The following is a 56,229-nucleotide window of genomic DNA, read 5'->3' on the forward strand; positions in this document are numbered from 1 at the left end:
GCCTACGTCGACGCCCACCTCGCCCCCTTCGCGCACCAGCTGTCGATCTGGCGGATCCTCAAGGCCGTCGACACCGCGATCACCCACCACGACCCCGACCGCGCCGCACTGCTCGCCGCCCAAGCCGCCGAAGAACGGGGTGTCTGGGTCGACCACGGCCCCCACGGCCCCGCCGACCTTCCGGTCGCCGACAGCACCAGCCGGATCGAGGCCACCGTCGACACCCCCGACGCACTCGCGTTCGAAGACGCCATCACCGCCCTCGCCGCCGCGCTGGGCGACCTCGGCCACCAAGGATCCCTCGACGCCCGCCGCGCGAAGGCCGTCGGGGTGCTCGCCGACCCGCAGCACGCCCTCGACATCACCGCCGCTGCCGCGGAGAACGCTGAGGCGGGCAGCTCGGGCACGTCCATGCGACCCAAGATGCGGCAACGCAAGCGGCTCGGTGGCACGACCATCCACATCCACCTGCACACCGCGGCCATCGGCAACCTCGAGAGCCCCGGCGGCGTGGGAACGCTGAGCCCGGTCGCCCGGATCGACGGCCTCGGCCCTCGGCCCACCGCCGCGGTGCAGCAGTGGCTGGCCGAGCTCGCCCCCGGAGCGCAGGTCACCGTGACGCCGGTGGTCGACCTCGCCGAACGGATCAGCGTCGACGCTCACGAAGCCCCACCCCGCCTCCGGGCCCAGATCGACCACCTCGACACCGTCTGTGTGTTCCCCTGGTGCGGCAGCCAGGGCAGGTACGACCTCGACCACATCACCGAATACGCAGATCCCGCGGACGGCGGGCCGCCCGGGCAGACGAACAGCCAGAACCTCGGGAAGCTCTGCAGGTACCACCACCGAGTGAAGACCCATACGGCCTGGGCCTACCTACGAGAACCCGACCGGTCACTCACCTGGACCTCACCACTGGGCAAGCGATACACCGTCGACCACACCGGCACACGACGACTCCCCGACCTGCCAGGCCCAGCCAGCGACCGGCCCGACTGACCGCCGGTCCCGGACCAAGCCCGGAGACCCGCACCGCGATCCGCGATGCGGGCTACCGGCACGCCTCGACCCTGACGTAGCGACGGAACCAGGCTCAGACCAGCACGACCGGCGCCCGGGCCCACCCACTGGCGGGCGGCCGCTCCCGCACCGGGGGCTCGTCAGTGGGCAAAAGCTGGTCGGTACGGGACAGCAGTGCGCTGACGGCCACCCGCAGCTCCATCAGCGTCAGGGCCCGCCCCGGGCAGACGTGCGGGCCGGCACCGAAGACGAGGCTCTGCTCGGCGTTCTCCTCGGGGCGGAACTCGTCCGGGTCGCCGAAGACGAGCGGGTCGCGGTTGGCTGACGTCCAGCTGAGCAGCACCCGGTCGCCGGCCGGGATGGTCCGCCCGCCGACCTCCACCTCGCGCGTGGTGCGCCGGCGGTTGGCGACGAACGGGTCGTCGATCCGGAGCACCTCCTCGATCGCGGCCTCGACCGCGTCGTGCTCGCCCCTCGCCACCTGCGCACGGGTGACCTCCTGGCGGTCCGGGTGGGTTGCCAGCCGGTGGACCAGCACGCCGAGCGAGGCGGCGAGCGAGCCGAGGTCGCCGGCGGTCCAGTTGCGGAGGATCGAGACGACGTCCTCGTCGGACAACGGGTGGCCTCGAAGTTGTCGGCCATCCACGCGACGAGCTCGTCTTTCAGCGACGAGGGCCATCCCAGCCACGTGCACTGGGTGCGCACGGCGAACGGCGTGCCGAGGTCGGCGATCGCGTCGACCGTGGCCCCGCGCCGTCCAGCGAGTTGGGCACGGCCCGATGCGAGCCGGCCGCGCTTGAGAAGGTCCCCGGGTCGAGCGCCGCGGCCAGCACGTCGGCGTGGCGCAGCAGCGCCCAGGTGCCCGCGCCGTCGTGCTCCACGGGGCAGCTCTCCCGCCGCCGGTCTAGCTCGGCGCGGAGGTCCGGCAGCCCGCCGGAGGTGGCCTCGGCGTGCGGGTCCGTGGTCATCCCGCCAACGTAGCGGCAGCCCGCATCACCGGCCGCCGGGCAACGGCAGCCGCACGCGTACGACGGTGTCGCCGGGCCGTGAGTCGAGCTCGATCTCCCCACCGTGCCGCTCGACGACGATCCGCCGCGAGATGTCGAGCCCCAGCCCGGTCCCCTTGCCCACCTCCTTGGTGGTGAAGAACGGCTCGAACGCGTGGGCGGCCACCTCCTCGGTCAGCCCGTGGCCGGTGTCGCCGATCTCCACGACTACCCCGTGCTCGTCGGCGTACGCGCGTACCCGGAGCGTCCCGGCGTCCCCCATCGCGTCGACGGCGTTGTCGATGAGGTTCGTCCACACCTGGTTGAGCTCGCCGGGTGACCCCTCGACGACGGGGAGGTCGTCGGCGTAGGAACGTTCGACGGTGATGCCGCCCAGCCGGTGGCCAAGCATCACCACCGTGCTCTCGAGCCCCTCGGTGACCTGCACCCGCTGGACCGTGGCCCGGTCGAGCTGGGAGTACGACTTCACCGCGCTGACCAGGTCGGAGATGCGGCGGGTCGAGTCCTGGGCCTCCCCGATCAGCGTGGTCGTGGTCGCGGCGGCGGACACCCAGTCGAACCCGGCCTGCAGCGCCGGCCCCTCGACGACGGAGGCGACCCGCTCGCACCAGGCCACGTCGGCGCCGGCCGCGGCGAGCACCGGCGCGATCACCCAGTCGCGGTCGACGTCGTGGTCCGAGAGCCACGTGGCCAGCTCGTCCTCCGCGGACGCCAGCGCGACCCCGGCCGGCGCCGGTGCCTGGCCGAGCTCGCGCCGCAGCCGGTCGAGGGCGACGAACTGCTCCGCGGAGATCGACCGGGCGGCGAGCCGGTGCAGCGAGTCGAGCAGGTCGTCGCAGCTCTCCTGCAGGGCACCCACGGCCCGGACCGCTGCGGAGGCCGGGTTGTTGATCTCGTGGGCGAGCCCGGCCGCGAGGGTGCCGAGCGCGACCAGTGCCTCGCGTTGGCGGGCGTTCGACTCGATCCGGCGGGCGGTGCCGACGAGCCCGGTGAGGAGGTGGACGGCGAACGGGAACCAGCTCTGGGTGAGGGTGCGCAGCTCCTCGGCCGCGACCCGGAACACCCGGCTCGGCTGCACCACCCGGCCGCTGCCCATGTAGACGCCGTGCTCGTCCCAGGCCCGGAAACCGCCCGCCCACTGGCCCGGCACCTGCATGGTGGCCTGCACGCTCTCCTCGTGGCCGATCCGCCGCACGAGGTCGATGCTCCCCTCGAGCAGCAGCCACCAGTGGTCGGCAGGGCGCCCCTCGTCGAAGAGCCGGTCACCCACCTCGAGGTGGAGCTCCTCCCCGACGGCGACGAGCTCGGCGACCTGCTCGTCGGTGAACCCGTCGAGGAGGACCAGGCCGCGCAGCTCGTCGTACAGCATCAGACCGTGGCCAGGTAGCGGTGGACGAGGTAGACGGCCATGGCGCCTTCGCCCACGGCGGAGGCGACCCGCTTCATGCTGTCGAGCCGGACGTCGCCGGCGGCGAAGACGCCGGGGACGCTGGTCTCGAGGGCGTAGGGGCTCCGGTCGACCGGCCACCCGATGTCCGGGGCTGGCGGCAGCTCGGGCCCGGTGAGCACGAACCCGTGGGCGTCCCGGGCGACCTCGTCGCCCAGCCAGTCGGTGCGCGGCGCAGCGCCGATGAACACGAACAGCCAGTTGGTGGCGACCTCCTCCTCGGTGCCGGTGGCCGCGTCAGCCAGGGTGATCGACTCGAGGTGCTCCCCACCGTTCGCCGCGACGACCCGCGTGCACAGCCGGACCTCGACGTTCTCGGCGGCGCGGATCCGGGTGACGAGGTACTGCGACATCGACGCCTCGAGCCGCGTGCCTCGGACGAGGAGCACCACCCGCCTGGCGTACCGGGCGAAGTTGAGCGCGGCCTGGCCGGCGGAGTTCGCCGCCCCGACGATGTAGACGTCCTCGTCCAGGGTCTGGCTCGCCTCGCTGGCGCTGGCGCCGTAGTAGACGCCGCGGCCGACGACACCGTCGAGCCCCGGGGCCTCGAGCCGCCGGTAGGACACTCCCGTCGCGACCAGCACAGCGTGGGCCTCGATGTCGGCCGAGCCGTCCAGCAGGACCGCGCGCACCGGCCCGCGCGGCTCGAACCCGATGACGTCGCGGGCGAGCACCATCTCGGCGCCGAACCGCGACGCCTGCGCGACGGCGCGGTGGGTGAGGTCGGCGCCGGAGAGCCCCTTGGGAAACCCCAGGTAGTTCTCGATCGACGCGCTCTGCCCGGCCTGGCCGCCCGGGGCGTCGCGCTCGACGACGACCGTCTGCAACCCCTCGGAGGCGGCGTACACCGCGGCGGCGAGCCCCGCCGGGCCGGCGCCGACGATGCACAGGTCGTAGAGCGGCCGCTGCGCCGTCGTACGAAGCCCCAGCGCGTCGGCGAGCGCGAGCGGCGTCGGCGCCCGCAGCAGGGTGCCGTCGGGGAGCGCCACCACGGGGAGGTCGTCCACGCCTGCCCCGGCGAGGTCGAGCAGCCGGTCGGCCTCGTCGCCGTGGTCGACCTCGAGCCAGCGGTACGGCACGTGATTGTGGGCGAGGAACGACTTCACGTCGTGGGTCCGCTCCGACCACCGGTGGCCGACGACGCGCACCTCGGACTCACGGTCGGGGTGCGCGCGGAGCCAGTCCTCGAGCAGCTCGTCGAGCACCGGGTAGAGCCGCTCCTCCGGCGGGTCCCACGGCTTCATCAGGTAGTAGTCGAGCGCGATGTCGTTGATCGCCTGGATGGCCACGTCGGTGTCGGCGTACGCCGTGAGCAGCAGCAGCTTGGACTCCGGCGATTGCCGGCGGACCTCCTGCAGCAGGTCGATGCCGGTCATCCCCGGCATCCGCTGGTCGGTGACAACCGCGGCCACCGGCCGGTCCTTGAGCACCAGGTCGGCGAGCAGCTCGAGCGCCTCCGGTCCCGACGTTGCCCGCACCACCCGGTAGTCGGCGCCGTACTGCGTCCGCAGGTCGCGCACGACAGCGGCCGCCACCGCAGCGTCGTCGTCTACCGCGAGGATCACCGGCTTTGCCATCCGCTCCACCCTCTCGCCGGCAGCACTGGCGAACGGACCCTACCGTCGGCGCCGCCGTGCGGACAGGGTCGAGCGACCCGGTGCGGACGGCGCGCGCGTTGGACGGACCGCACCGGCACAGCCACACTGCGGGGGAGAGCCAGCACCGGGAGGAGCCCCATGACCCAGACCGTCCCCACCACCGGCCACGGACACGGACACGGCCACGGGCACGGGCACGGGCACCACGTCTGCGGCGGTCCCGACCACCACCGCGGCGACTACACCCCGCAGCAGCGGGCGGACCTCGACACGGTGCTGGCGTTCAACCGGCGGATGTCGGACCTGATCAACGAGGGGCGTGACGTCAGCGCGGTGGAGTCGTTCCTCGACCCCGACCCCCTGCGGTACATGTGGGTCGACGAGGGCCAGGGCAGGCTCGGCGAGATCATGGCCGCCGCCCACGTGGTGCTGGAGCAGTCGCCCGAGCACGACGGTCACAGCCGCGCCGGCGTGACGCCGGTGGTGGGCTCCGTCAACGCGGCGCGGCCGAGCGTCGCGAGCCGTGGCGGTACGACGCTCGTCACCTGGGTCGAGTGGGTCCCCGACGAGGGCGACGTCGTACGCGCGGTCCTGACCGGCGACACAGGCAGCGCCGGCGACACCGCCGGAACAGAGCCGGCGAACGTCTCCGGCGCCACCACCGACGTCTTCCGGCCCACCGCGCTGATCACCACCGAGGGCGTTCCGTGGGTCTTCTTCGGCCGGCGTACCGAGGCGGGCGTCTCCGTGTGGGCGACGCGGTGGGAGCTCGCGACGGGCTGGAGCGAGCCCGAGCAGGTCTCGGACACCGAGCACCCGTCGTTCAACCAGGAGGCGGTCGCACGCCCCGACGGCGGGCTCGAGCTCTGCTGGCAGGGCCGGCAGGGCGGCCGGTTCGCGATCTTCTCCCGTCGCCACGTCGACGGCGCCTGGGGTCCCACCGCGTCGGTGACCGTCGGCGTCGAGGCCAACGTGTGGGACCCGACGATCGCGGTGTTCGCCGACGGCGGCACGGCGTACGGCTGGTCGGAGTACCTCGACGGCTCCTACCGCGTCGTCGTGCGGCAGCGCGCGGCTGACGGCACGCTCGGCGAGCCGCGGGACCTCACCTCGGGCAGCGACTACGCCCTCCACCCGCACCTCGCGGTCACCAAGGACCAGCAGCTCTGGTGCGCCTTCGACCTGATCACCGTCACCGGCCACGCCGGCAGCGGCCCCACGAAGCTCCGCCCCACCGCCGAGCTGGGCGCGGACCCGGCGGTGGTCGAGGGCGTGCGCCCCGGCGGCGACAGCGTGCCGCCCGAGCTGCTCCCCGACGTCTCCGCGTCGATCCGGGTCGTCGCGGTCACCGAGACCGGGATCCTGGAGGCCCCGGGCGAGCTGGGCGACCGGCTCGACGTGGTGCCGTCGGGGTTGCCGAAGCTCGTCGCGACCGAGGACGGTGGGCTCGTGGTCGCCTACCGGATCCACCGGCGGCTGCCGCTGATGACCTACTACTGGGAGGTCGCCACCCAGGTGCTCGCCGAGGGCGGCTGGCTCCCGCCGACGACGTACAGCGGCACCGACGGCACCCTCGAGGAGGTCGGCGTCGCCGCCTCCGGCAACGAGGTCGTCGTCGCGGCGCAGACCGACGCGCGGCTTCAGGTGGCCCTCGACTGGACCGAGGGGTTCGGCGGCCGCGAGTGTCCCTACCTCCACGACCACCACGGGGCGGTCGTGTGGCACGGCGTCCACGGCGTCGGCTCGGTCGTGCTCGCCCGGGCGGCGAGTGCCGGGCCGGTGGTCGCCTCGGCGTACGTCGGCACCCGGTCGCCCCGCGTGCACACCGGCGACCGTCCGGGCGCCCGTCGCTGGGTGGACACCGAGCAGCGGCGCGAGGAGCGGTACACGATCCGCCGTGGCGACCAGGAGCTCACGCTCTACTGGGGCGACCTGCACCGCCACTCGCTGGTGAGCCGCTGCACCTCGGGTGACGAGCCGTCGCTGGAGGACTTCTACCGCTACGCCTGGGACGTGTGCGAGTACGACTTCTGGGCGGTCACCGACCACTCCGAGAACTCCTCGGAGCACCAGTGGTGGTCGATCCAGAAAATCGCCGACCTGTTCCACGTCGACGAGCGGTTCGTGCCGCTCTACGGCTTCGAGTGGACCTCGGCGGACACCGGCCACCAGAACGTCATCTACGGCGACGTCGAGCGCGGGGCCCCGATCTTCTCCGCGTTCGCCGAGGGGACCACCGACCCCGCCGGGTTGTGGGACCACCTGGCCGAGCACCCGGACTACCCGGCCGTCACGATCCCGCACCACCCCGGCTCGGCGATGGTCTACAACGACTGGGACTACCACCACCCGGAGTACAGCCGGCTCGTCGAGATCTTCCAGGCCTGCCGGGGGAACTACGAGGCGCTCGGCGCGTTCCGGCAGTACACCGACGCCACCAAGGAGGGCACCTTCGCCCTCGACGGGCTGCTGCGCGGCCACCGGTTCGGCTTCATCGCCTCCTCCGACCACGGCCACGGCGCGAGCTACGTCGGGGCGTACGCCGAGTCGCTCGACCGGGCCTCCGTCTTCGACGCCCTGCACCGCCGCCGTACCTTCGCCGCCACCACCCGTGACGTGCTCCTCGACGTGCGGCTCGGTGACGTGCTGATGGGGGAGGAGGCCACCCGCGGCGGACCGCTCACCTTCGACGTCCATGCCGAGGGGTACGCCGAGGTGGCGCGCGTCGACCTGCTCCGTGACGGTGTCGTCCTCGCCGCGACCGAGCCCGCCCACCCGGTGCCCGACGGCCACGTCTCGGTGGCGCTGCGCGTGGAGTGGGGCGGGGCCGACGAGGCGACCCGGTGGGACGGGCGGCTCTCGGTCAGCGGAGGAGAGGTCGTGCAGACACCGTTCTGGAGCCCGGCGATCACCTCCGCCGAGCCGGGCGGGGTCACGTGGGCGAGCACGACGTACAGCTTCGGGGAGCCGTACGGATCGCAGCGCGACGGCGTCGAGCTCACCGTGGTCGGGCCGCCGGACGCCGTCGTCACCGTGCAGGTCGCCGATGCGTCGTACGACGTGCGGCTGGGCGACCTCACCGGCGGGCAGGCCCGATCGCTGCCGGTGCCGCACGGCCACCTCCGGCTGCAGCCCGGCATCGGCGGGCTGACCGGCTTGGGCGCCACGACCGTCGACGTCAGCTGGACCGACTCCGAGCCGCCTTCGGACCGCACCGCCTTCTACTACGCCCGGGTCTTCCTGGTCGACGGCGAGATGGCGTGGTCCTCGCCGATCTGGGTCACGCCCGGTCCTCGCGACTGAACTCGTACTCCACCTCGTCGAACGACCCGACCGCGAACGCGTAGAAGATGCGCAGGGTGGCCGCTCCGCTGTTGCGGATGCCGTGCTCGGCGCCGCCGGGGATGGAGGCCGCCGTACCGCCGCTGACCGGGTGCTCCACGCCGTCGACCACGAGCACCCCCTCGCCGCTCAGCACGAAGTAGAGCTCGGCCGGATCGTGCCGGTGGCGACCGAGCCAACCGCCGGGCTCGAGCTCCGCCACCCCGGCGGTGAAGTCACCCTTCTTCCCCGCCGCGCCGACGAGGGTGCGGAACGCGACCTCGCCCCGGACCGGGTCTGACCAGCTCTCAGGGGGAACGTCCGCCTCGTGCACGACATGTGGCTCGCCCATGGGCCGGCCGTACCCCGACCGCGCGCGGCCAAGCCCGTTTCGCGGACCCACCGGCGGGCACCGGGGTGCAGACCACGGATTCGATGCGAGGGAGGGACCCAGATGACGACGAAGGTCGAGAAGACGGTGACGGTGGACGTGCCGATCAGCACCGCGTACAACCAGTGGACGCAGTTCGAGGAGTTCCCGCAGTTCATGGGCGGGGTGCAGAAGGTCGAGCAGCTCGACGACCAGCGGTTGCACTGGGTCGCCGAGATCGCCGGCGTCCGGCGGGAGTGGTACGCCGAGATCCTCGAGCAGCGGCCCGACGAGAAGATCGCGTGGTCCGCCGTCGAAGGGGCCACCAACGCCGGCGCCGTGTACTTCATCGCCGCCGGACCCGACCGGACGCAGGTCACGCTCGAGCTCGAGTACGACCCGGAAGGGCTCGTCGAGAAGGCCGGCGACGCGCTCGGCGTCATCGAGCGCCAGGCGCAGGCCGACGTGGAGAAGTTCAAGGAGTTCATCGAGGCCCGGGGCGCCGAGAGCGGAGGTTGGCGCGGCGCGGTCGGCTCGCCGGCCGTCGGCACTCCCGGCGTCGAGATGGCGGAGTCCCAGGGCGACAGCGGCAAGGCCGGTGTCTCGCCGAAGGCCGCTGCCGCAGGCGCTGCCGCCGTGGCGGGGGTCGCGGCTGCCGCTGCCGCGGCCGGCAAGGGCGGCTCGGGCTCCGACGAGGGCGAGGACGACGTCGAGGTCAGGGTCGTCGAGGTCGACCCGGTGCTCGGCGCCCCGACGCCGGAGGAGCGGCGGGACCGGACCTGACGTTCGAAGCCCGCCCCGTGCCGGGGCGGGGCTGAAGGTCCTCCTCCTCGAGGAGGAGACGGCGGTCGTCCGCAGGGGGAGGTCGCTGCCGTTCCTCGGCGGCTGGTGCCAGCGGGAGAACCGTTCCGTCGGCCGAGGCGGGCGAGCCGCGCTCTCCCTAGCGTCGTCGGTGCCGCAAGGAGCGGCGCAGACGACGTTGAGGAGGGACCGTGACCACGGTCGAGCAGGAGACGCGGGAGGCGACGAGCACGGGGGCCGTGGCCGCGCGATGCGAGGGGCTCACGAAGGTGTACGGCGACGGAGAGACCCGCGTCGTCGCGCTGGACGGGATCTCGGTGGCGTTCCCGAAGGGGCGGTTCACCGCCATCATGGGCCCGTCGGGCTCGGGCAAGTCGACGCTGATGCACGTCATGGCAGGGCTGGACACGGCCTCGTCCGGGCGCACCTGGATCGGCGACACCGAGCTCACGTCGCTGGACGACAAGCGGCTGACCCGGATGCGACGCGACCAGGTCGGCTTCGTCTTCCAGTCGTTCAACCTGGTCCCGACGCTGACCGCCGCGGAGAACATCACGCTTCCGATGGACATCGCCGGCCGCAAGCCCGACCAGGAGTGGCTGGACAAGGTCGTCGAGACCGTCGGGCTGCGCGAGCGCCTCGGACACCGGCCCGCCGAGCTCTCCGGCGGTCAGCAGCAGCGGGTGGCGTGCGCCCGGGCGCTCGCCAGCCGGCCGGAGATCATCTTCGCCGACGAGCCGACCGGGAACCTCGACTCGCGCACCGGCACCGACGTGCTCGCGTTCCTGCAGATGTCGGTGCGGACCATGGGGCAGACCATCGTGATGGTCACCCACGACCCCGTCGCCGCGTCGTACGCCGACCGGGTGCTGTTCCTCGCCGACGGCCGGATCGTCGACGAGATGGAGCAGCCCACCGCCGAGCGCGTCCTCGCCCGCATGGTGGCCTTCGACCGGAAGCAGGAGGGCTGACGATGCTGCGCACCGCGATCCGGAACCTGCTGTCCCACAAGCTCCGGCTGCTCCTCAGCGGCCTGGCCGTCGTGCTAGGGGTGGCGTTCATCTCCGGCACCATGACCTTCACCGACACGCTGCACCGCACCTTCACCGGCCTCTTCGAGGACGCCGCCGCGGACGTCAACGTCGAGCCGGCGTCGGCCTTCGGGGCCGGGATGACCGGTACCGGGATCGACTCCGCGCTGTCCTCCGTCCCTGCCGACCTCGTCGAGGAGGTCGGCGCGGTGGACGGTGTCGCGGCAGCGGAGGGCTACGTCGAGGCCGAGGGGGTCTACGTCCTGGACGCCGGCGGCGACGTGGCGGACACCGGTGGCGCCCCCGGCATCGGCATCAGCTGGCCCGGCGACGACGCGCTCAGCGCCGTGACCCTGGCCGACGGCCGCGCCCCGGCGTCAGCGGGCGAGGTCGCCCTGGACAGCGCGACCGCGGAGGAGCTGGGTCACCGCGTCGGTGACAAGATCACCGTGCTCACGACCGGCCCTCGCGTGGAGGCCGAGCTCGTCGGCACCTTCCGCTTCGGTGAGGACGGCGGCCTGGCCGGTGCCTCGATGACCGCCTTCGACCCGGCCACCGCGCAGTCGCTGCTGCTCGAGGACGGGCGGTTCACCGGCATCAGCGTGGCCGCCGAGGACGGCGTGACCCACGCGGAGCTCGCCGACCGCATCGAGGCAGTGGTCGGGGACGACTACGACGTCGCCACCAGGGCCGAGCAGGCGGCCGACCAGGCCGCGGCCCTCGAGGACCAGCTGTCGTTCATCGACACCTTCCTGCTGGTCTTCGCCGGTGTCGCGCTCTTCGTCGGCAGCTTCATCATCCTGAACACCTTCTCGATGCTGGTCGCCCAGCGCACCCGCGAGCTCGCGCTGCTCCGGGCCCTCGGCGCCGGTCGCCGGCAGATCACCGCGTCGGTGCTCGTCGAGGCGCTGGTGCTCGGGCTGCTCGGGTCCACCGCCGGGCTGGTGACCGGTTTCGGCCTCGCGCAGGGGCTCAAGGCCCTGTTCGGCCAGCTCGGGGTGACCCTGGACGGCGGGCTCGTGCTGAGCGCCGGCACGGTGACCTGGTCCTACGTCGTCGGCGTGGGGATCACCCTGCTGGCGGCGTACCTCCCGGCGCGTCGGGCGGCCAAGGTCGCTCCGGTCGCGGCGATGCGGGCCGACCTCGTCAGGACCGCGCGGCCGCTCCTCGTCCGGACGGTGGTGGGCACCGTGCTCGCGGCCACCGGCCTGGCAGCTCTCGCCGCTGGTTCGCTCGGTGACGGCGTCGGTGGGCTGGTGGGGCTCGGCGCCCTGGCCCTTCTCGTGGGCGTGATCACCCTCAGCCCGGTGCTCGCCGTGCCGTTCATCCGGCTCGTCGGCGCCGTCCTGCCGCGGCTGGCCGGGAGGACCGGCCACCTCGCCCGGGAGAACGCGCTCCGGAACCCGCGTCGCACCGCGGCGACGTCGTCGGCCCTGATGGTCGGGCTCGCGCTGGTCACCGGGTTCAGCATCATCGGGGCGTCGGCCCGTGCGTCGATCGACGAGCTCGTCGACGACGTGCTGGAGGCGGACTACGTGGTCTCGACCTCGGTCGGGCAGCCGTTCACCGCGGCGGTCGCCGAGGAGCTCGCGCAGGTCGACGGCGTCGCCTCCGTGACCCAGGAGCGGTACGGCACCGCCAGGTTCGACGGCGAGGAGTCGTTCTTCGTCGCCTACGAGCCGGACGCACTCGCCGACGCGCTCGAGGTGACCTTCGTCGACGGTGCGGTCGAGGGGCTCGCCGGGGAGGGTCTGCTCGTCTCCGACGAGACCGCCGAGACCCAGGGGCTCGCGGTCGGCGACCAGGTGGAGTTCCTGGTGCAGAACGGCGAGTCGCGCGAGCTGCGGGTCGGCGGGGTCTTCGAGGACAACAGCGCGCTCGGTCCCTACCTCGTCTCGATGGACACCTACTCCGCGACCGGCGGGGCCCCGCTCGACCGGTACGTCTACGTGGGCGTGGAGGACGGCGTGGACGCGTCGGCCGTCGAGGCCGGGATCGAGGACGTCGTCGCGACCTACCCGGTCGTGGAGCTGAAGGACATCGAGGGGTTCAAGGACGAGCAGCGCGGCTCCATCGACCAGATGCTGATGCTGATCAACGCGTTGCTCGCGCTCTCGGTGCTCATCGCGGTGCTGGGCGTGGTCAACACCCTGGTGCTGTCGGTCATCGAGCGCACCCGGGAGCTCGGGCTGCTGCGGGCGCTCGGCATGAGCAGGCGGCAGGTCCGCCGGCTGGTCCGGCTGGAGTCCGTGGTGATCTCGGTCTACGGCGCGGCCCTCGGGCTCGGGCTCGGCGGCGTGCTCGGGCTGGCGTTGACCCGGTTCCTCCGGAGCCAGGGGCTGACCGTCACCGCGGTGCCCGGCGGGCAGCTGGCGCTCTTCCTGGTGCTCGGTGCGGTGATCGGGGTGGTCGCGGCCGCCTTCCCCGCGCGCCGGGCCGGGCGGCTCAACGTCCTGGACGCGATCGCGACGGACTGACGCCGGCAGCAGGGCCACTCGGACGGGCAGCTCTCCCGGACCGGGACCACGAAACGGTCCCGGACGGGGGAGCTGCCCGTCGGTGCGTCCCCTCAGCCGAGCGGCACGTCGAGGGACACGGTCGTCCCCTCGCCCGGGCGGCTGCGGACCGACAGCGTGCCGCCGCACAGCTCGGCTCGCTCGCGCATGGTGTGCTGCCCGAACCCGTCGGTCGTCCCCGGCTCGAACCCGAGGCCGTCGTCGTGGATCCGCACCGACACCCGGTCGCGGTCCGCGGTCACGTGGACCGACGCGTTCGAGGCCCGGGCGTGCTTCACCGTGTTGTGCAGCGCCTCGCGGACGATGCGGGGGACGTGCTCCCCGAGCGGTGCCGGCAGGAGCGGGAGGTTGGCCGGCGAGAACGACACCTCGACCGGCAGCCCCTCCAGGCGGGTGATCTCGGCCGCCAGCGCGCGCAGCGACTCGCCCACGTCGCTCCCGACGTCCTGCGACCGGCGCAGCTCACCCACGAGCTCGCGCAGCTCGGAGGTCGCCTGCCGGGAGAGCAGCTCGAGGTCCTCGGCCGCCTCGAGGGCCAGGTCGCGGTCGTCGGCGCCCAGCGCCCTGCGGATCACCTGGGCCCGCGCGTGCACGGAGAACAGCGCCTGGCTGACCGAGTCGTGCAGGTCCCGGGCGATGCGGTTGCGCTCGACCAGCGCCGAGTGCTGGGAGACCTGCTCGCGGACCAGCTCCGCGCCGATCACCACCCCAACCTGGTCGGCCACCGACGACCAGTGCGCCACCTCCGACTCCGACGGGGAGGTGAGGGCCGGTGGCAGGGCCACGACCAGGCACCCGGCGGTGCGGTCGTCGCAGCGCACGCCGAACAGCACCGCACCGCTCCACGCGTCCGCCAGGAGCGGCGCCCACCCCGCGGTGCGAGGACCGGCGGCGAAGCGGTCGGCGGCGTCCGAGAGGTAGACGCTGCGTCCGCGGGCCAGGTCGCCGGTCCCGGGGAGGTCCGACAGCAGGGCGCCGCTCGCGGCGACCGCGTCGGCCAACCCCGCCTCGCACCTCGCGGCCGCGGCGACCTGCAGCTCGCCGGTGGGTCCCTCGAGCAGGAGCGCGGCCGCCGTGGCGCGGGTGCCCGCGACGGCGTCCCCGAGCAGCGACGCGAGCGGGACGGCGCGGTCCCCGGTCGACGGGGCCGGGCGTCGGGGCAGCGGGAGCGGCGTCGTCTCGTGGAAAATCGCCGGCGCCAGCTCGACGCCGTCCACCTCGACCGCGGTGCCCGACCAGGTCATCCGCCGCTCGGTGCCGTCGGGCCGGAGGACCGTGTTGGTGTAGAACTCCGTGTCGCCCTCGCGCTGCTCGTCCTCGAGCCGGAGGAGCACCTCGCGTTCGTGGTCGGGGAAGTGCTGGAGGTAGTCGCGGCCGCGGAGCTCGTCGAACCTCCGCCCGAAGAGCCGCTCCCCGGCGGGGTTGAGGTAGACCCAGCTGTGGTTGGGCCCGGTCACCGCCACGCCGTACGACGTGGTCTCCAGGATGTCGAGGAGCGCCTCGATGCCGAGGGAGCGGAGCACCTCCCGACCGCTGTCCGTCACCGGCGTAGTGTCCCAACCCCTCCTCCTCGAGGAGGAGGCGGCTCCGGAAGTTCCGCCCGGCGGCCGAGGTGTGGCGGCAGCCCCACGCCTACCGTGGGCGCGTGATCAAGGCCGAGCTCCCGCTGTGGCGCGCCCTGCGCCGCCCCGAGGTGCTCGACCCCCTCATCGCCGCGGTGCTGACCTTCTCGGCGGTCCACGCGCTCTGGAACCCGTCGCCGATCGTCGACTACGACTTCCGGGACCCCGACCTGCTCGGGGTGCTCCTGGCGGTCGTGCCGACCCTGGCCGTGGCGTTCCGCGGGCGGTGGCCGCTGGCGGTGCTGGTGGTCTCGGCCGTCACGTCGTTGCTCCACGCCCAGCTCGGCTACAGCCAGGGGCTCGGCAGCTTCGCGCCGCTGCTCCCGCTCTACACGGTGGCCGCGCACCGGTCGTTCCGGGTCAGCGGCGCGGCGGCGCTGGCGACCATGGCCCTCGTCTCGGTGTTCCTGGCGACGGGGCCGCTCGAGCCAGGGCTCGGTGACTGGTCCTCGAACCTCTTCGTGGTGGCCACGACCTGGGCGATCGGCCGGTCGGTGCGGAGCCGACGGACCAGCCAGCACCACCTCGAGCAGCGCAACCTCGCGCTGCTCGAGGCGCGCGACGCCGAGACCCAGCGGCTGGTCGTCGAGGAGCGCGCTCGCATCGCCCGGGAGCTGCAGGACCTGGTGGCGCACCACCTGACCGAGGTGGGTGTGCAGGTCGCCGCGGCCCGGCGGATGGTGCGGCGGGACCCGGCCACCGCGGAGGAGCTGCTGCTCGGCGCGGAGAGCACCGGGCGCGCGGCCCTCGAGGAGATGCGGCGGGCCGGGGGAGTGCTGGACACCCCGGGCGCGGGCGCCGACCTGCGTCCGCAACCAGGCCTCGACGAGCTCGACCGGCTCGTCGAACGGGAGCGCGCCGCGGGCACGGAGGTCGTGCTCCGCACCGAGGGGCACCCCGTGCACGCCCCGGCCGGTGTCGGGCTCACGGCGTACCGCTTCGTCGAGGAGGCCCTCCGGCACCTGCGCGACGACGGTGCCTCACGCGGCGAGGTCCGCGTGAGGTGGGAAGAGTCGCGGCTCGGGCTCGTCGTCGCGGGCCGCGAACGGAGCCGGGTGCGGTGGCACGACGGCGCGGGCGACGACGCGAACGAGCTGGACGAGCTGGACGGCCTGCGGTCGCGGATCGCGTTGTACGGCGGGGAGCTGCACGTGTCCTGGCACCCGGACGGCGGGCTCCGGCTGGAGGCGTCCTTCCCCCTCACCACGAAGGAGATCAACGCATGACCGTCCGTGTGCTGCTGGTCGACGACCAGCCCCTGCTCCGGACCGGGTTCCGGCTGATCCTGGCCTCGGAGCCCGACATCGAGGTGGTGGGCGAGGCCGCCGACGGCGAGACGGCGCTGACCCAGGTCAAGGCGCTGCAGCCCGACGTGGTGCTCATGGACATCCGCATGCCTCGGCTCGACGGGGTCGAGGCGACGCGGCGCATCGTCGAGGCGCGAGGCGGCGAGGGTCCGCCGCGCGTCCTGGTCCTGACGACGTACGACCTCGACGAGTACGTGGTCGAGGCGCTGCGCGCCGGCGCCTCCGGGTTCCTGCTGAAGGACACCCCCGCCGAGAACCTCGTGGACGCCGTCCGCCTCGTCCACGAGGGCGACGCCGTGGTCGCGCCAGGGGTCACGAAGCGGCTGCTCGACCGGTTCGCCAAGCTGCTGCCGACCACCCGGCTCCCCGCGGCCGTGGTCGCCGAGGAGCTGACCGAGCGGGAGCGCGACGTCCTGCTGCTCGTCGCCCGAGGCATGTCGAACGCCGAGATCGCGAAGGCCCTCGTCGTCAGCGAGACCACGGTGAAGACCCACGTGAGCAGCGTGCTGGCCAAGCTGGGGCTGCGTGACCGGGTGCAGGCGGTCGTCTACGCCTACGAGTCCGGCCTCGTGACGCCGGGATGAGCACGCGCGTGGTCCAGGTCCGTACGGCGGTCGAGGCGGACGTCGAGGCTGCGGCCGAGGTGTTGACGGCGGGGTTCCTGGACTATCCCTGGACCGCGTGGACGGTGGACCGCGAGGACCGCGAGCAGCGGCTCAGGGCGCTGCACCGGCTCTACCTCTCGCGGGTCGGTGTGCCGTTCGGCCACGTGGACCTCGGGGTCGTGGACTCCGAGGTCGCGGCCGTCGCGGTCTGGCTGCGGGCGTCGGACGTGCCCGCCGAGGTGTGGGCCGACATCGCCCCGGCCGCCGTCGAGCTCGCCGGCGCCCGTGCTGCGGCCGCTGCCGCTGCCGATGCGGCACTGGCACCGTACCGCCCCTCCGACGAGCACCTCCTCCTGGCGAGCGTCGCGGTCGCGCCGGAACGCCAGGGCACGGGGCTCGGCACCCGGGCGCTGGCCCCCGGTCTGGAGCGCGCGGACCTCGAGCAGCTTCCGGTGCACCTGGAGACCAGCTCGGAGCGCAACGTGCGCTTCTACGGACGGCTCGGGTTCGGGGTCGTCGAGGCCGTCGAGCTCCCCGGAGGTGGACCGCGCACGTGGCTGATGCGCCGTGAGCCAGGGACATCAGGGAGGGACGACCGGTGAACGACAGCGCGCTCGCCAGCGGCCGGGAGCCGGGGCTGCTGCCGCCCGCAGTGACGTGGGGGCTCTTCGCCGCCTGGGCGGTGCACGACCTCGAGGAGCTGTGCACCATGGCGGGGTGGGGCGACCGGGCCCGTCCCCGGTTGGAGCGCAACGTGGCCTGGGTGCCTCCGGCCGTCTGGCGCCGGATGTCGGTGACCCAGGAGCACGCCACCTTGGCGATCGCGGTGATGGGCGGTGTGATGGCGTCGGCATCGGCGAGTGGCGCGAGGACGGGAGGCCGCAGTCCCTGGTTCCAGGCGGTGCTCGCCGGCTTCGGGCTGCACGCCGTCCCGCACGTGGCGTCGGCGGCGCTCACCCGCGGCTACACCCCTGGGGTGGTGACCGCGCCGACAGTGGTGGGGCCATTCGCCCTATGGGCTTGGCGGGAGCTGCGAAGGGCCGGTGTGCCGATCGCGACGATCCCGCCGGCCGCGGTGGTGCTCGGCCCGGCGGTGGTCCTCGGCGCCCACGTCGCGGCGTCCGGGCTCCTCGGTGTGAGGAACCGCTGGAGGCAGCGCCGCGGCCGCGGTTGACCGCAGCCATCAGCCCTTCGTGCCCCCCAGCGGCATCCAGCAGGACACCCGCGGTGACACCGAGCCCCGCGCCCAGCAACAACCCTGCAGCGAGGGCCTCGCCGACGAACAAGGCGATGAGCATGCTGATCGCCGGACCGAAGACCAGTCCGTACGTCAGCAAGGACATGCGGACCCGGCGGAGATGTGCTCAGCGGCGGCCCCTGCGGTCAGGATCCTGGCGCCTGTGCGTCGTCGATGTTGCCATCGCAGTCGCCTCCTTCTCCTCCGGGGATGGACGCGGACAAGGTGTCGAGCCGGTTAGTGCCTCACGGGAGACTCTCACCGGCCGCGCCCTGCTCCGGGCAGCAGGAGAAGGGCGCGGCTTGCGATGAGTTGTGACCTCAGGCGAAGGCGGGCATCACCTTGTCGTGGATCAGCTGCAGCTGGGTGTTGACGTCCGGGACGCCCTCCAGCTCACGGCCCATCAGCGCCTTGACCAGCGAGGCGTCGGTGATCGCGAGGATCATGTGGTTGACCCCGGCTCCCGCGATCTCCTGCAGCTTCTCGACGCACTCCTCGGGCGTGCCGGCGACCGACAGCCGGTCGGCGAGCTCCGGCGAGGTCAGCTCGATCCCCTTCGCCATGTCGCCGGCCCCGATCGCCTCGATGATCGGCTGCAGCTGCTCGGGGTCGACGCCGTTGCGCTGGAGCTGCTCGTGCGGCATCGACGAGGCGTAGAGGCCGACCATGCTGCGCGCGGCGTCCTTCGCGATCGCGGAGTCCTCGGCCACCGAGAACACCACCCAGGCGCCGAGGTCGAGGTCCTGCACGTTCTTCCCGGCGCGCTCCGCGCCGACCGTGCAGTGCTCGATCATGTAGTCGTACGCCTCGCGCGTGTAGCTGAGCGCGTGGTGGCAACCGTCGGAGAACTCCGCGGCCACCTCGAACGACTTCGGCCCGCGCATCGAGCCCATCTTCACCGGCAGCCGCTCCTGGACCGGGCGGGCGAAGGTGAAGAGCCCGTTGTAGTTGAAGAACTCGCCGTCGAAGGTGATCACGCCGTCGTCGAGCAGCGTCCGGATCACCTGCACGCCCTCCTTGACCCGGGAGAGCGGCTTGGTCTTCGCCCAGTCGATGCCGTACTGCGCGAGGAGCCCGAAGTTGCCGCTGGAGAGGACGACCTCGGCGCGCCCGCCGGTCAGCTCGTCGAGGGTCGCCGCCGCCTGCGCGATCAGCGTGGGCTCGCGCAGCACGACGCCCGAGACGCTCGGCCCCATCCGGATCTGGGAGGTCTCCGCGGCGGCGGCGGCGAAGAGCAGCCAGAGGTCCTTGTGCCAGGTCTCGTCGGCTGCGTACACCGCGTGGAAGCCGAGCTCGTCGGCCTTCTTGATCGAGGCCAGGGACTCCGAGAGGGGGTAGTCCGGGAGCATCACGTAGCTGAACTTCATTCATTCCTCCTCGAACGGGCCGGAGCCCGGTTGGTGGTCAAACTCCGGTGGGACCCTCGCCGCCCGGTCCCGACGATGACTCCGCCTCGACCTCGGCCAGCAGCTCGGAGCCGGTGACGACGGAGTAGGCGAAGTGCCGGTGCATCCACGCGAGGTGGTCGGCGCGGCTGTTCATGATCCGCAGGCTGTCCCAGTTGGGGAACTGCTGCTGCAGTACCCACCGCTCCATGAGGCGGGGGTCCACCTCGAAGACGTGGGGGTGCGTGGTGATCGCGACGTCGGTGACCCGCTCGGGCTCGGGCGGGGTCATCTGCTCGGCGTAGCGGTACCCGATGCGTCCGTTCGTGGCGCTGTTCGGCGAGTCGCTCATCGCTGGCTCCCGTCGTAGGCCTGGTCGAGGAGGTACTTGCCCGGGTTCATGATGTTGTTCGGGTCGAGGGTGCGCTTGAGGTCGAGCATCACGCCGTAGCCGCGCCCGAGCTCCTCGGGCACCAGGTCGACCTCGCCCTCGCGGCAGGAGCCGTGGCAGGCGCTGATCGAGCCCTGGTGGGCGATCGCGACCGCGGCGATGTCCCGCTTCGCCTTCACCCACATCTCCCAGGCGCGGTCGTCGAGCTGCTGCTCCCAGATGCCGACGTCGATCTCGGTGAGGTAGTCGACGCCGGTGTCGGCCGAGGTGTAGGCGAACATCCCCCAGTCGTCGAAGACGTCCGTGCGTCGCCGGAGGTCCGCGACGATCTCGTGCCAGGCCTTCGACACCGCGGGGAGGTTCGTGTAGTTGACCGCGGCGTCCTCGCAGTGCCAGCTCATCGGCACCACCTGGCCGGCCTTGGTGCGGCCGTGCAGCGGGGTCGCGTAGCGGTCGTGCCGTGCCGCCCAGTCGCCCTCAGAGATCTCGTCGCCGAGGTAGCGGGCGCCGTGCTCCTTGGCGATCCGGAACAGCCGCTTGCCGCCGACCCGGACCTCGTCCTCGTAGCCGTACAGCACCGCGCACACGAGCGCGCGCACATCTGCCGGCTGGGGGATGTAGGCCTCGTCGTCACGGCGGAGGTAGGCGACCTTCCACTCGTCGAAGAGCACCGCGCCCGCGAACGTCGCGACCCCCGCGCGCGCGAGCGCACCCACGCAGCGGTAGGCGTCGTCGTAATTGTCGAACGCCCAGAAAGGTGACAGCTCTGCCTCGGGCTTCGGGTAGAGCTTGAGCGTCGCCTCCGTCGCGACCCCGAGCGTCCCCTGGTGACCCATGAACAGGTGCTTGAGCTGGTAGCCGCTCGACGACTTGCTGATCTTGCGGCCGATGCCGTCGCCGACGTGCATGACCTCCCCGGTGGGGAGGACGTGGTCGAAGCTGAGCACCAGGTCGCGGGTGTGGCCGTAGCGCGCCCCGATCAGCGACCAGCCGCTGGTGCCGATGCGGCCGCCCACCAACGAGCACGGGTACGACGCGGGGTCGTCGGGGTAGAAGAGCCCGTGGCGGGCGAGCTCCTCGTTGAGCTTGAGCATGTTGATGCCGGTGCCGACCGTGACGGTGCGGTTCTCGAGGTCGAGCTCCTTGATCTGGTTCATCCGCTTGACGTCGAGGACGATCCCGCCGTGCAGCGGCACGGCACCGTCGGTGAGCCCGGTGCCGCCGTCACTTGGGACGACCGGGACCCGGAGCTCGTTGGCGATCCGCACGACCCCGGCGACCTCCTCGGTGCTGGTCGGCAGCACGGCGAGGTCGGGGAGCCGCTCGGACCAGCGGTGCACGGGGAACGGCGCGGGGACCCGTGCCCGGTTGTAGCGGTCGGGCTTCGAGGTGAGGATCTGCTCGTCACGGAGCACCGTGCGCAGCGCGGTGACGAGCTCGTCGAGCCGCTCGGCGACCAGGGTCATCGTTCACTCACCCCGCTTGCCGACCGGCTCGTCGTTCGCGGTCTCGACCCGTGACGGGTCCGCCCCGTCGGCCCCACCACGCGAGCCGCCGACGACGATCCCGAGGGACTCGGCGAGCAGCTCGTGGATGTCGACCACGTCGATGCTCTCGCTGCGGCCCGCCTCGCCGAGGGGGCGCTCGGACCACGGGCAGGCGCTGACCAGCGTGTCCACCTCGAGGGCCGAGGCCTTCTGGATCCGGTTCGCCGAGATCGCCGCCGTGAGGTCGGGCTTCTCGACGGGGAGCCCGCCGCCACCACCGGAGCAGTAGGACCACTGGGTGACCCGGTCGACGTCCTTGAAGTCGAGCCCCGGGATCGCGCGGAGGATCTCGCGCGGCTCCTTCCAGATCCCCTTGCGCTTGTTGAGCCGGCAAGGGTCGTGGTAGGTGATCGACCGCTCGATCGGGACCGACGGCGTCAGCCGCCCCTCGCGGATCAGCTGCGCGAAGAGCTCGACGACGAGGACGACCTCGATGTCGTAGTCGTCGCCGAAGTACTTCGGGTAGTCCTCGGTGAACGAGATGTAGTCGTGCGGGTCGAGGACGAGCACCCTCCTGGTGCCGGTCGAACGCCAGTTGTCCAGGTTGTGCTGGGCGAACCGCTTCGCCTGGTCGACGTACCCCATCTCGGCGGCGGGGCCGCCGCAGCACCACTGCTCGCCCATCAGCCCGAACTCGTAGCCGGCCAGCTGCAGGACCTGCGCTACCGCCCGCGGGACCGAGGTGCGGTAGAACGCGGCCTCGCAGTCGACGAACAGGACCGTCTCGCCGCCGATCGGGATGTCGAGCCCCTCGGACCAGTCGCGGACGTGGTCCTGGCTGACCGGGGTGTCGCCGAGCACCGGCTCGTGCGTGCGCTCGTCGGTGCGGGCGTTCCAGGTCCGCCACTGCGGCTGGTGGACCCCGCTGTCGACGGCGAAGGCGCGCACCGCCTTGACCACGTCGACCGTGCGGGTGCGGAACCGGTAGAAGTCGCCGGTGAACAGCGAGTTGGGGCAGCGCAGCTCGCAGGCCCCGCACTGGGTGCAGTTGACGTAGTCGGCGGCGACGTCCTCGATGGTCAGCTCGCCCTTGTCCATCGCGACCACGTTGGCGTGGAACGCGGTGGGCGTCCACGACTCGTTGCGCGTCACCTGGGTGACCGGGCAGACCTCGCGGCAGAACTTGTGGCCGGAGGAGAAGCAGTTGTACGACGCGTTGCGCCACTGCTCGGTGAACTGCTCGGTCGGGGTCGGGTCGTCGCTCGGTGGTACGACGTGCTCGCGGGCGATCTCGTCGGGGATGAGCGCGAGCTCCTCCGGGTTGTCGCGCATGCCCGGTGTGAACGGGACCGCGACCGGGTCCGACGTGCCCTGCCGATCCAGCTGCGTCATCTCTCGCCCTTCGCTAGAACGTGATCTGGCCCACAGGGTTCGCAACCTATTGGTCCGCGTCGTGGGCCACAAGGGGTGCAGGACCCCATGGACACGGGCACGTCGTCCCAGGTCAGCGCGTTACCGACTCGTGAGGGCGTACGCCGGCTCGGGCTCGGCCACCACCTCGCCCCTGGAGGCCTGCGGGCGCGCCGGCCACCAGGACCGCTCGCCGAGCAGGACCAGCAGCGCCGGCAGCAGGACCAGCCGGATCAGCGTGGCGTCGAGGAGGATGGCCGCCGAGAGGCCGACGCCCATCGTCTTCATCTCGAGCATGCTCAGCGTCGCGAAGATGGCGAAGACCGAGACCATCACCGCGGCCGCGCTGGTGACCACCCCGGCGGTGTCCGCGATCCCCTTCTCGACGGCGAGCCGGGTCGGCAGCCCGCGGGCGACGTGCTCGCGGACGCGGCTGAGCACGAAGACGTGGTAGTCCATCGACAGCCCGACGAGCACCACGAGCACGAACAGCGGCAGCCAGTCGATCACGAACCCGGGGCTGGTGAAGTCGAGGAGGTCGCTGCCCCAGCCCTCCTGGAAGACCAGGGTGAGCACCCCGAAGGCGACGCCGACGGAGGCGAGGTTCAGTGCACCGGAGACGACCGCGAGGACCACGCTGCGGAACGTCACGACCATGATGAGCATCGTGAGCAGAAGCACGAACCCGACCACCAGCAGGAGCCGGCCGTCCTGGTTGTCTGCGAAGTCGAGGTTCGCGGCAGGACCGCCACCGACGGCGTGCTCGGCGACGGCGTCCACACCGCCGAGGGTCGCCGGGACCACGTCCTGGCGGAGGGTCCGGATCGCGTCGTCGACCCGCTCGTCGGACTCCTCGAACGGCATCCCGAGGGTCAGCACGGAGGTCAGCCCGTCGTCCGACGTACGGACCGGGTCGTCGCCGACGACGAACTCGCCGGTGGCGCTCGCCTGACGGGCGACGTCGGCGAGCGCGGCGTCGACGGCGTCGCGGTCGGCCCCCGAGCGGGCCCGGACGACGACCTCGGCGGCGGCGCCGGCGTCCCCGGGGAAGTGCTCCTCGACCGCTCGCAGGGTCTGGACCTCCTCGATCGACGCGGGCAGCGTCTCGAGGGTCGCGGAGTGGGTGCGCATCGCGAACGCCGGCGCCGCGAGGAGCGCGACGACCACCGCCGAGAGCACCAGTGCCACGCGCGGGTGACGGACCACCGGGCCGAGGACGCGCGAGCTGATCCCGCCGCGGCCGATCCGTCGGTTCAGCCGCCACAGCCCGGGGACGCGGGGGCGGTCGACCCACCGGCCGAGCTTGACCAGCAGTGCGGGGAGCACCGTGATCGACCCGAGCACCGCGACGGCGACGACGAGGATCGAGCCGACCGCCAGCGAGTCGAACGTGGCGTCGTCGACGACGAAGAGGCCGGCCATCGCGGCGATCACCGCGCCGCCCGAGACCAGGATCGAGTGGCCCGAGGTCTGGGCGGCGATCTCGACAGCGTCGCGGGTGCTGCGGCCGGCGGCCCGCTCCTCGCGCTCGCGCTTGAGGTAGAACAGCGAGTAGTCGACGCCGACCGCCATCCCGATCAGCACGATCATGCTGCTGACCGTCCCCTCGGCGTGGACCAGGTGCGACAGCGGCGCCATCACGCCGATCGTGGCGGCGACGCTGGTGGCGGCGAGCAGCACCGGGAGCCCCGCGGCGACCAGCGCCCCGAAGGCGAGCAGCATGAGGACGAGCGTGACCGGCAGGCTGATCCCCTCGGCCGCGCGGAGGTCCTGCTCGACCTGCTCGTCGATCCCCGCGTCGACCGTCACGCTCCCGGCCTGCCGGACCTCGAGCCCGGGGTGGTCGGCCTGCGCCTGGCGGGTCACCTCGCTCAGGCCGTCGGCGTCCTCGTCGGCCAGCTCGACCTGCACGAGCAGGGCCGACCGGTCCTGGTTCCACACAGGGTCGCCCACCCGGGCAACCCCGTCGGCGTCCGCGGCGGCCGCGGCCACCTGCTCCGCGGCCTCCTCGGCCTCGGCCCGGTCCGGCACGCCGGAGCGACCGGTCACCAGGACGTTCTCGGTCTCGGGGTCCTCGAGCCCACCCGCCTCGACCATCTCGTCGGCCCGCCCGGACTCGCCGAGCCGGTAGTCCGCGTCGGTCGTCTGCACGGTCGGGATCGAGACCGCCAGCCCGACCGCCACCGCGACCAGGGCGACCCACCCGAGGATCGCCCGCCACGGATGGCGTGCCGACCAGGTCGCTGCTCGCATCGGGATCGCTGTCAACGGGTTGCCCACGGCTCGCTCCTCACCTCCGGGCCGGCCCCGGTGGCCGGCCCGTCCAGCGTCGAGCCGCGTGGCCGGCCGGTCAGGGGGGCGGCCACCCGGCCGGTGGTGGTGCCAGCACCACCCCGCGACGGCGTCCGGCCAGGGAGGATGGACGCCGTGACCACCGAGACGAGCACACCGGCCCAGCGCCGCCCGGGGCCCTGGCGGCTGACCGGGTACGCCGCCGTGCAGGTGCTGTCCGTGGTGCCGCTGATCGTGCTGCTCGTGCTCTGGATCCTGGGGGCGGCGCTGGTCCTCGTCTGGGCGGGGCTCGCGATCCTCGCCGTCGCGGTGCCGGCGACCCGCTGGCTGGTCGGGGTGCACCGGCGGATGGCGGGCCGGGTGCTCGGGACGCCGCTGCCGGAGCCCTACGCCCCGGTGCCCCCGGGGCCCCTGGCATGGGTCCGGCCGGTGGTCTCGGACCCGATGACCTGGCGGGACCTCGGGTGGATCCTGGTCGCCACCACGCTCGGGTTCGCCGTCTCGCTGCTCGTGATCCTGCTCCTCCTCGTCGTCGTCACCGCGCCCGTCTGGTGGTTCGCCGCGCCCCCGCTGATGCGGCTGCGGTCGCAGGTCGACCGGTTCTTCCTGGCCTACAGCCGCACCGAGCGGCTCGAGCAGCGGGTGCAGGCGCTGACCGAGTCGCGCGCCGAGGTCGTCGACCACTCGGCCGCGGAGCTCCGCCGGCTCGAGCGCGACCTCCACGACGGCGCCCAGGCCCGGCTGGTCGCGCTCTCGATGAGCCTGGGGATGGCGGACGCGACGTTCGACCAGGACCCCGAGGCGGCGCGGAGGCTCGTGCGCGACGCCCGCGAGACCACCGCGGCCGCGATCGGCGACCTCCGGTCGGTGGTCCGCGGCATCCACCCACCGGTGCTCGCCGACCGCGGGCTCGGCGGGGCGGTGCAGGCGGTGGCGCTCGACATGCCGATCCCGGTCGAGGTGCAGGTCCGGCTGCCCGGGCGGCCGCCCGCCCCGGTCGAGTCGGCGCTCTACTTCGCGGTCGCCGAGTGCCTGGCCAACGTCGGCAAGCACGCCGGTGCCCGCCACGCCTGGGTGGGGCTGCGCCACGAGCGCGGGGTGCTCGTCGCGACCGTCGGCGACGACGGGAAGGGCGGCGCGGACCCGGCCGCCGGGACCGGGATGCTGGGGGTGAGGAGACGGCTCGCGGCCTTCGACGGCACGATGCGGGTGTCGAGCCCGGTCGGCGGGCCGACCCTGGTCACCCTGGAGGTCCCGTGCGCCTTGTCCTCGCCGAAGACCACGCCCTCCTCCGCGCCGGGCTGACCCAGGTGCTGGAGGGCGCCGGCTTCACGGTGCTGCACGCCGTCGACAACGAGCCCGAGCTCCAGCGTGCCCTCCGGGATCCTTCGGCGGACGCCGCCGTGCTCGACGTACGCCTCCCGCCGACGCACACCGACGAAGGGCTCCGCGCGGCGATCGCGGTCCGCCAGGAGCGGCCGGGGTTCCCGGTGATGGTGCTGTCGCAGTACGTCGAGCAGCTCTACGCCCGCGAGCTGCTCGCCAGCGGCGACGGCGCCGTGGGCTACCTCCTCAAGGACCGGGTCTCCGACGTCACCGAATTCGTCGAGGGGGTCCGCCGGGTCGCCGCGGGCGGGACCGTCCTCGACCCGCAGGTCGTCTCGACCGTGATGGCGCGCCGGCGGGAGGAGCCGCTGGACCGGCTGACCCCCCGCGAGCGCGAGGTGCTCGCGCTGATGGCGGAAGGCCGCTCGAACGCCGCCGTCGCGGCGCGGCTCGGCGTCACCGAGAAGGCGGTGCTCAAGCACGTCAGCAGCATCTTCGCCAAGCTCGACCTGCCGGTCGACGAGGACGACCACCGAAGGGTGCGTGCGGTGCTGGCATGGCTGCACGTCTGACTCCGGGGCCGCCGGTGACGGTGGCCACCGCTGCTTTCGCGGCCCGGCCTGCGACGCCGTGTCACACGGACGGAGGCTCGGTCGCCTCGTCGAGCACCTCCAGGACGTGCCGGTACGCGCGCCCCGTCGCCTTGGTCATCCCGATCTCGCAGGTCCGGTTGCTGGAGACGTACGCCGTGGAGCCGCCGTCGACGGAGACGACCTCCGCCGCCTCCTTCGCCGTCGCCGCCGCGGTGAGCTCCGGGTGGAGGAGCCCCCGGTCGCCGGCGAACGCGCAGCACCCCCAGTCCACGGGGACGACCACGTCGTCGGCGACCTTGCCCGCGAGCGCGACGAGGGCCGCGGTCGCGCCGGTGGCGGTCGTGGAGCAGGTGGGGTGGACGACGACCCGGTCGAGCCGGCGGGCGGGAGGGAGCCGCTCGGCGACGTGGCCGACGGTGAAGTCCAGCGCGTCGAGCACCCGCACGTCGGCCTCGGCGAGCAGCAGCGCGAGCCCCTCGGCGCAGCTGCTCGCGTCGACGACCACGGGGAGCCGGCCGCCCTCCGTGGCGACGTCGACCGCCTCCCGCACCCGGTCACGCATCCGCTCGTAGCCGGTCAGCTGCCCCTTCGACTTCCACGGCGTCCCGCAGCAGAGCCCGTCCAGCCCCGGCGGGGTCCGCAGCCCGACGCCGGCCCGCTCGCAGAGCCGGACGAACGCCGCGGTCGCGCCGCCGCCAAACAGCGTGCCGGTGCAGGAGGCGAGCAGCACCGCCTGCGGGTCGGGGTCGTCGAGCGCCGGGCGCTTCCGGCCGCCCGAGGTGAGCACGGGGTCGTACGCCGGCACGTGCTCGGTGCCGGCGACCCGACGGGCCACCCCGGCGAGCCGCCGGGGGACCGAGGACGGCAGCCGGTCCGCGGCGGTGAGCGCCGCCGAGCCGAGCCGGGTGGCCGTGCTCCACCGGTCGGCGGCGAGCGCCCAACCCCGGTCGGCGGCCCGGGACGTCGCGTCGGCACGCAGCCTCCGGGTCAGGTCGCCGGTGTCGATCAGCACCGGGCAGGCGGTCGCGCACATCCCGTCGGCGGCACAGGTCTGCACCGCGTCGTACTCGTAGTCGCGCTCGAGCGACTCCAGCAGCGCCGTGTCGCCGCGCTCGGCGGCGGCGACCATCTCACGCCGCAGCACGATCCGCTGCCGTGGTGTCGTGGTGAGCGTGCGGGACGGGCAGACCGGCTCGCAGAAACCGCACTCGACGCACCGGTCGACCTCGGGCTCGACCTTTGGCGCGGTCTTCAGGTCGCGGAGCCAGACACCCGGGTCGTCGGTCAGGACCGAGTCGGGGTTGAGGATCCCGGCCGGGTCGAGGAGCTGCTTCACCTCGCGCATCGCTCCGGTCAGCGTGGCGCCGTACTGCCGCTCGACGAACGGCGCCATGATCCGGCCGGTGCCGTGCTCGGCCTTGAGGGTGCCGCCGAGGTCGAGCACCAGGTCGACCATGTCGTGGGTGAACGCCTCGTAGCGGCCTAGATGGTGCTGTGACGAGAAGTCCTCGGTGAGCATGAAGTGCAGGTTGCCGTCGCGGGCGTGGCCGAAGACGACGGGCTCGTCGTAGGCGTGCGTGGCGAAGAGCTCGGCGAGCCCGGTGGAGAGGTCGCCGAGCCGGTCGACCGGCACCGCGACGTCCTCGAGCAGCGCGTTGCTCCCGGTCGGCTTCGCACCGGCGACCGCGCTGTAGAGCCCCTTCCGGGTCCGCCACAGCAGCGCGCGCTCGGTGGGGTCGGTGGTCAGGTCGGCGGCGGTCGCGAGGGGCAGCTCCGCGAACCGCGGTGCCGCGTCGTCCTGCAGCCCCCGCAGCTCGTCGGGTGTGGTCGCCTGGAGCTCGACGAGGAGCGCCGCGTGGCGGTCGACCTCGAGCCGGCGCAGCTGCTCGGCGACGACCGGGTCGGCCTGGGCGACGCGCAGCGAGGCGGCGTCGAGCAGCTCGGCGGTGGCGACGCCGACGTCCTCGAGGGCGGGGACGCTCGCGGAGGCGACGTGCACGTCGTCGAAGACCAGCAGCCCGGTGGCGGTGCTCGGCAGCACCTCGACGGTCCGGAACACCGCCGAGGCGACGAAGCCGAGGGTGCCTTCGCTGCCGACCATCAGCCGGACCAGCAGCTCCACCGGGGCGTCGTGGTCGAGGAACGCGTTGAGCCCGTAGCCCATCGTGTTCTTGATGGAGAAGAGCCGGCGCAGGGTGGCGACCGACTCGGCGTCACCGCGGAGCCGGTCCCGCAGCGCGAGCAGCCCCGCGTGCAGCGCGGGCTCGCGCTCGGCGAGCAGCCGGTCGGCGTCGGGGCGTGACGAGTCGACCACGGTGCCCGACGGCAGCACGACCACCATCGACTCGATCGTGCGGTAGGCGTTGAGCTCGGTGCCGCACTGCATCCCCGAGGAGTTGTTCGCGATCACGCCGCCGAGCGTGCAGGCCCCCTCGCTCGCCGGGTCGGGCCCGAGCCTGCGGCGGTACGGCGCCAGCCGGGCGTTGACCGCACGGACCGTGACGCCCGGCTGCACGCGAACCCGGCGGCCCTCGTCGAGCACCTCCACGCCGCTGAACGCCGTGCGGGTGTCGACGAGGACCGAGTCGGTGAGCGCCTGCCCGGACAGCGACGTGCCGCCGCCCCGGAACGTCAGCGGCACCCCGAGCCGGGTGCACGCCCGCATCACCTCGGCCACCTCGCCGGCGTCGCGAGGGACCGCGACCGCCTTCGGGTGGAGCAGGTAGTGCGAGGCGTCGTGAGCGCGGGCGAGCAGGTCGATCGGGCGCTCGAGGACCCCGCAACCGGAGTCCCCGAGCGCCCGTGCGAGCCTCGTGGCGAGGTCGTTCAGAGCTCGCCCTTCCCCAGCTGGTCGGCGATCCGCTCGGCCTGGCGGATCGCCAGCGCGACGATCGTCAGGGTCGGGTTCGCCGCGGCACCGGTCGTCATCACCGAGCCGTCGCTGACGAAGAGCCCCGGCACGTCGTGCGCCTGGCCCCACTTGTCGACGACCCCGTCCTCGGGACGCGCGCTCATCCGGCAGGTGCCGAGGTTGTGCGTCGCCGGGTAGGGCGGCGTGTGGTGGGTGCCGACCGCGCCGACCGCCTCGTACATGAGGTCCGCGCGGCTGTAGCCGTGCTCGCGCATCGCGACGTCGTTCGGGTGGTCGTCGAAGTGGACATCGGGAGCGGGGAGCCCCCACTGGTCCTTCAGTGCGGTGTTCAGCGTGACCCGGTTGGTCTCCTGAGGCATGTCCTCGCCGACGATCCACAGCCCTGCGGTGTTCTCGTAGGCGTCGAGGACCTCGGTGTAGCCGGGACCCCAGCTGCCCGGGTCGACGAATGCGGCGAGGAACGCCGGGCCGAGGGAGAGCGTCTCCATGTAGTAGCCGCCGGCGAACCCACGGGAGGTGTCCTGCCGCGCCTCGTCGGCGACGATCCCGGCCATCGTCTCGCCGCGGTACATCCGCACGGGCCGGTCGAAGCGGGCGTAGACCGAGCCGGTGGTGTGCCGCATGTAGTTGCGGCCCAGCTGGCCCGAGGAGTTCGCGAGGCCGTCGGGATGGAGGGCGCTGGCGCTCATGAGCAGCAGCCGCGGCGACTCGATCGAGTTGCCGGCGACGCAGACGATCCTCGCGGCCTGACGGTGCAGGTTGCCGTCCTTGTCGAGGTAGAGCACGGCGTTGGCCCGGCCCTGGGCGTCATGGGTGACCTGCACGGCCTGGCTCTCCGGCCGGAGGTCGAGCTTGCCGGTCTCCAGCGCCCGCGGGATCTCCCGGACGGCGGTGCTCCACTTGGCGGTGCTCTTGTCGCCCTGGAAGTTGAAGCCGTCCTGGACCGAGGCGGGGCGACCGTCGTACGGCTCGGCGTTGGTGCCGTAGGGGCCGGTGGCGTAGAAGCGGTAGCCGATCTTCTCCGCGCCGTTGGCGAACACCTTGTAGTTGTTGTTCGCCGGGAGCGCGGGCCGACCGTGGCGGTGGGTGGAGCCGATCGCGATCTCGGCGCGGTCGTAGTACGGCGCGAGGTCGTCGAGGGTGATCGGCCAGTCGAGGAGGTTGGCACCCTCGATCTCGCCGTAGTAGGTGCGGGTCTGGAACTCGTACGCCCGGAACCGCGGCGTCGCACCGGACCAGTGGGTCGTCGAGCCTCCCACGGCCTTGACGATCCACGCAGGCAGGTTCGGGAAGTCGCGCGCCACGCGGAAGGAACCGGAGGCGGTGCGGTTGTCGAGCCACGCCATCTGGTTGAACGCGGCCCACTCGTCGTTCTCGTAGTCCTCGGGCTTGAGGTACGGGCCGGCCTCGAGGACCACGCACGGGATCCCCTTCGCGGTGAGCTCGTAGGCGAGCGTCCCGCCACCGGCGCCGGAGCCGACGATGACCACGGCCTCCTCGTCGTGGGGGATCGGCTGTCCCAGGCTGTTCTCGCTCATCGCTGGTCTCCTGCCGTCGCTGCGGGCATGTCGTCGGGGGCCACCTCGACCAGCTGCTCGGGGCCGTCGTACTCCTCGATGCGGGGGCTGGGCAGCCAGTCGAGGTCGTCGAAGCCGCGGTGCAGGTAGCCGCCCTTGTCGAACGACGGGCCTTCGTAGCCGAGCAGCTCCCAGGTCTCGTGGTCGTTGTAGAGGGTCACCACCGCGACGCCGCGGATGAAGACGAAGAACTCCGCGTCCTCGATCTCCTTGAGCAGCGCCAGGGCGGCCTCGTCGTCGAGGTCGGCGAAGGAGCCGCCGGCGCGGGCGTCGAGGGCGTCGAGCCCGTTGGTCAGGGCGAGCTGGTGCCACAGCGTCGCCTGGCTCTGGGAGAGGATCTCGTCGGCGGTCCGCTCGTAGGGGCCGTCGGGGAACTTGGGGTGCGGGTAGGCGGCACGGAGCAGCCGCACGAGCGAGGCCCGCCGGTCCGCGTCGGTGGTGGGGTTGTCGGGCACGGTCCCTCCAGGGTCGAGGCGTTGTGAGGGCCGTCACGCTAGGCAGCGCGGAGTCGGACGAGGAAGGCTCCTTCTCGTCCGGTGAGAATGCGCGCAGGCAGGGTCGCCGTCACGCCGGGAGGAGCCGGCCGATCCGCGACGCGGTGGCCCGGAGCGCGGTCTCCACCTCACCCCGCCCGGCGCGGAACCGGGCGTCCGGTCCGGACACCGCGACCGACCCGAGCAGGGCGCCGCGGGCGCTGCGGACGGCGGCCGCCGCGCAGGTCGCCCCGGCCTGGAACTCGCCGAACTCCCAGGCGATCCCGCGGTCGGCGACCCGCCTGAGCTGCTCCTCGAGCTCGGCGTGGGAGGTGATCGTTCCGGGGCCGTACTGCGGCATCGGCTCCGGGTCGAGGTGCTGGGCGCGGTGGTCGGCGTCCATGTTCGCGAGCAGGATCTTGCCGAAGGCGGTCGCGTGGGCGGCCTCGTGGAACCCGAAGTCGATCGGGGGCAGCCGCGGGTGCTCGGGGGAGTCGGCGGTGAAGACCACCACGATCTGCGACCCCCGGTGCAGCGCCAGGTAGGCCGCGACCTTGAGCTCCTGGTGGAGCGCGGTCACCGCGGTCCGCACCTCTCGCGGCACCCCGATCTGCTGGTGCAGCGAGACGCCGAGCCGGTGCAGCTTGTAGCCGAGCTCGAACCGCTTCTCCTGCCGGATGTGGACGAGGTAGTCGCTGTCGAGCAGCTCGCGCACCAGTCGGTAGACCGTCGGCACCGGGAGCCCGGTCGCGTCGGAGATCTCCTTCGCGGTCGCCCCGCCGCGGGAGGCGACCACCTCGAGGATCTCGAGGGTGCGCTGCACCGAACCGGCGCGGGCGGCCCCCACCTCGGCGTGCGTCATGCGGCGACTGTATGTCGCCGTTTCTCACCGGGCGAGAAGCGGCCCTTGGGGAGCCCGGTGGGCCCGTGACAGCATCGCGGCCGTCCGTCCTGCGCCTACCGAGGGAGCCGCGCCATGATCTTCATCTGCGTCAAGTGGAAGGTGAAGCCCGAGCACGCCGACAACTGGATCGAGCTGACCCGGGAGTTCACCGAGGCCACCCGTGCGGAGCCGGGCAACCTGTTCTTCGACTGGTCGCGCAGCGTGGAGGACCCGAACGAGTACGTCCTCATCGAGGCGTTCAAGGACGACGCCGCCGAGCCGCACGTGACCTCCGACCACTTCAAGAAGGCGCAGGCCGAGCTCCCGCAGTACGTCCAGGAGACCCCCAAGATCCGCAACGTGCAGATGGAGGGCGACCACTGGGACCGCCTCGGCGAGTTCGAGGTCTCCTGACCTCTTGTCGAACCGCCCTTCGTGGCGGGCGTGAGGGCGTTGAGCCGCCCCTCGTGGTGCGCGTGAGGGTGTTGAGCCGCCCCTCGTGGCGCGCCACGAGGGGCGGCTCAACGCGTTCTCAGGCGGCGTAGCGCGCGGCCAGCGCGGTGCCGACCTCGGCCGCCGACTCCTCGGCGGTCTTCCGCATCAACGTCGCGAGCTCGGTGAACTCGTCGAGCGCCGGGTTGACGCCGACGAGGGTGAACTCCCGCTCGACGACGGTCAGCTCCGCGCCCCAGATGTCGACGAGGATCCGCCGCAGGTAGTCGGTGTTGTGGTCCCACCCCTCGCGTGGGGTGCCCGGGCCGTACGCGCCGCCGCGTGTCGTGACCAGGACCGTCGGAGTTCCCTCGAGCAGCCGGGTGCCCTGCGGCGCGCCGGCGAGCGCGAGGTCGATCCAGGTCTTCACGTGCTGCGAGACACCGAAGTTGTAGAGGGGGAGCGCGAGCACCGCGCTGCTCGCCTGCTGCAGCTCGCCGGCGACGGTCTGCGCGATCCCGAGGGACTCGCGCTGCCGGTCGGTGCGCTCCTCCTCCGGGACGAAGCCGCAGGTCACGGCCGACTGCCAGGCGTCCGCAGGGAGCGGCTGCTCGCCGAGGTGGCGGCGTACGACGGGCACGTGCGGGCAGGTGGCGACGAGCTCCTCGAGCACGAGGTCGGCGAGGGCGCTGCTCGCGGAGCGGTCGCCCTGGATCGAGGCGTCGATGCGGAGAACGGTCATGAGAACCCCTTCAGGGCGCGACTTGAATGTTCAAGAAGACCGTACGCCGACTCATTTGAATGTTCAAGTCGGTGGTTAGGCTGGATCCATGAGCACTGAGGTCGAGGTGGAGGGCGAGGTCCCCTGGCTGTCCGCCGGCGAGCAGGCGGAGTGGCGGGCCCTGATGGCCCTGCTGATGACGCTGATGCCTGCCCTCGACGCGCAGCTCAAGCGGGACGCCGGCGTGAACGTGTTCGAGTACCAGGTCCTCGCCGGGATCTCCGAGGCTCACGACTGCGCGATGGGGCTCAGCGAGCTCGCCGCCCTCTCGCGGGGATCGCTCTCCCGGCTCTCCCACGCCGTCACGCGGCTCGAGAAGGCCGGCTGGGTGGAGCGTCGTACCTTCGTCGACCGGGGTGGCCGCCGGACCGAGGCGCGGCTGACCGAGGCCGGGATGGCGAAGATCGAGGAGATCGCGCCCGGCCACGTCCGTGAGGCGCGCCGGCTGGTCCTCGACGTGCTGACCCCCGAGGAGCTCGCGACCCTCGGGACGGCCGCCCGCAAGATCACCGCCGCGATCGGCGCCGCTGCCGCGGAGTCCTGCACCGAGCCGCCGCCGAGCTGCTGATCCCGGCCCTGTGCGGCGCGGGCTCCCTGCGCCAGACTGGTCGCCCGCCGCCCCGCTCCGGGTGGCGCTGCGACGTCAGGAGTCCCCCATGAGCTGGTCACGTCGCAGGGGACCCGCGGTCCTCGGAGCGGTGCTCGCCCTCGCCGCGACGCCGGCCGCGTCGCATCCGGTGACGTCGGAGGCGCCGCCGCCCGCCGCGGTCGAGAGGCCGAAGCGGCCCGAGGTCGTGCGCGTCGTCGCGGTCGGGGACATCGCCTGCGCGCCGGGGTCGACGGTCACCGAGACCCGGTGCCGCCACGAGGAGACCTCCGACCTGGCTCGGCGGCTGCAGCCGCACCGGGTGCTCGCCCTCGGCGACCTGCAGTACCCGATCGGCTCGCTGACCGCGTTCCAGAAGTCCTACGGCCCGACGTGGGGCCGGCTCCGCAGCATCACCCACCCGGTGCTCGGCAACCACGAGTACCAGACGACCGACGCGCTCGGCTACTACCGGTACTTCCGGAACCGCCAACCCGGTCCGCCCGGCTACTACACCCGGAAGTACGGCACCTGGCGGGTCTTCGTGCTGAACAGCAACTGCGGCTACATCGACTGCGCGCGGCAGCGGCAGTGGTTCAAGCAGGGGCTGAAGAAGCACCGTTCGCGCTGCACGCTGGTGGCGATGCACCACCCCCGCTACACCTCGAGCCTCGGCGCCACCCTGGGGAAGGGCGTCGCGAAGCTCGCCGGGGTGGCGTACCGGCGGGGCGTCGACCTGGTGCTCTCCGGTCACGAGCACAGCTACGAACGGTTCCGCAAGCTGGACGCCCGTGGCCGGCGGGCGAAGGACGGGTTCGTGCAGCTGGTCGTCGGCTCGGGCGGCGCGTCGCACCGCGAGCTGGTGGGGCCGGCCACCGGGTCGGAGTACCAGGACGACGAGAACTTCGGCGTGCTGCGGCTGAGCCTGCGCGACGGTGGTTACGGGTTCGCGTTCGTGACCCTCGACGGGGAGCGGCCCGACCGGGGCAAGGGGCGCTGCGTCTGAGCCGCGTCTCTCTCAGGTTGCCGCCGGAGCTGCCGAAAGGAGCTCTCGGGCGGACGTCTCGGGCCGCGCCGCGGCACAGTCCGCCTCCTCGCACCCAAGGAGGAGCATTGAGAAGACTCATCATCGGGCTCGTCGTCGCGGTCATGGTGGCGTTGTCCGCCGGGCCCGCCACCGCCGCGCCCCGCGACCACCGGTACTACGGCGACACCGCGCGCCAGGTCGCCCAGCAGATCGGCTGCAAGAAGTTCAAGGCGCAGCGCGTGGGCAAGGACCTGAAGCCCTACGTCAAGAGCGTGGGAGTCTGCGTCAAGAACGGCCGTCCGCTCGGCATCTTCACGTTCAGCGGACCCAAGAAGCAGAAGACACTCGAGATGTTCTTCTACATCGGGGCGAAGCCCCGCGAGCACTGGGCGAGCGGTCGCGGTGCCCTCATCGCAGGTCGCAACTTCAACAAGCCGGCGGCGAAGCTGGGCGCGAAGCTCCTGCGCGGCCAGGTCCACCACGGCTGACTGAGGGCCTAGACGACAGGCGTGCGCCGGGCGGCGTCCGTAGCCGACCCGGGTCCTGCTCCTCGGTGCTGCGGTCACGGTCGACCCGGAAGAGCGACGCGTAGTCGCCGAACCGGAACGGCGGTTTCGCGGTGGCGCTCGAGCAACGCCGGCTCACGGGTGCCCTCCTTCTCCTGGTGGGTCCCGGCGCGCCTGTCGTCGCGGTTGAGGAACAGCCGGCCGTCCTCCTTGGTCGTCCACGACTCGTTGACGACCCACTGGTCATCGCCACCGTCGTGCTCGACGACGCGGACGTGGTCGAGCCAGAGCCGTCCGTCGCAGCAGCACGCCGTACGGCCGTGCTCGTGCTTCCGGCGAACCTCGTCGACCGAGCTCCACCCGTTGCCTCGACAGGAGGGCGGCGGTGCCGCCCCCCTGTCGGCGACGATGTCCCCCGCATCGTCGATCCGGTGACCACCGCGTTCGCCGACGCAGTCCCCTCCCCGCGCCGAGGTGGTCCGTCGGCACGGCTCACCGCCGCTGGGTCGGCGAGGTGCGAGCCAGTGCCGGGCCACTCCGCTGTGGGTGGTCGACGAGGTGCAAGCCTGGCGTCCGCATGTGACGACCAGGCGTCGACGAGGATTGCAATCCCGTGACAATATCGTCGCGGAGAGCAGGTGATCGCGGTCGGTTGCTTGCTGCGCGGGACATCATGGCGGGGATGACTACCCGGGTGCTGGTGCTCGAGGACGACGACGGACTCCGTACGTCGCTCCGGCTGGTGCTCGAGGACGACGGCTTCTCCGTCGTGGAGGCCGGCGACGCGGAAGCCGCACTGCATGTCGTGAGCGACGACCGTGTCGACCTCATGCTGGTCGACCTGATGCTCGGGGGCATGGACGGGTTCACCTTCATCCGGCGCGCGCGAGCCCACGCGGAGGCACCGATCGTGGTGATCAGTGCCCGCGAAGGGGTCGAGGACATCGTCTCCGCGCTGGAAGCCGGGGCCGACGACTACGTCACCAAGCCCTTCGACGTGGAGGAGGTCCTAGCTCGACTCCGTGCCCTTCTGCGGCGACCGACGCTGTCCGCTGCCCACCCCGGCCCGGCGGACGACGAGAAGCGCGACCACGGCACCACACGTCGCGACGTCTTCGTGCTCGACCAGGCCAACGGCCCGCTGGTCTTCGACCGCGGCGGTGCGCAGCTGACCCGCGGGGACGAGCCGATCCACCTGACCGTGACCGAGTTCCGGTTGTTGTCGGTGCTGACCGAACACTCCGGACGGGTGCTGAGCCGCGCCTCCCTCCTGGAGCACGTGTGGGAGGGCGGGTTCTTCGGCGACGAACGCATCGTCGACGTGCACGTGCGCCGGCTGCGCAAGAAGCTCGAGCAGGATCCGAGCGATCCCTCGACCCTGGTCACGGTGCGGGGGCTCGGCTACCGCCTCGACGTTCGATGACCCGGTGGTGGGGGCCCCGCGGAGTGCGGGCTTCCGTGACGATGGCGTTCGCCGTGCTGGCGCTCGTCCTCTCCGCAGCCTTGGCGTCGGGCACCTACTTCTCGGCGCGTCACCTGTTGGTGGAGCAGAGGGAACGCACCGCCCTCAGGCAAGCGTTCGCGGACGCCGCCCTGGTCCGGGACAGCCTCCGGACGCCGGAGAACCAGGTCAGTGACGTGCTCGGATCGATCGCCCCGCCGGCGGGCGCCACCATGTACGTGCACCGCGCGGGTTCCTGGTACTCCTCGTCGTTGGACCGGCCGGGGGAGAGGCTGACCGCCCCGGTCAGGGCGACCGTCGCGGACGGCTCCGTCGGACTCGCGTGGAGCTCCCTCACCGAGCCGAGCTCCCTCGTGGTCGGCATCCCGCTGCCCGCCGTCGAAGCCGAGTACTACGAGGTCTCGGTGGCCGAGGAGCTCGACGGCACCTTGCGCACGCTGGCGCTGGCCCTGGGCGTCGGCGCGGCCCTCACCACACTGGCGGGCGGGCTGCTCGGAAGGGCCTTGAGCCGTCGTGCCCTGGCTCCCCTCCTGGACGTGACGGGCGCCGCCGTCCGGGTGTCCGTGGGCGACCTCGACACACGGCTCCGGGAGACCGACGACCCGGACCTCTCCGTCCTGGTCGGTGCCTTCAACCACATGGTGGACGCGCTCGACGAACGCATCCGGCGAGACGCGCGTTTCGCCGCAGACGTCAGCCACGAGCTCAGGACGCCGGTCACGACGCTGAGCACCAGCCTCACGCTCCTGCAGAGGTCGCCCGGGCTCGGACCGCAAGCCCAGAGCGCCGTACGGCTCATGGCGGACGAGCTGGCCAGGTTCCGGCGGGCGCTCGAGGACCTGCTGACCCTGGGCCGCCTGGACGCTTCGGTCAACGAGGCCGAGCTGCTCGTCACGGATGCCCGAGAGCTCGCAAGGCAGGCGCTGGCGGTGAGCGGCCGGCCGGCTCACCTGCTCACGACGGAGTGCCACCCCGGACGGGCTCCGCTGGTGAGCGTCGACAGGTCCCAGATGCTGCGCGTCCTGACCAACCTCTTCGACAACGCCGACGTCCACGGTGGTGGGCTCGCACGAGTGACGGTCGTCGACCAGGGCCACCACGTCGAGCTGCGGGTCGCGGACGAGGGGCCCGGAGTGCCTGTCGCCGACCGCGAACGCATCTTCGAGCGTTTCGCCAGGTCCGGCCGTGCGAGGGCGGGAACCGGGAGCGGTCTCGGGCTGAGCATCGTCGCGCAGACGGTGAGGAACCACGGTGGAGGGGTGTGGTGCGCCGACCACGTCACGCGAGGCGCGGAGTTCGTCGTCCGGCTGCCGCGCGCGGACCCTGGGGCGGCGACCCGGTGACCCCGGGGTCGCGGCGAGCGGGCGGCCGGTGTGCGCCGGCCGTGCTCGTGGCCTTGGTGCTCGCCGGGTGCGGCCTTCCCGGTGACGGGGACGTGCGCACGGTGGACGACGAGGCGGTGCCGTACCACCTCCTCGAGGGGGAATCGCCCTCCGGCAGCGAACCCTCCGACGCGACCTCGGAGCGTGGCGCTCCCGTGGTGTTCTGGTTGCGCAGTGACGACGACGTCCTCGCTCCCGAACCCGTCGACGCGCCGTGCTCCGAGTCGGACGACGACCTGGTCGCACGGCTGCTGGCCGTGCTGCTGGCGGCTCCGGGGGACAGGGCCCGCTCGGCCGGCTGGTCGACCGCGATACCGCCGGCGTCCGAGCTCTCCCTGCTGGACATCGACGCCGGGACGGCCACCGTGGAGTTGGACGCCGCGGTGCCCATCGGCGCCGAACGACTGCCTCTCGCGATCGGACAGGTGGTGCTGTCGGTCACGTCTGCGCCCGGGGTCGACCGCGTGCGCATCCTCAGCGCCGGAGAGGTCGTCCAGGCCCCGTTGCCCGGCGGGGAGCTCACGTCCCGACCGGTATCGGCAGAGGACTACACCGACTACCTGCCCGAGCGGCTCCAACGGGTACGGCGGCAGCCCCGAGGTGATTTCCCCGCGATCGGATGCCCGCCACGTCCGTCAACGTCCTGAGGTGCCGACGCGAGCGCGTCGCGACGTGTCGACCACCACCCACTGGGCCGACGCGTCGGTGGCGGCACCCCAGCTCTCCGCGACCTCGTCCAGGACCGGGGCCGTGGCCGTCCCGGCCTCGGGGGCCGAACCGGCGAGCGCGCCTGGAGGGCCGTGCCACCTGAGGTCGACGCGGACCCGGTCGAGGTCGACCCAGCGCAGGGAGAGCGTGAGGTGGTGCGCCCCTTCGGGGAGGTCCGGAACCAGCGCCTCACGGGCCACCCGGCACAGGTCGTCCACCGCAGGTGCCGGCAAGGCACGGTCCCGCCCCCACCGGCGTACGAGCGCTTCCGTCGCTTCAGGCGGGCGACGATCGCACGGCACCTCGACATGGGTCACCCCGGGGCCGTCGTCCACCGTGGCCGGCTGCGCGCCGACCGCGGGCCGACGGATCATCGGATGTGCCTTCCCGGCACCTCCACACGGCGAGCGGGAGACGACCCGTGGTCCGGGCGCTCGACCGGGAGGATGCCCAGCAACCCCGCGCGGCGGAGAGTGGACCTGCTGTGGGACGACGGTCCTCGCAGCCTCATCCGCATGCCGCGGGCCCGGCAGTGCTGGGTCAGCCACAGAAGCGTCGTCACGGTGCTCGAGGACATCCTGGTCAGCCCCGACAGGTCGACCACCAACGCCGTCGGTCCCTCGTCCAGGATCGGCGGGAACCACGTCGCGAGCGGGCGACGGGCCGGTCCGGGGCCGGCGTGGCTGAGGTGCAGCACCACCTCGTGACCTCCGCCGGACGCGCACGACGGCTCGACAACGTGCATCGACGATCCGTCCACGACCGCGTCCTCACCAGTGCTCACGGGCACCACGCTGCCATCCGCGCATGACCGGTCACCGGTCACGGTCATTGCAGTCTCGTGACCCTCGTGTGCCGGCCCGACCGGTACATGACCGAGGGATGACCGTCGGGCGACGGTCCGCGCACGAACGTCAGCCAGCTCGTCGAGCGCGACGGGGCCCGGATCTTCCTCGGGCGCGAGGTCGTTCCGTGCGTGCAGGACCGCCTGCTCGACGCCGTCACCGAGAGGACCGGGCGGGTCCACCTCGTCCTCAAGGCGGAGCAGGGCGGACCCTCGGCTCCACAGGGCCTGACGTTCCGGCACAGGCCGCTAGGTCCTCGCTCGGGCGGTCAGGCAACGGTGACCAGCTCGGTGAGCGAGGGCACCTCGTGGTCGGGACGACGGAAGCTGTCGGGCCATGCACTGCCGTGGCGGTTGATCCAGACGGTGCGGTAACCGGCGCGGCCGGCGCCGTCCAGGTCCCACGGGTGGACCGCGACCATGGTGAGCTGCTCGGGTGACGCCTGCAGCGCGACCGCCGCGGCGGCGTAGGAGTCGGGGTGCGGTTTCCAGACGTCTCCGTCCTCCACGCTGAGGACCGGCGACACGAGGTCGAGGAGTCCAGCGCGTTCCAGGAGGCCACGGGTGGCGGCCGTCGACCCGTTGGAGAAGGGGGACACCCGGTGTCCGGCGTCGACCACCGACCGCAGCCCTGGACCGACGTCGGGGTGGACGGGCAGGTCGCCCAGCACGGTCATGACTTCGTCGACCACGTCGTCGACCGGTGCGTCCAGGGACGCGCCGGCGAGGCAGGCTCGCAGCTCCTCGGCCGCCAGGTCGAGGAAGGCGGGGGCGCGGGACTGCAGGGACAGCGCGAAGCCGTCACGGAGCACCGAGGCGAACCAGGTGTGAGCCAGCTCGGCGGGCGGGCCGTGGCCACTGATGGCCCTGCCGAGCGGAGCCATGTCGGAGAGGGTCTCGTTGACGTCGAGGACGAAGTGCGCCACGAGGGCGGCATACCCGGCGCCTCGACCGCGGACACCAGCTGCCTTTCCTCAGTGAGGACGGTGGCGGGATCGACCGCTCCGGTGCGGACCAGGTCGACCAGGTGGGGGATGTAGCGGCGGTGGACGGGTCAGCCGACGAGCTCGAGGAGCCTGTTGCAGGCCTGCTCGCAGCGGCGGCAGGCCTCGGCGCAGACCCGGCAGTGCTCGTGCATCTCGGCGTGGGACTCGCACTCGTCCCCGCAGGTACGACACGCCTGGGCACAGGCCCGCAGGACCGACCGGACGAGAGCGGCGTCGTGGCTGGTCCGCCGGGACAGCACCCGCCCCGTGGCCCCGCAGACGTCGGCGCAGTCGAGGTCGGTGCGGATGCACCGGCGGAGCTCGGCGACCATCTCCTCGGACAGGCACGCGTCGGCGCACGCCGTACAGGCCTGGGCGCACTCGATGCAGGCCGTGATGCACTCGACGAGCGCGTCCCGGTCGAGGACGGTCGGTGCAGGGTGGCTGTCGAGCATCCCGGTCACGGTCTTGGTCACGGCGTGGTCCCTCCTGTGGTGGTCGGCCTCCGTGCCTCGGCGTACCCCGCACAGGAGGCCGGCACACGGCACGCTCGTGTTTGCCGCCGCGGTGCACGGTTACGGCTCCACCATGGCAACGTCACCGGATGCAGTCGACCGGATCGCCGAGCCGTGGGGGACGCGGACGCCGTACGACGCGGGGGAGCGGTGGCCCGCCCGGGTCGACCAGCACCTGCAGGACGGGGTGGCTCCCGGTGACGTCGACCGGTGGGTGCAGACGGCGAGCATCCTGCACTCCAACGGCGACGGCATCGACATCGCCGTCAAGGACGGGCGGATCGTCGGCGTCCGCGGTCGCGAGGTGGACCGGGTCAACCACGGGCGGCTCGACCCGAAGGACCTCTACGGGTGGCAGGCCAACCACTCCGCAGACCGGCTCACCCGCCCGCTGGTCCGCCGCGACGGCGAGCTGGTCGAGACGGACTGGGACACCGCGATGGACGCTGTCGCCGGCCGCACCCGTGAGCTCCTCGACGAGCACGGCCCGAGCTCGATCGGCTTCTACACCAGCGGTCAGCTGTTCCTCGAGGAGTACTACACGCTCGGGCTGATCGGCCACGGCGGCATCGGCACCAACCACATGGACGGCAACACCAGGTTGTGCACCGCCACCGCCGCGGAGGCGCTCAAGGAGTCGTTCGGGTGCGACGGCCAGCCGGGCTCGTACACCGACATCGACCACGCCGACGTGATCGCCCTCTACGGCCACAACATGGCCGAGACCCAGGTCGTGCTGTGGACCCGGATCCTGGACCGGCTCGAGGGGTCCGACCCGCCGGCGCTCGTCTGCGTCGACCCGCGGCTCACGCCGGTCGCACGCGCCGCGCGGGAGCACGGCGTGCACCTCGCGCCGCGGCCCGGGACCAACGTGATGCTGATGAACGCCTTGCTGCGCGAGCTCTTCGACAACGGCTGGGTCGACCAGGAGTACGTCGACGCGCACGCCGTCGGCTTCGACGAGCTCGAGAAGCAGCTGGCCGACTACACCGTCGAACGGGCGGCGGAGGTCTGCGACGTCCCCGCGGACGACCTGCGGCGGGCGGCCCGGCTGATCGGCACCGCCGAACGGCTGCTCTCCACGGTGCTGCAGGGGTTCTACCAGTCCCACCAGGCCACCGCGGCCGCCGTGCAGGTCAACAACATCCACATCGTCCGTGGCATGCTCGGCAGGCCCGGGTGCGGGCTCCTGCAGATGAACGGCCAGCCCACCGCCGAGAACACCCGCGAGTGCGGCGCCGACGGGGACCTGCCGGCGTTCCGCAACTGGTCCAACGACGATCACGTGAACGACCTCGCACGGGTCTGGAACATCGACCCGATGCAGATCCCGCACTACACCGCGCCTACCCACCTGATGCAGATGATGCGGTACGTCGAGGACGGCTCGATCCGGTTCCTCTACGTCTCCTGCACCAACCCGGCGGTGTCGCTCCCCGAGCTCCGGCGGATCCGGTCGATCCTCTCCCAGGAGCGGCTCTTCCTCGTCGTGCAGGACATCTTCCTCTCCGAGACCGCGCAGCTCGCCGACGTCGTCCTCCCGGCCGCCACGTGGGGCGAGAAGACCGGGACCTTCACCAACGCCGACCGGACGGTGCACCTGTCGGAGAAGGCGGTCGAGCCACCCGGCGAGGCGCGGTCGGACCTTGACATCTTCATCGACTACGCGCACCGGCTGGGGCTGAAGGACAAGGACGGTGCCCCGCTGGTGAAGTGGTCGACGCCGGAGGAGGCGTTCGAGGCGTGGAAGGAGTGCACCCGTGGCCGGCCCTGCGACTACACGGGGCTGAGCTACGACAAGCTGCGAGGCGGCAGCGGTGTCCAGTGGCCGTGCAACGACGAGAACCCTGACGGCATCGAGCGGCTCTACGCCGACGGGCGGTTCTGGGCCGCGCCCGACTACTGCGAGTCGTACGGCCGCGACCTGGTGACCGGTGCCCCCGTGGAGCCGCAGGAGTACAAGGCGCTCAACCCGGACGGCAAGGCAGTCATCAAGGCAGCGGAATACCTCCCACCGCACGAGCTCGTCTCGGAGGAGCACCCGTTCCAGCTGATCACCGGTCGCACGATCTACCACTTCCACACCCGCACCAAGACCGGCCGCGCCCCGGAGCTGCGCGCGGCAGCACCCGAGGTCTGGGTGGAGGTGTCGGAGTCCGACGCCGCCGACCGTGGCTGGCAGGAGGGCGACGAGCTGCGGATCACCACCTCGCGCGGCGAGGTGGCCGCACGGCTGCGGATCACCGGGGTACGGCGCGGGGTGCTGTTCCTGCCGTTCCACTACGGCTACTGGGACGAGCCTGGCGGCCACGAACCGGCCGAGCACGGTAGGGCGGCCAACGAGCTGACGATGACCGACTGGGACCCGGCGTCGAAGCAGCCGCTCTTCAAGACCGCGGCCGCACACGCGGTGCTCGCCGAGGGAGGTGCGCGATGAGCAAGGTGCCCATGGCGCTGGAGGAGCTGCACCGCTCCGAGAACCAGCTCGCCGCGGAGCTGCTGCGGATCTCCGACCGGCACAAGGCCGACCACGAGGTCCACCACGTCGCCCGTGACATCGCCCGGTGGTCGCAGGAGCACGTCCGCGAGCTCGCCAGGATCGCCCGGGACCACGACCTGACGCTCGACCCGGAGCCGGCGCACGACCCCAGCCTGCTGGCCAAGGTCCGCCAGAAGGGCGACGAGCTGCTCGGCCGCCACCACGAGACGTCGCTGCTCCTCCTCGCCGACCTGCGCCAGGTCCACAAGGAGGCTGCCGGGGTCTCGCTCGACTGGGAGGTGCTCGCGCAGACCGCGCAGGCGCTGAAGGACACCGAGCTGCTCGAGCTCGCCGAGCGGTGCCACCCCGAGACGCTGCGCCAGATGCGGTGGGCCAATGCCAAGGTGAAGGAGTCCTCGGCGCAGGTGATGGTCACGCCCTGAGCCGCTGGTTAGTGCCCCGTCTCGCCGTCGATGCACTCGCGCAGCAGGTCCGCGTGGCCGCAGTGTCGCGCGTACTCCTCGACGAGGCGGACGGAAACGTCGCGCACCTCGATCAGCTCGCCGTCGACCTCGACCAGCCGCCCGAAGGTGTCGGTGCCGATCCACCGGCGTGCGTCGGCGACCACCGTCGACTGGGTCGAGCAGGAACTGGCTCGCCTTTGACGACCACGCCGTCCGGGTGTGGCGCGTCCGACCCAACGGGGAGCAGCCGGCCGGCGTCGTGGAGGACCCCAGGTGGGGCATGTCGAAGGAACGGTTCCGCGAGCCGGTGTGGTCCCCGGACGGAAGGTCGCTCCTCGTGTTCTCCGAGCAACCCGGTGCGCGTCCATGGATCGTCGATCCAGCGATCGGCACCCCGACCGTGAGGCCGCCCAGACCTCGAATCTGGCGCCGTTGCCCGACACGCCGGTCGCGCACGGGCACTGGTACAGCTCCTGGTCCTGGAGGTAGCCGGGAGCGTGGCCACCGCGTTGCCGGAGGTCGCCCGCGGCACCGGCGGCCGCTCCGGCTACCCTCGCCCTGACGTGGGCGGGCGCTCCTCCGGGCCCGGGCTCCCGCGTCCCGGGCCTCTAGCTCAATGGCAGAGCAGCGGACTTTTAATCCGCGGGTTGTGGGTTCGACCCCCACGGGGCCCACCCCGTGCCGGTCCCTGACTGGCCCATACCGGGGGATCGGATCCGGGATCAGGCGGGAACTCCGGACCACTTCTTGTCAGGGCAGGGCAAATCACCCCGCCAACCTGCCCCGAGTGTCGGCAAACCTAGGACTTCGGGACGACGGTCCCGGTATAGCCGAGAGGCGCTTCTCGTTGTCACATCCCTTGACCACACAGGGCTCCGGTGGGATCAAGGTTCAACGGCTGATCCTCTCTTCCAGGGTGTGGTGCACATGCAGACACGGAAGCTCAAGAACGGACGGCGGCTGGCTCCGGCGGTGACCGCGCTGGCCATGGTGGGTGCGATGGGGGTCGGCTTCACCCAGCTCGGCGGGGCGTCGGCGCTCACGCCCAACGGTGGCGGCAAGTGCGGCGGCGGCCCGACCCAGACCCTCACGCTCGAGCAGGCGGCCCGCGCCGGCGTGTACCTCGGCAAGCCGAAGCACAAGACGAAGACCGTCACGGTGACCCGCACCAAGACCGTCACGAAGACCGTGACCAGGTGGAAGACCGTCCACAAGTGCCACACGGTGACGGTGACGGACACCTACACCACCTCGACACTGGCCCCACTCTGACCGTCGGCGAGTTCTGGGGGGTTCGCGAATGGGGGTCGCGCCGGCGGGTGATGCGGTCGGCCGTTCCGCGCTCGGCGAGCTCACGGAACGGCCGGCCGGCCCCACCTCCGGGGCCGACCGACCGGCCACCCAGGCCGACCCTCCTCCCGACGTCACGGACCCGGCACCGCACCGCTGGTCCAGGCTCGGTGAGCTGCTCCCCGGACCTCGGCTGACCCTCCTCCTGGTCCTGCTCGCGACCCTGCTGACCCGGGTCTTCAAGCTCGGCGAGCCGGACCGCTCGCTCGTCTTCGACGAGGCGTACTACGTCAACGCCGCGCGCCGGATCCTCGGCTGGGCGGTGCCCGAGGACGAGCCGTACGCCGAGTCTCCGGCCGGGCTCGACCCGAACACCGAGCACCCGCCGCTCGGGAAGCTCCTCCTCGCCGGCTCGATGCGGCTGTTCGGGGACGACCCCCTGGGATGGCGGCTGCCGAGCATCGTCGCCGGGCTCGTGGTCGTGGTCGCGGTGTACCTCCTCGCCGCGTCGCTGACCCGCGACCCGTGGTTGCCCGTCTACGCTGCCACCGTCGTCGCCCTCGACAACCTGCTCCTCGTCCACAGCCGGATCGCCACCCTCGACGTGCTCTTCCTGGCGCCGCTGCTGGTGGGCGCCGTCCTGGTGGTGCGGAGACACTGGGGCTGGGCGGGCGTGGCGTGCGGCGTCGCCCTGGTGGTGAAGACGCCGGCCGCGTTCGGCGTCCTCGCCCTGCTCGCCGTCGTCCTGCTGGTGCCCGGGTCCGACACCCTCCGGGCACGGCTCCGCCAGGCGCTGCTGCTCGGCACCTCGACGGCGGTCGTCGCGCTCGCGCTGATGTGGCCGCTGGACCTGCGGTACACGACCTTCGACGACCCGGTCTCGCACGCCCGCCACATCACGTCGTACGGCCTCGACGTGTCCCGCACCGGCGGGCCGGTCGACAGCGAGAGCACCCCGTGGCAGTGGCTGAGCGGCGAGACCGAGCTGACCTACCTGCGCGTCGACACCAACGAGATGGCCGGCGAGGAGGTGCTCACGACGCGGCCGGAGGTCTGGTTCCGCGGCGCGCTGAGCCCGGCGCTGGTCGGGGTGGCGCTGATGGCGATCTCGTACGCCGGGTGGCGATGGGTGCGCCGGCGGGACCCGCTGGCGCTGTGGAGCGTGGCCTGGGCGGTCGGCATCTTCGCGCCCTACTTCGTGCTGGCCACGGTGTCGCACCGGATCAGCTACCTGTTCTACGCGCTCCCGCTCGTCCCCGCGTACGGCGTCGCGGTCACGCTGCTGCTCTGGCACGAGGGGCTTCCCAGGGCGCCGCGGTGGGGGTTCCTCGCCGCGATGGTCCTCGGGTTCGCGGCGTACTTCCCGTTCCGGGGGCTGGGGTGACCTGGCGCAAGGTAAAGAAGGCGCCTCGGCTCTCGCCCCGGAGCACGGTTCCGGGGTAGACCGGGGGCCACATGACCACCGAGCCGACCACCCGCGCCGGTGCCGCTCCGTTCCCGACGCAGCGCGCGCCGGTCGAGCCGCGCACGGGGTCTCGACATGCTGCCGAGCCGGACGGGCTCGGCCAGCTCGTCGCGCTGGTCAAGGACGGTGTCGCCGGGCTCCCGCACACCCTAGACTCCCCACGGCGTACGGCGATCTGGTGCCTGTGGCTCCTCGGGATCGCCGGCGACGCCTGGACGACCGGGTTCATGCTCCGCGACGACCGGTTCGAGGAGGGCAACCCGGGGGCGGCCCTCGGGATGGACGCCCTCGGCACGACCGGCTACACGGTGCTGGCGTCGGTGGTCTGCCTGCTGATGGCGGTGGTCAGCACCGGGCGCCCGGCCGGCAGGGTGGCCCGTGGCTTCGTCTGGTTCTTCCTCCTCGTCGCGCTCGGCAAGGTGGCGATGACGGTGAACAACCTGGTGCTCTGGCACACTGCCTGACTCCGACGACGAGGAGGCGCCATGGGCTGGCTGCCGGACGACTTCGAACACCCGCGGGTGGTCCTGCTGCCGACCGGGCACCACCTGCGTCCGATCCGCGCCGACGACGTCGACCTCGACATGCCGGCGGTGATGGGGTCGCAGGAGCGGCTCTGGTCGATCTACGGCGAGGCGTGGGGGTGGCCTCCGGCGACGATGACCGCCGAGCAGGACCGCGAGGACCTGGCCCGCCACGAGGCGGAGGCGGAGGCTCACCAGTCGTTCAACTACGCGCTCTTCGACGAGGGCGAGACCGAGCTCATCGGCTGCGTCTACATCGACCCGCCGGAGAAGCCGGGCGCGGACGCGGAGCTCTCCTGGTGGGTCCGCGACGAGCACGCCGGGTCACCGCTGGAGGCCGAGCTCGACCGGTTCGTGCCGCGGTGGATCGAGGAGGTGTGGCCGTTCCGGGCTCCGCGGTACATCGGCCGTGACCTGTCCTGGGACGAGTGGCTCGCCCTCCCCGACCTCGACGCGGAGTGACGACCGCAGTCGTTTGCAGCTACTCGTGCGTCACCCCTTGGCCGGGACCTTTGATCGATCTAACATTGCCGGGCGGTGCGCCGGACTCGCCACAAGGAGGCTGGCCCGGAGCAACCACCGCCTGACGACCGACCTGGGAGAGCACGATGAAGTGTGAGCACACCCCGCGGTGTCCGGATGCGTCCGACGCCAACTGCTGCAGCGCGCACATCGCTGCGGACCACTTCGAGCAGGGCTGGTGCCGGCTCTGCAACGGGGTGATCCTCTTCGACGACGGGCTCTACCTGGCCCCGGACGGCCACATCGAGCCGGTCCCGCTGCAGCCCGCCTGACGGCAGGCTGACTAGCGCCGGGCCGGAGCCCCGGCCTCCAGCCTCCGGCTGCGGTTCCTCGCGCCGTAGCCGAAGTAGATCGCGAACCCGATCGCCAGCCACGCCACGAAGCGCAGCCACGTCTCGATCGACAGGTTGGCCATCAACGCCACGCAGAGCAGCGCCGAGACCAGCGGGAGCACCGGTGAGAACGGCGTCCGGAACGGCCGCGGCAGCTCCGGACGCGTGCGCCGCAGCACCGGGACGGCCAGCGAGACGATCGTGAACGCGAACAGCGTCCCGATGCTCACCATCTCCGCGAGCGCCGCGAGCGGGACGAACGTCGCCAGCACCGCGACCAGCGCCACCGTGCCGAGGGTGATCGTGCTCGGCGTGCCGAACCTCGGGTGCACCTCGGCGAGGCGGCCGGGGAGCAACCCGTCGCGAGCCATCGCGAAGCCGATCCGCCCCATCGCGACGATGTCGACGAGGATCACCGAGCTCAGCCCCGCGACCGCCGCGGTGCCGACGAGGATCGCGGCCCACCCGAGCCCGACGGTGTCGAACGCCTCGGAGATCGGGGCGCCCTGGTCGATCTCGCGGTAGTCGACCATCCCGGTGAGCACGCCGGCCACCCCGACGTACAGCAGGGTGCAGACGAGCAGGGTGCCGAGCAGCCCGAGCGGCAGGTCGCGCCGCGGGTTGCGGGTCTCCTCGCCGAGGTTGGCCACCGCCTCGAAGCCGGTGTAGGAGAAGAAGACGATCGCGGCCGCCGAGAGGACCCCGGCCATCCCGTAGATCGAGGGCTCGACCCCGACCAGCGCCTGCCACAGCGGCTGGGTCAGCCCGCTCGTGGTGTCCTCCGGCGGCTCGCTGCCCGGCACGAACGGCGACCAGTTCGAGGCCTTGACGAAGAACGCGCCGACCAGGATCACGAAGAGGCAGACCAGTACCTTGACCACCACGAGGGTGTTGGTGACCCACTTGGCCTCGCGGATCCCGACGTAGGCGACCGCGCCGAGGACCAGCGTGATCAGCAGGGCCCCGACGTTGACCGGCGCGTCCTCGCCGAAGAGCGAGGTGGGGACCGCGTCGGAGAGCCCGGCGAGGTAGCCCGACCACCCGCGGGCGACCACGGCGGCGCCGAGCGCGAACTCGAGGATCAGGTCCCACCCGATGATCCAGGCGAAGACCTCGCCGATGGTCGCGTAGGCGTAGGTGTACGCCGATCCGGCCGTCGGCACCGCCGACGAGAGCTCGGCGTAGCAGAACGCGGCGAGCAGGCTGACCAGGCCGGCGAGCGCGAAGGAGACCACCACGCCGGGGCCGGCGAGCTCGGTGGCCGCCACCCCCGTGAGGGTGAAGATCCCGGTGCCCACCACGATGCCGATGCCGAACCCCATGAGGTCCAGCGCGCCGAGCCGTCGGCGGAGCCGCCCGGTCCCCTCGTGGCCGGGCTCGGCGGCGGAATGCGCGAGGATCTCCTCGACGGACTTGCGACGGGTCAGCTCCACCGGGTCGCCGTACCCGCGCCGGGTCGGAGGCAACCCAGGCCGCGGCCGCCCGGAGGTGTGCTGCTCGACACCCGCGGACACGCAGCAGCGCCCCGGTCGGGGAGTCCGGGGCGCTGCTTGCGGGGCTCGGGCCGAGGTTCAGCCGAGGTGGGTCAGCACTTCGAGGCCTGCGTGTAGGACTGCTCCATCGGCGGGGCCGCGATCGACTTCGCATTGGGCCGCTTCAGGTTGTAGAAGCGGATCCAGTCCATCTGCATCCAGGTCTCGTCCATGTGCTTCCCGGCCTGGGCCTGGAGCCGGAACCGCGGCCGGTAGTAGTAGCCGAGGTTCAGGGCTTCCTTGCGCCGCTCAGTGGCCACCGGCACCTTGTCGACGAACCAGGTGACGTGGTCCCGGGCGATCTCGACCGCGAAGGTGTGGAACTCCTCCGTGGTGCCCTGCGGGTCGCGCTGGAAGTTGAACTGCTGGCCGCCGGCGTCACGGCGGACCGAGCCGCGGACGACCTGGTCCACACGCGGGGTGTACGACGCGATGGTCAGGTTTCGCCGGCCGCACCGGTAGTCACCGGAGGGGATCAGCTCGAAGAACGCCTTGTGCATCGCGTAGCGGGTGCGCGGGCTGGGGTCCTTGACCCGGACGCGCGCCTCCCAGCGACCGTAGCGGCGCTTGATGTCGGTCGGCATCGTCCAGAGGGTGTCGGTGCCCGGGCCGGCCTTGAGGGTCAGCATCCCGACCTGCGAGCCGACCTGGCTCGGGGAGCTGCTCTTCCAGCGGGGGTGGAGGCGGTCGGGGATGAACTCGTCCTCCCACTTCGAGAGCCCCCAGCGGAAGATCTTCGCCGCGTTGGTGGGCTTGCCCTCGAGGACCATGCGGTACTCCGCGTCGACGGGAGCGTCCGCGTTGGTCGTGGTCGTGGTCGTGAACAGGGGGGCCGCGATCGCGGTGGAGGCCAGGAAGGCGAACCCGATTCGGTTTCCGAGACGTCGCATGTGTCTAGGAAAGCGAAGGTTCGGGACCTTCGGGCCACTTTCTCGGGAAATGGTCCCGACTGGACTAAACCAGCGGCTCTCGGTCATGTGGGTCGAACGTCGCGATTCTTCCATGCCTCAGGTCTCGGCGCCGCAGAACTCAGGTACCACCCCCCGTCGGGTGGCCGTCGTCACAGCCAGGCTCAGCCGCGAGCCTGAGGGTGCGGACCTGTCCCCGGTCCGCGGAGCGGAGGGAGGGGAGAGCATGGACAGGACGGAGCCCGTGCGTACGGTCGTGGTGGTCGAGGACGACCCCGACCTGCAGCTGCTGACCACGCTGATGCTGACCCGGGCCGGCTACGCCGTCCGGTCGTACGGCGACGCGCGCGAGGCGCTCCCGGCCTGCACCGCCACCCCGCCCGACGTCGTGGTCCTCGACTGGATGCTGCCGGGGATGAGCGGCATCGAGGCGCTCGCGGCGCTCCGCGCCCACCCCGCCACCGCCGACGTCCCGGTCGTGATGGCCACCGCCCTCGGGCTCGGCGAGAACGTCGAGCAGGCCGTGCGCGGCGGTGCCCAGGGTTACCTGGTCAAGCCCTTCGCCCAGGCCGAGCTGGTCCGCACCCTCGACGAGGTCCTCGCCGACCACGCCCGGCAGCGCCGGCAGCTCCGGGTGCCCGCCGAGGTCGCCTGACCCGCTCCGGCGTGGAGCGATCGCTCCATGCCGCCCGCCCTCGGTTTGGAGCATCGTGCCGATGAGCGGCAGGTACCCGCGCTCTTAGCGTCGTCGACGACCGCAGTCGACATCGACGACACGACAAGGAGAGCTGCGATGCACCTCAGGATCGTCACCTTCCGGACCGACCTTCCCGCCCCCGCCTACGAGGAGCACGCGATGCAGGTCGCGCCGCTGTTCCGCGAGTGGCCGGGGCTCGACGCCAAGCTCTGGCTCGCCGACGCCGGCCGGGGCCGCTTCGGCGGGGTCTACCTCTTCGGCTCCCGGGCCGACGCGGACGCGAGCCGCGAGACCGCGCTGTTCCGCGAGATGGCCTCGAACCCGCACCTCGCGGAGCTCGAGATCAGCGAGTACGACGTGCTCGCCGGCCCCACCGCGGTGACCGCCCCGCACGCCTCGCCGGCGAGACCCGGTGGGCCGCACCCGCTGGCCCGCATCGCCGGGGTCACCTGACGAGGCCGGCCGCCACCGCCGCCCGCGCCGCCGCGGTCCGGTTCCGCACCCCGAGCTTCTGGAAGATGTTGCTCACGTGCCGGTTCGCGGTCCGCTCGCTGATGAAGAGGGCGTCCGCGAGCTCGCGGTTGGTGCGCCCCTCGGCGAGCTGGAGGAGCACCTCGAGCTCCCGGGGGCTCAGCCGGGCCACGGGCCCGGGCGGCGGTGCGGGCGGGGCGTCCCGCGCTGCGGCCGGTCCGGCTCCCCGTGGGCGGCCCGCACCGGACTCCGCCAGCACGTGCCGGGCGAGCCACCCCTCCACCCCGCCCGAGCCGAACTCGAGGACCGCCAACGTGGAGCTCCGCCCGCCGAGCCGGACGGGGCCGACGGGCTCGAACCCCATCGTGCGCAGGGCGTCGGCCTGCTCGTCCCAGGTGCCGACGTCGGTGAGCACCCGGCCGAGCTCGTGGCGGTGCTCGAAGTAGTGCCGCTTCAGCTCCACGACCATCGTCGCGAGCTCGACGCCCGGCTGCTCGCCGCGCTCCCGGCCCAGCGCGGTGCGGAACAGCAGCGTGCGCGTCCCCGCCGCCGGCGGCCGCCGACGCGCGTACGCGTGGCACGCGACCACGACCGGGTCGCCCGAGGCCAGCTCGGAGGGCACCTCGTCGAGCATCGCCGTGATGCTCAGCGCGCGCACCTGCGCCGACTCGCCGCGTGCGACGGCGAAGGCCCACGGCGCTGCCGCCCACCACTGCTCGACGACCCGCCGGGCGGCCGGGCCCTGGTGCTCGGCGACGATCCCGAGCAGCTCGTCGGAGTCGGCCGGGGTCGCCCGTTCGACGGGGTGCTGCACGCCGGCGGCCGGCTCGTAGGCGTGGCGGATGACGGGGTTCTGCACGAGGTGCAGCAGGTCGGCCGTCGTACCCCAGTCGAGCGGGCCGGGCTCCTGCACCAGCCGCCGGGCCACCCGCCCACGCGTCGCCCGCACGGCGCGCGGGTCGCGCAGCTCCACGGCGTCGGCGACGACCGCGCGGGCGACCGGCTCGAGCACGAGCCCGCCCGGGACCCGCCGGGTGAACGGCAGCCCCTGGAGCAGCTGCCAGGCGCCCTCGGCGTCGAGCGCCGGGTCGTCCTCGACGACGGCGGCGAGCGCCGGGAGGGTGAGCCGCCGCAGCACCGACGCCCGCTCGACGAGGACCGTTCGACCGGCGCGAGGTCGTCGAGGAGCACGGAGTAGAGCTCCTCCACGACGTCCGGCGCGCCCTGACCGTCCACGGAGATCCCGGGGTGCCGCCGCTCGGCCGCCGCGGCGAGCTCCAACGCCAGCGGGTGGCCTCCGGCGAAGGCGGCGATCCGGCGGGCGGCCCCGGGGTCGACGCCGCGGCGGCGCAGCAGCTCCTGCGCCTCCTCGTCCGCGAGAGGTCCCACCGGGAGCTCGGCGAGCAACGGGCGCCACCCTGGCGCCGAGCGCCACGCGACGTTGGGTCCCTGACGGGTCACCAGCACCAGGGTCACGCCGTCCGGGAGCGCCAGGGCGAGCTCGTTGCGGAGCCAGCCGTCGAGGAGGTGGAGCCGCTCGAAGCCGTCGACGACGAGCGCGGTCGCGCCGTGGGCGAGCAGGGCCGCGCCGGCCTCGTCGGCGTTCCCGAGCGTCGTGTCGGCGCCCAGGGCGGCACCGAGGGCGGTGAGGAAGCCGCTCGCCGTCGGTGCCACGTCACGGCCGGGCAGCACCACCGCGCGGCGGCCGGGCTCGTCGAGCACCGCCGACACCAGCGCGCTCTTGCCGATGCCGCCGGCGCCGTGCACGAAGACGGCGACGACCTCGGGGTCGTCGAGGAGGGCAGCCAGCCGGCGGCGCTCCGCCTCCCGGCCGACCAGCGCCGTCGCCGCCGCCCGGGCGAGCCGGTCGGCCACCCTCGGGGCAGGGGCCGGTGCCACGGACCGATGCTAGTGACTGCCGGCCGTCGCTGGTCCGGACCAGCGGGCTCAGCGCCGGTTGCTGCGGCTGCGGTCGGCCTCGCCCGAACGCTGGGCCGGCACCCGCAGCGACGTGGCGCCGTGGGAGACGAACCAGTCGAGGAGGAGCCGGTCCTCGTCGGGCTCGGTGGCGTACCACAGCCCGCGGCGGTGGCCGGCGTCCTTCACCGCCTCGGCCAGGACGGTCGGGGAGAGGGCGCGCAGGTCGTCGGTGGAGCGCACCCCGCACTCCCACAGGGCGTCGAAGACCTCGTAGCGGTGGGCCACCAGGTGCTCCGGGACGTCGGCGGCCAGCGCCGCGGCCTCGCCCAGCTGCCGCACCGTCGAGGGCAGCACCCGAAGGTGGTCGGCGAGCGCGGCTGCGGTGGCCGGGTCCTCGGTGGCCTCCCACAGCGCGGACGGGGTGTCGAGACCGAGCCGGAGCAGCTCCTCGGCGTGGCGGGAGAACGGCGCGAGCTCGACCATCTCGCTCCGCGGGGCGGCGGGGTGGCGCTTGCGGAACCGGCCGGAGGCGGCCAGCGGCCCCAGGACGGGGTCCCGGGTGATCCGCTCGCGACCGCCGGGGCGCTGCACCTCGTCGGCGAGCAGCTCCAGGGCCCTGGTGACCAGCCGCCGGTCGCTGCCGGGTCGGGCGAGCTCGACGAGCCGGCACGCCTCGACGAACCGGGCGTCCGGGTCCCGGTCGACCCCGGCGTGCCAGCGGCGGGCCAGCTCGAGGACCCGCTGCTGCAGCCGGTCGAGGCCTAGGTGGTCGGGGAACACGTCGAGGTCCAGCAAGGGTTGGGCGCTCGGCGCGGTCCGTGCGGCCGCGCCGAAGGCGGCCAGGGTCAGGACCGCGGCCACGGGACGGAGCCGCGCGGCGAAGCCGTGGTCGAGGTCGCGCTCGTTGAGGGCCCGGACCAGCTCGACGGCGAGCCGCTGGGCGACCTCTCGTTCACCTCCAGGCGCGGGAGCGGTCCGGGCGTCGCCCTCGGAGGCCGCGCCCCGGGCCCGCTTCGCGGGCGGGTGGAGGAGCACCTGCCGGTCGAGCTCCACGGCGGTCGCGGTGAGCAGCAACCGGGCCCGCAGCGGCTCCAGGCTCCGGCCCCCGCGGCCCAGCGCCCGGGCGCGCTCGCCCAGCCAGTGCACGTAGCCCTCGAGCCGGCGGAGGTCGGTGGTGTGCCGGTCGCGCTCGTGGCGGAGCGCCACCTGGGCGAGCAGGTTCCCGGGGTCGCGATCGACGGCGGCGCCGAGCAGCGACCGCCGCGCCGCGGGGTCGTCGAGGTCGGCGGCGGCGACGGTCCAGCCGAGGCTCAGCCAGTCGGTGACGGGTGCGACCGGCTCGAACCCGGAGGAGTAGCCGCGCGAGACGACGTGGAGCACGAAGGCCGCGGCCAGGGTGCGCGCGTCGAGCGTGGGGCCGGTGGGGCCGAGCGGCGCGGGGGAGACCACGGTCGCGCCCACGGCCCGGCCGTGGCGGGTGACCACCACGCGGAGCCCGTCGCCCTCCTCGGGGTCGTGGGCGTGCACGGTGACCTGCCACGGGGTGAGCCCGAGCAGGGTGCGCAGGGAGGCCAGCCAACGGGGGCGTGCCGTGCCGACGGTGATGCCGGCGGCGGCGAGCGCCCGCACGTCGGTGCCACCCGGGAGCTCGGTCCCGCGCGGCGGTTCGGCGCCCAGCTCGCGCAGCGCGGCGACGACGGCGGCGGCAGCGGCCTCGTCGGGCACCCCGTCCGCCCGGCTCGCCTCGACCGCGAGCCGGAGCCGCGTGGCCGCGAGCAGTGCGACGCACCCGGCGGTCAGCAGGAACACGGAGCCGGTCACGACC

52 protein-coding genes, 1 tRNA gene and 1 pseudogene (1 of these 54 only partly in view) are annotated in these 56,229 nt (G+C 72.8%); 28 read left to right on the top strand and 26 right to left on the bottom strand.

What is annotated here, in order from left to right; all coding sequences use genetic code 11:
- Nucleotides 1-999: hypothetical protein (locus tag FIP57_RS23415; protein WP_162529899.1), on the top strand; the 999-nt coding region annotated here is incomplete at its 5' end.
- A 94-nt stretch (nt 1,000-1,093) separates the two neighbouring features.
- On the opposite strand, the gene FIP57_RS23785 is transcribed toward FIP57_RS23415, so the two are convergent.
- From FIP57_RS23785 to FIP57_RS20410, 4 genes are read right to left on the bottom strand one after another with little or no spacing between them, the layout of a single operon-like run.
- Nucleotides 1,094-1,636: a cytochrome P450 gene (locus FIP57_RS23785; protein ID WP_203231375.1), complete on the bottom strand. Its 543-nt coding sequence runs from the start codon at nt 1,634-1,636 to the stop codon at nt 1,094-1,096.
- Nucleotides 1,637-1,682: 46 nt separating this feature from the next.
- Nucleotides 1,683-1,988 (bottom strand): hypothetical protein, encoded by a 306-nt coding sequence (locus tag FIP57_RS23790; protein WP_203231376.1) that lies wholly within the window; start codon nt 1,986-1,988, stop codon nt 1,683-1,685.
- 25 nt (nt 1,989-2,013) lie between these two features.
- Nucleotides 2,014-3,396, bottom strand: coding sequence for a sensor histidine kinase (locus FIP57_RS20405; RefSeq protein WP_148575407.1), 1,383 nt, complete (start codon nt 3,394-3,396; stop codon nt 2,014-2,016).
- Entirely contained in the window at nt 3,396-5,051 is a 1,656-nt protein-coding gene (locus FIP57_RS20410; protein WP_148575408.1) for an NAD(P)/FAD-dependent oxidoreductase, read from the bottom strand. The genes FIP57_RS20405 and FIP57_RS20410 overlap by 1 nt, the downstream gene beginning before the upstream one ends.
- A gap of 159 nt (nt 5,052-5,210) precedes the next feature.
- On the opposite strand from FIP57_RS20410, the gene FIP57_RS20415 reads away from it, so the two are divergent.
- Complete coding sequence (locus FIP57_RS20415) at nt 5,211-8,375, top strand: DUF3604 domain-containing protein (protein WP_148575409.1); 3,165 nt, start codon at nt 5,211-5,213, stop codon at nt 8,373-8,375.
- On the opposite strand, the gene FIP57_RS20420 is transcribed toward FIP57_RS20415, so the two are convergent.
- The gene (locus tag FIP57_RS20420; RefSeq protein WP_148575410.1) at nt 8,353-8,745 is read right to left on the bottom strand and encodes a cupin domain-containing protein; all 393 of its coding nucleotides are present in this window, start codon (nt 8,743-8,745) and stop codon (nt 8,353-8,355) included. The genes FIP57_RS20415 and FIP57_RS20420 overlap by 23 nt on opposite strands.
- Before the next feature lie 102 nt (nt 8,746-8,847).
- Here FIP57_RS20420 and FIP57_RS20425 point away from each other — a divergent pair, with 102 nt between their 5' ends.
- The 3 genes from FIP57_RS20425 to FIP57_RS20435 all read left to right on the top strand — a co-directional run bounded on the left by FIP57_RS20425 (nt 8,848) and on the right by FIP57_RS20435 (nt 13,072).
- On the top strand, nt 8,848-9,546 hold the full coding sequence (locus FIP57_RS20425) for an SRPBCC family protein (protein WP_148575411.1): 699 nt from the start codon (nt 8,848-8,850) through the stop codon (nt 9,544-9,546).
- 209 nt (nt 9,547-9,755) lie between these two features.
- Nucleotides 9,756-10,535, top strand: coding sequence for an ABC transporter ATP-binding protein (locus FIP57_RS20430; protein WP_148575412.1), 780 nt, complete (start codon nt 9,756-9,758; stop codon nt 10,533-10,535).
- A 2-nt stretch (nt 10,536-10,537) separates the two neighbouring features.
- Nucleotides 10,538-13,072, top strand: coding sequence for an ABC transporter permease (locus FIP57_RS20435; protein ID WP_148575413.1), 2,535 nt, complete (start codon nt 10,538-10,540; stop codon nt 13,070-13,072).
- A gap of 92 nt (nt 13,073-13,164) precedes the next feature.
- Here the strand turns inward: FIP57_RS20435 and FIP57_RS20440 are convergent, their stop codons facing one another.
- Entirely contained in the window at nt 13,165-14,655 is a 1,491-nt protein-coding gene (locus FIP57_RS20440) for a PAS domain-containing sensor histidine kinase (RefSeq protein WP_148575414.1), read from the bottom strand.
- Nucleotides 14,656-14,756: 101 nt separating this feature from the next.
- Here FIP57_RS20440 and FIP57_RS20445 point away from each other — a divergent pair, with 101 nt between their 5' ends.
- The 4 genes from FIP57_RS20445 to FIP57_RS20460 are packed head-to-tail and all read left to right on the top strand — an operon-like array spanning nt 14,757 to nt 17,819.
- Complete coding sequence (locus FIP57_RS20445) at nt 14,757-15,959, top strand: sensor histidine kinase (RefSeq protein WP_148575415.1); 1,203 nt, start codon at nt 14,757-14,759, stop codon at nt 15,957-15,959.
- Complete coding sequence (locus FIP57_RS20450; protein ID WP_148575416.1) at nt 15,956-16,624, top strand: response regulator; 669 nt, start codon at nt 15,956-15,958, stop codon at nt 16,622-16,624. Before FIP57_RS20445 ends, FIP57_RS20450 begins: the two co-directional genes overlap by 4 nt.
- A complete protein-coding gene (locus FIP57_RS20455) occupies nt 16,621-17,247 on the top strand; it encodes a GNAT family N-acetyltransferase (RefSeq protein WP_148575417.1) in 627 nt (208 codons plus the stop codon). The genes FIP57_RS20450 and FIP57_RS20455 overlap by 4 nt, the downstream gene beginning before the upstream one ends.
- The gene (locus FIP57_RS20460; RefSeq protein WP_203231377.1) at nt 17,244-17,819 is read left to right on the top strand and encodes an HXXEE domain-containing protein; all 576 of its coding nucleotides are present in this window, start codon (nt 17,244-17,246) and stop codon (nt 17,817-17,819) included. Before FIP57_RS20455 ends, FIP57_RS20460 begins: the two co-directional genes overlap by 4 nt.
- A gap of 383 nt (nt 17,820-18,202) precedes the next feature.
- On the opposite strand, the gene FIP57_RS20465 is transcribed toward FIP57_RS20460, so the two are convergent.
- The 5 genes from FIP57_RS20465 to FIP57_RS20485 form a co-directional block, all read right to left on the bottom strand.
- On the bottom strand, nt 18,203-19,249 hold the full coding sequence (locus FIP57_RS20465; RefSeq protein WP_148575418.1) for an LLM class flavin-dependent oxidoreductase: 1,047 nt from the start codon (nt 19,247-19,249) through the stop codon (nt 18,203-18,205).
- 37 nt (nt 19,250-19,286) lie between these two features.
- Nucleotides 19,287-19,619 carry a hypothetical protein gene (locus FIP57_RS20470; protein ID WP_203231378.1) on the bottom strand — a complete coding sequence of 111 codons (333 nt, stop codon included), beginning with the start codon at nt 19,617-19,619 and terminating at the stop codon, nt 19,287-19,289.
- Nucleotides 19,616-21,124, bottom strand: a complete 1,509-nt coding sequence (locus FIP57_RS20475; RefSeq protein ID WP_148575419.1) for an FAD-binding oxidoreductase — start codon at nt 21,122-21,124, stop codon at nt 19,616-19,618. The genes FIP57_RS20470 and FIP57_RS20475 overlap by 4 nt, the downstream gene beginning before the upstream one ends.
- A 3-nt stretch (nt 21,125-21,127) precedes the next feature.
- A complete protein-coding gene (locus tag FIP57_RS20480; protein ID WP_203231379.1) occupies nt 21,128-22,537 on the bottom strand; it encodes a (Fe-S)-binding protein in 1,410 nt (469 codons plus the stop codon).
- 120 nt (nt 22,538-22,657) lie between these two features.
- A complete protein-coding gene (locus FIP57_RS20485; RefSeq protein ID WP_238993635.1) occupies nt 22,658-24,835 on the bottom strand; it encodes an MMPL family transporter in 2,178 nt (725 codons plus the stop codon).
- Between the two features lie 147 nt (nt 24,836-24,982).
- Here FIP57_RS20485 and FIP57_RS20490 point away from each other — a divergent pair, with 147 nt between their 5' ends.
- The gene (locus FIP57_RS20490; RefSeq protein WP_162529900.1) at nt 24,983-26,152 is read left to right on the top strand and encodes a sensor histidine kinase; all 1,170 of its coding nucleotides are present in this window, start codon (nt 24,983-24,985) and stop codon (nt 26,150-26,152) included.
- On the top strand, nt 26,104-26,745 hold the full coding sequence (locus tag FIP57_RS20495) for a LuxR C-terminal-related transcriptional regulator (protein ID WP_148575422.1): 642 nt from the start codon (nt 26,104-26,106) through the stop codon (nt 26,743-26,745). Before FIP57_RS20490 ends, FIP57_RS20495 begins: the two co-directional genes overlap by 49 nt.
- A gap of 61 nt (nt 26,746-26,806) precedes the next feature.
- On the opposite strand, the gene FIP57_RS20500 is transcribed toward FIP57_RS20495, so the two are convergent.
- From FIP57_RS20500 to FIP57_RS20515, 4 genes are all read right to left on the bottom strand, one after another.
- Nucleotides 26,807-29,596, bottom strand: a complete 2,790-nt coding sequence (locus tag FIP57_RS20500; protein WP_148575500.1) for an FAD-binding and (Fe-S)-binding domain-containing protein — start codon at nt 29,594-29,596, stop codon at nt 26,807-26,809.
- Nucleotides 29,593-31,176 carry a GMC family oxidoreductase gene (locus FIP57_RS20505; RefSeq protein ID WP_148575423.1) on the bottom strand — a complete coding sequence of 528 codons (1,584 nt, stop codon included), beginning with the start codon at nt 31,174-31,176 and terminating at the stop codon, nt 29,593-29,595. Before FIP57_RS20505 ends, FIP57_RS20500 begins: the two co-directional genes overlap by 4 nt.
- The gene (locus FIP57_RS20510; protein ID WP_203231380.1) at nt 31,173-31,670 is read right to left on the bottom strand and encodes a hypothetical protein; all 498 of its coding nucleotides are present in this window, start codon (nt 31,668-31,670) and stop codon (nt 31,173-31,175) included. Before FIP57_RS20510 ends, FIP57_RS20505 begins: the two co-directional genes overlap by 4 nt.
- A 109-nt stretch (nt 31,671-31,779) precedes the next feature.
- Nucleotides 31,780-32,550 (bottom strand): IclR family transcriptional regulator, encoded by a 771-nt coding sequence (locus tag FIP57_RS20515; RefSeq protein ID WP_148575424.1) that lies wholly within the window; start codon nt 32,548-32,550, stop codon nt 31,780-31,782.
- Between the two features lie 114 nt (nt 32,551-32,664).
- Between FIP57_RS20515 and FIP57_RS20520 the strand changes: the two genes are divergently transcribed.
- Nucleotides 32,665-32,985: a putative quinol monooxygenase gene (locus FIP57_RS20520; RefSeq protein WP_148575425.1), complete on the top strand. Its 321-nt coding sequence runs from the start codon at nt 32,665-32,667 to the stop codon at nt 32,983-32,985.
- A gap of 118 nt (nt 32,986-33,103) precedes the next feature.
- Here FIP57_RS20520 and FIP57_RS20525 read toward each other — a convergent pair whose 3' ends face one another.
- Nucleotides 33,104-33,745, bottom strand: coding sequence for an FMN-dependent NADH-azoreductase (locus FIP57_RS20525; RefSeq protein ID WP_148575426.1), 642 nt, complete (start codon nt 33,743-33,745; stop codon nt 33,104-33,106).
- An 88-nt stretch (nt 33,746-33,833) separates the two neighbouring features.
- On the opposite strand from FIP57_RS20525, the gene FIP57_RS20530 reads away from it, so the two are divergent.
- From FIP57_RS20530 to FIP57_RS20555, 6 genes are all read left to right on the top strand, one after another.
- The gene (locus FIP57_RS20530) at nt 33,834-34,352 is read left to right on the top strand and encodes a MarR family winged helix-turn-helix transcriptional regulator (protein WP_148575427.1); all 519 of its coding nucleotides are present in this window, start codon (nt 33,834-33,836) and stop codon (nt 34,350-34,352) included.
- A gap of 88 nt (nt 34,353-34,440) precedes the next feature.
- On the top strand, nt 34,441-35,376 hold the full coding sequence (locus FIP57_RS20535; RefSeq protein ID WP_148575428.1) for a metallophosphoesterase family protein: 936 nt from the start codon (nt 34,441-34,443) through the stop codon (nt 35,374-35,376).
- Nucleotides 35,377-35,483: 107 nt separating this feature from the next.
- Nucleotides 35,484-35,885, top strand: a complete 402-nt coding sequence (locus FIP57_RS20540) for a hypothetical protein (protein ID WP_148575429.1) — start codon at nt 35,484-35,486, stop codon at nt 35,883-35,885.
- Nucleotides 35,886-36,585: 700 nt separating this feature from the next.
- A complete protein-coding gene (locus FIP57_RS20545) occupies nt 36,586-37,326 on the top strand; it encodes a response regulator transcription factor (RefSeq protein ID WP_148575430.1) in 741 nt (246 codons plus the stop codon).
- A 41-nt stretch (nt 37,327-37,367) separates the two neighbouring features.
- Nucleotides 37,368-38,708: a sensor histidine kinase gene (locus FIP57_RS20550; protein ID WP_238993646.1), complete on the top strand. Its 1,341-nt coding sequence runs from the start codon at nt 37,368-37,370 to the stop codon at nt 38,706-38,708.
- 41 nt (nt 38,709-38,749) lie between these two features.
- Nucleotides 38,750-39,394 (top strand): GerMN domain-containing protein, encoded by a 645-nt coding sequence (locus FIP57_RS20555; RefSeq protein WP_162529901.1) that lies wholly within the window; start codon nt 38,750-38,752, stop codon nt 39,392-39,394.
- On the opposite strand, the gene FIP57_RS20560 is transcribed toward FIP57_RS20555, so the two are convergent.
- From FIP57_RS20560 to FIP57_RS20575, 4 genes are all read right to left on the bottom strand, one after another.
- A complete protein-coding gene (locus FIP57_RS20560) occupies nt 39,383-39,829 on the bottom strand; it encodes a hypothetical protein (RefSeq protein ID WP_203231381.1) in 447 nt (148 codons plus the stop codon). The two genes, FIP57_RS20555 and FIP57_RS20560, sit on opposite strands and share 12 nt — an antisense overlap.
- On the bottom strand, nt 39,826-40,239 hold the full coding sequence (locus FIP57_RS20565; RefSeq protein WP_162529902.1) for an STAS domain-containing protein: 414 nt from the start codon (nt 40,237-40,239) through the stop codon (nt 39,826-39,828). Before FIP57_RS20565 ends, FIP57_RS20560 begins: the two co-directional genes overlap by 4 nt.
- A 329-nt stretch (nt 40,240-40,568) precedes the next feature.
- On the bottom strand, nt 40,569-41,225 hold the full coding sequence (locus tag FIP57_RS20570; RefSeq protein WP_148575435.1) for a haloacid dehalogenase type II: 657 nt from the start codon (nt 41,223-41,225) through the stop codon (nt 40,569-40,571).
- Between the two features lie 128 nt (nt 41,226-41,353).
- Nucleotides 41,354-41,761: a four-helix bundle copper-binding protein gene (locus tag FIP57_RS20575; RefSeq protein ID WP_148575436.1), complete on the bottom strand. Its 408-nt coding sequence runs from the start codon at nt 41,759-41,761 to the stop codon at nt 41,354-41,356.
- A gap of 112 nt (nt 41,762-41,873) precedes the next feature.
- Here FIP57_RS20575 and FIP57_RS20580 point away from each other — a divergent pair, with 112 nt between their 5' ends.
- Nucleotides 41,874-44,237: a molybdopterin oxidoreductase family protein gene (locus tag FIP57_RS20580; protein WP_148575437.1), complete on the top strand. Its 2,364-nt coding sequence runs from the start codon at nt 41,874-41,876 to the stop codon at nt 44,235-44,237.
- Complete coding sequence (locus tag FIP57_RS20585; protein ID WP_148575438.1) at nt 44,234-44,722, top strand: hypothetical protein; 489 nt, start codon at nt 44,234-44,236, stop codon at nt 44,720-44,722. Before FIP57_RS20580 ends, FIP57_RS20585 begins: the two co-directional genes overlap by 4 nt.
- An 8-nt stretch (nt 44,723-44,730) precedes the next feature.
- Here the strand turns inward: FIP57_RS20585 and FIP57_RS20590 are convergent, their stop codons facing one another.
- Complete coding sequence (locus FIP57_RS20590) at nt 44,731-44,907, bottom strand: mycothiol transferase (RefSeq protein ID WP_420846718.1); 177 nt, start codon at nt 44,905-44,907, stop codon at nt 44,731-44,733.
- 438 nt (nt 44,908-45,345) lie between these two features.
- Here FIP57_RS20590 and FIP57_RS20595 point away from each other — a divergent pair.
- The 6 genes from FIP57_RS20595 (at nt 45,346) to FIP57_RS20620 (ending at nt 48,816) form a co-directional block, all read left to right on the top strand.
- Nucleotides 45,346-45,417: transfer RNA gene (locus FIP57_RS20595), tRNA-Lys, on the top strand.
- 253 nt (nt 45,418-45,670) lie between these two features.
- The gene (locus FIP57_RS20600; RefSeq protein ID WP_148575439.1) at nt 45,671-46,015 is read left to right on the top strand and encodes a hypothetical protein; all 345 of its coding nucleotides are present in this window, start codon (nt 45,671-45,673) and stop codon (nt 46,013-46,015) included.
- A 28-nt stretch (nt 46,016-46,043) separates the two neighbouring features.
- Nucleotides 46,044-47,417 carry a glycosyltransferase family 39 protein gene (locus FIP57_RS20605; RefSeq protein ID WP_148575440.1) on the top strand — a complete coding sequence of 458 codons (1,374 nt, stop codon included), beginning with the start codon at nt 46,044-46,046 and terminating at the stop codon, nt 47,415-47,417.
- A 71-nt stretch (nt 47,418-47,488) separates the two neighbouring features.
- Nucleotides 47,489-47,962, top strand: a complete 474-nt coding sequence (locus FIP57_RS20610; protein WP_148575441.1) for a hypothetical protein — start codon at nt 47,489-47,491, stop codon at nt 47,960-47,962.
- A 21-nt stretch (nt 47,963-47,983) separates the two neighbouring features.
- Nucleotides 47,984-48,484, top strand: coding sequence for a GNAT family N-acetyltransferase (locus tag FIP57_RS20615; protein ID WP_148575442.1), 501 nt, complete (start codon nt 47,984-47,986; stop codon nt 48,482-48,484).
- 146 nt (nt 48,485-48,630) lie between these two features.
- Nucleotides 48,631-48,816 (top strand): DUF5999 family protein, encoded by a 186-nt coding sequence (locus tag FIP57_RS20620; RefSeq protein WP_148575443.1) that lies wholly within the window; start codon nt 48,631-48,633, stop codon nt 48,814-48,816.
- Nucleotides 48,817-48,827: 11 nt separating this feature from the next.
- On the opposite strand, the gene FIP57_RS20625 is transcribed toward FIP57_RS20620, so the two are convergent.
- Entirely contained in the window at nt 48,828-50,309 is a 1,482-nt protein-coding gene (locus tag FIP57_RS20625) for an amino acid permease (RefSeq protein WP_148575444.1), read from the bottom strand.
- Between the two features lie 152 nt (nt 50,310-50,461).
- On the bottom strand, nt 50,462-51,298 hold the full coding sequence (locus tag FIP57_RS20630) for a family 16 glycosylhydrolase (RefSeq protein ID WP_162529903.1): 837 nt from the start codon (nt 51,296-51,298) through the stop codon (nt 50,462-50,464).
- Nucleotides 51,299-51,542: 244 nt separating this feature from the next.
- Between FIP57_RS20630 and FIP57_RS23420 the strand changes: the two genes are divergently transcribed.
- Together FIP57_RS23420 and FIP57_RS20640 are read left to right on the top strand one after the other, a co-directional pair.
- Nucleotides 51,543-51,971, top strand: coding sequence for a response regulator (locus tag FIP57_RS23420; RefSeq protein ID WP_162529904.1), 429 nt, complete (start codon nt 51,543-51,545; stop codon nt 51,969-51,971).
- Between the two features lie 138 nt (nt 51,972-52,109).
- Nucleotides 52,110-52,466 (top strand): YdhR family protein, encoded by a 357-nt coding sequence (locus FIP57_RS20640; protein ID WP_162529905.1) that lies wholly within the window; start codon nt 52,110-52,112, stop codon nt 52,464-52,466.
- Here the strand turns inward: FIP57_RS20640 and FIP57_RS24190 are convergent.
- From FIP57_RS24190 to FIP57_RS20655, 3 genes and pseudogenes are all read right to left on the bottom strand, one after another.
- Nucleotides 52,459-53,622 (bottom strand): helix-turn-helix transcriptional regulator, encoded by a 1,164-nt coding sequence (locus tag FIP57_RS24190; protein WP_238993637.1) that lies wholly within the window; start codon nt 53,620-53,622, stop codon nt 52,459-52,461. The genes FIP57_RS20640 and FIP57_RS24190 overlap by 8 nt on opposite strands.
- A gap of 446 nt (nt 53,623-54,068) precedes the next feature.
- A pseudogene (locus FIP57_RS24565) lies at nt 54,069-54,383 on the bottom strand (ATP-binding protein); the annotation flags it as partial.
- 48 nt (nt 54,384-54,431) lie between these two features.
- Nucleotides 54,432-56,229: the 3' portion of a helix-hairpin-helix domain-containing protein gene (locus tag FIP57_RS20655; RefSeq protein WP_162529906.1), read on the bottom strand. Its footprint extends 671 nt past the window's final position; 1,798 of the gene's 2,469 nt are visible here — the last part of the coding sequence; the start codon falls outside the window, past its right edge; it ends in the stop codon at nt 54,432-54,434.

This window comes from Nocardioides caldifontis, from assembly GCF_008087345.1.
GTDB classification, from domain to species: Bacteria; Actinomycetota; Actinomycetes; order Propionibacteriales; family Nocardioidaceae; genus Marmoricola_A; species Marmoricola_A caldifontis.

Coding starts and splice junctions, on each gene's coding strand:
- FIP57_RS23790 (WP_203231376.1), bottom strand. CDS start 1,988: ATGACCACGGACCCGCACGCCGAGGCCACCTCCGGCGGGCTGCCGGAC.
- FIP57_RS20405 (WP_148575407.1), bottom strand. CDS start 3,396: ATGCTGTACGACGAGCTGCGCGGCCTGGTCCTCCTCGACGGGTTCACC.
- FIP57_RS20410 (WP_148575408.1), bottom strand. CDS start 5,051: ATGGCAAAGCCGGTGATCCTCGCGGTAGACGACGACGCTGCGGTGGCG.
- FIP57_RS20415 (WP_148575409.1), top strand. CDS start 5,211: ATGACCCAGACCGTCCCCACCACCGGCCACGGACACGGACACGGCCAC.
- FIP57_RS20420 (WP_148575410.1), bottom strand. CDS start 8,745: ATGGGCGAGCCACATGTCGTGCACGAGGCGGACGTTCCCCCTGAGAGC.
- FIP57_RS20425 (WP_148575411.1), top strand. CDS start 8,848: ATGACGACGAAGGTCGAGAAGACGGTGACGGTGGACGTGCCGATCAGC.
- FIP57_RS20435 (WP_148575413.1), top strand. CDS start 10,538: ATGCTGCGCACCGCGATCCGGAACCTGCTGTCCCACAAGCTCCGGCTG.
- FIP57_RS20450 (WP_148575416.1), top strand. CDS start 15,956: ATGACCGTCCGTGTGCTGCTGGTCGACGACCAGCCCCTGCTCCGGACC.
- FIP57_RS20455 (WP_148575417.1), top strand. CDS start 16,621: ATGAGCACGCGCGTGGTCCAGGTCCGTACGGCGGTCGAGGCGGACGTC.
- FIP57_RS20465 (WP_148575418.1), bottom strand. CDS start 19,249: ATGAAGTTCAGCTACGTGATGCTCCCGGACTACCCCCTCTCGGAGTCC.
- FIP57_RS20470 (WP_203231378.1), bottom strand. CDS start 19,619: ATGAGCGACTCGCCGAACAGCGCCACGAACGGACGCATCGGGTACCGC.
- FIP57_RS20475 (WP_148575419.1), bottom strand. CDS start 21,124: ATGACCCTGGTCGCCGAGCGGCTCGACGAGCTCGTCACCGCGCTGCGC.
- FIP57_RS20480 (WP_203231379.1), bottom strand. CDS start 22,537: ATGACGCAGCTGGATCGGCAGGGCACGTCGGACCCGGTCGCGGTCCCG.
- FIP57_RS20505 (WP_148575423.1), bottom strand. CDS start 31,176: ATGAGCGAGAACAGCCTGGGACAGCCGATCCCCCACGACGAGGAGGCC.
- FIP57_RS20515 (WP_148575424.1), bottom strand. CDS start 32,550: ATGACGCACGCCGAGGTGGGGGCCGCCCGCGCCGGTTCGGTGCAGCGC.
- FIP57_RS20520 (WP_148575425.1), top strand. CDS start 32,665: ATGATCTTCATCTGCGTCAAGTGGAAGGTGAAGCCCGAGCACGCCGAC.
- FIP57_RS20525 (WP_148575426.1), bottom strand. CDS start 33,745: ATGACCGTTCTCCGCATCGACGCCTCGATCCAGGGCGACCGCTCCGCG.
- FIP57_RS20530 (WP_148575427.1), top strand. CDS start 33,834: ATGAGCACTGAGGTCGAGGTGGAGGGCGAGGTCCCCTGGCTGTCCGCC.
- FIP57_RS20535 (WP_148575428.1), top strand. CDS start 34,441: ATGAGCTGGTCACGTCGCAGGGGACCCGCGGTCCTCGGAGCGGTGCTC.
- FIP57_RS20545 (WP_148575430.1), top strand. CDS start 36,586: ATGACTACCCGGGTGCTGGTGCTCGAGGACGACGACGGACTCCGTACG.
- FIP57_RS20550 (WP_238993646.1), top strand. CDS start 37,368: ATGGCGTTCGCCGTGCTGGCGCTCGTCCTCTCCGCAGCCTTGGCGTCG.
- FIP57_RS20560 (WP_203231381.1), bottom strand. CDS start 39,829: ATGATCCGTCGGCCCGCGGTCGGCGCGCAGCCGGCCACGGTGGACGAC.
- FIP57_RS20580 (WP_148575437.1), top strand. CDS start 41,874: ATGGCAACGTCACCGGATGCAGTCGACCGGATCGCCGAGCCGTGGGGG.
- FIP57_RS20585 (WP_148575438.1), top strand. CDS start 44,234: ATGAGCAAGGTGCCCATGGCGCTGGAGGAGCTGCACCGCTCCGAGAAC.
- FIP57_RS20600 (WP_148575439.1), top strand. CDS start 45,671: ATGCAGACACGGAAGCTCAAGAACGGACGGCGGCTGGCTCCGGCGGTG.
- FIP57_RS20605 (WP_148575440.1), top strand. CDS start 46,044: ATGGGGGTCGCGCCGGCGGGTGATGCGGTCGGCCGTTCCGCGCTCGGC.
- FIP57_RS20610 (WP_148575441.1), top strand. CDS start 47,489: ATGACCACCGAGCCGACCACCCGCGCCGGTGCCGCTCCGTTCCCGACG.
- FIP57_RS20615 (WP_148575442.1), top strand. CDS start 47,984: ATGGGCTGGCTGCCGGACGACTTCGAACACCCGCGGGTGGTCCTGCTG.
- FIP57_RS20620 (WP_148575443.1), top strand. CDS start 48,631: ATGAAGTGTGAGCACACCCCGCGGTGTCCGGATGCGTCCGACGCCAAC.
- FIP57_RS20630 (WP_162529903.1), bottom strand. CDS start 51,298: ATGCGACGTCTCGGAAACCGAATCGGGTTCGCCTTCCTGGCCTCCACC.
- FIP57_RS23420 (WP_162529904.1), top strand. CDS start 51,543: ATGGACAGGACGGAGCCCGTGCGTACGGTCGTGGTGGTCGAGGACGAC.
- FIP57_RS20640 (WP_162529905.1), top strand. CDS start 52,110: ATGCACCTCAGGATCGTCACCTTCCGGACCGACCTTCCCGCCCCCGCC.